This is a genomic window from Deltaproteobacteria bacterium (assembly GCA_021737785.1).
Lineage (GTDB): Bacteria > Desulfobacterota > DSM-4660 > Desulfatiglandales > Desulfatiglandaceae > AUK324.
The window spans coordinates 1-57671 of sequence record JAIPDI010000026.1; the positions used below are offsets into that span (position 1 = coordinate 1).

Sequence of the window (57671 nt, forward strand, 5' to 3'; positions counted from 1 at the left end):
GACCCAACGACAAAAAGCCGCCAGGGTCTTAATGGGGAGGTATACCCGAAAAATTGGCGATTTTTATCTGATTGAATTTACAACACTTTTTTGGGGACAACTTTTTTCTTGACAGGAATAATATAGGATGTCCCCATCTCCATACGTCCCGCAACCATATTGTTAGGCATCTTGATCGCGATGGAACCCGAGTTTTCTGAGCCTTCGCAACGCAGCGTCATACAAGCCGTAAATTTCCTTCAGGTTTCCTTCTTCCTCTGCCTGATCATCATCTCGCATTTTGTCGAACCATTCTTGCACCTCGGCTGGGCTTTCTGCGGAAATGTTTTGGTAGTAGTCCGGCACCTTGGCAAAGTACTTTTTGGCTTTCAGAGAATCAATTGCTGTTTGAAGAGCAATACAAACATCGCCAGTAGTTTTTGCACCGAAGATTGGGTCTAGATAGTCTTTCACAGAGCACCCCCTTTGCAGTATTACTGCCCAACCGTAATTATATGGTTTCTGCAACTCTTCCGCTGAAAAGCCGTTGACTAAAGAAGCTGGCTGTTTGCTATTTCTCTAAGGACTCTCCCCTCTCCACTGAAAATCCTATGTTAGCCAAACTATCTCCAGTTCTTTGCAGATGTCGCATGAGATATACCCAATTCCAATTAAAGTTTTAGAGAGGATGTCCCCGCCTTGATATGATGTAATGCTCTGGGAGCGTCTAATCGGGCTAATCTTGGCATAATTTCCCATCTATCATTTTCTGATTACCCTGTTAATCTTAATACGTTAAGGGCATCCCGCTGCCCCATGTCAAGTTAGTTATCTATTTATGCCCGTCCCCCATCTCCCCCCTATCATCTCATCCCGCACCTGGCAATCTCAAAACCTTAAAAACTAACAGCGTCCCCATCTCCACAGAGTAGCGCCCCGATGTATTCGCCGAGGCTCGGCTTTATACCCCTATCAACAAAAGAACTCACTGGATGGCCTCTCATAAAGCCTTTTTGTGAGTTGGCAAAGTAATAGGCCAATCTATAAAATATACCGGCGTAGATTATGAGACCGATAGCGATATATTCTACCATTTCGATGCCTGTGTTATTTCAATTCTGAATCAAGTAAATAATTGGCACTTCTTGGGATCGACGCTCCTCTCTCCATTGAAAATTTAATGTTGGCCAAACGATCTCCAGTTCTTTCCAGGCGACGCAGTGCGCACAACGCTTGGGCTAACAGGAACCCGTCGTCTTTTCCGAGTCGTTAAGGCCGATGTTAGGCCTATTTGGTATATAGATTGCTCTAAAATCTAAATTCACTTAAAGCTTTGTCTAGATATTTTCCCAATGTGCTGAATAAAAGAGGATATACTATTTCATATTGATCCCCATCTGCATTAAAAACATTACTGAAAACGCTATTAGTAATTGCTTCTAAGGTAGTTTTGGCGTCCATTTCACCAGTAATACCTTTGGCGACAATTTGAAATAATTCATTTTGTCTTTCCTCTAATGATCCAGCAATCTCATATAGAGTTGGTTTCCCGGCCTGACTAAAGTGCTGAAATATCCCATCCAACTGCAATTGAGCGAATTTAGTTTGAGCTTCCTGCTCTATTTTGTTTGTTAAAACGGCATAAAGGGCTAAAGTGAGACTTGAGAAAAAAAGGAATGCTTCTCTTTTATTGTAAATAAATACATTTGGTGAAAATATCTCTTTAAATTCCACACCAAGATCGTTATGAAAACTCAACAAGGCCAAATAGGGTTCTTTCCATTTGTTAAAAGGTGCCATGAGGACATTTCTCCAATAAACTATTCAAATCGTTGCTCTAGAGCAGCTAACACAAATAATTATGTGGTTTCTGTATAACTCTTCTGCTGAAAATCCGTTGATTAAAGATGCCGGCTGTTTTCCGAGTTCTCTGACTCCATAATACTACGGGATCGGGTGATAATCGGCGCTTCTTGCGATGGCTCTCTCCTCTCCACTGAAAAACTGACGCCGGCTAACCTCATCTCCAGTTGCTGCCAAGCGCCGTATGAGATATACCCAATTTCAATTTAATTTTTAAAGAGCCTCCCGGTCCCATTCTATCCATATTTTTTTATCAAAGATCTGTGTATTCTCTGATATGTTGTCCTGGGGAATAACCAGTGTCTTTCTGTTCCCATCAAAGTCTATGAAAACATATCTCACAAATTCATATTTTTCATCTTTTAGATGATCAAAGGAAAACGATAAGAATCCAACAATTGACTGGTCTTTTGGCAAGAGCGTCAACTGTAATAAATAATCCTTTGTTTCGATACTGAGCTTTCGTTGTACTTTGTGACCTTTCTCGTCAAAAGTAAAATAGAGATCTCTCCAGGTCCATAATGTGCACTTAAGCTCATCTTTCACATTTGGAAATTTCAGATATACTTCAATGTCTTTCAAATAGAAGTTCTTGTTTTTAGAATACAATGAAAGCTTCTGCAAAATGATCCCTGAATCACGGCCATTTGGAATTCTTGCAACATTGGAATACTGGCTTAAAATTTTGCCTTCAATCTTGTTCGATTTCAGCGAACCAAAAATGGTTGGCAGCCAAGCCAGTGCTCCTATTAGCGCCAAACCAGATGTTATCCAAAACTTTGCACTCTCATTCATTTTATATCCTCGTTATACCAAAGGCCCAACGCCTAGCTCGAGGGCAGCGGACCCTCTTTTATGATTCAGTAACTTCTGGATCAATTGAATAATTGGCGTTCTTGCGATGGGCTCTCCCTCTCCACAGAAAATCCGATGTTGGCCAGACTGCCTGCAGTTCTTTGCAAGCGCCGTATGAGATATACCCAATTTCAATTAAAGTTTCAAAGAGGATGTCCCCGTCTTGATATGGTGTAGTACTCCGGGAGCGTCTAATCGGGCTAATCTTGGCACAATTTACCGTCTATCATTTTCTGATTACCCTGTTAATCTTGATATCTTAAGGAGGTTCCGCTGCCCACAACGTTCTTCACATTTCCACTTTATATAAGATCATAAAACTGTTCCCACTCAGCAAGCTAAATGTGTAAATGTGAAGAACGTCCCGCAACCACTTTTTATGGTATTAATTTAGCCTCTATGGAGTCTGACAACTCCTATTGGAGCCTTGTAGAAGGCCAACTCTAATTCATCAAATTCAGCAACCTGCAAGTTTTTGTTTTTATCAAAAAAACGACAATGAACTGTCTTGTATCCTCCTTCATCAATTATGTCCGTAACTGTCATTTGGGGACCGCCTGATTTCAGCTGCACGACATCTCCCTTTTTGATTTGGTCTGTCATTTATCACCTCTTTTGATATCTAAAATTGATAAAATATTGCTTTATTCAACCACATAACGGGTTGGTCACCTGCCGGTGTTGAGCGACTGCGAAACACCGGTCAGAGTGAAGCAGCGGTGTTGAGGCAGCTAAATTGGTCTTTATATTATCTCACACTAAATATATTATCTCACACTAAATTTGCTAAATTCATTAATTGAGGTTGCCTTAAATAGTTTGCTATCATTATCTTTAGGCCGATATAATAAGTTCAATATAATCTTGCCAAATTTTTGTTCAGAGTCTAATAAATCTAAAAATTCTTGAAGAGGGGCGACATTGCCAGGTCCTCTTGCTATTTCTAAAACATGGATATAGATTTTTTTTTGACCTGGTTCAATTTCTACAACAGGATTAAATCCATCCTCAGTAATAACTGCCGTAACACTTCCAATATTTTTTACCTCATATTTTACTTTTGCATTAATATGTTCTCCCTCAATTTCAGCCTCTATAAAACGACCGCTTTCTTCAAATTGGATTGGATTAACAATCAAATGTGGAAGCCCCGGAATTTTAGAATCATTCTGGATTATAGGAGTTCCTGCGATTGTTACTGATCCATCTTCATTTTTTCTTTTCAGTATTGACGGCCCAGATTCCATAAACCAAGTATGCTCAGTCGCCGCTGTGAACTTGACGTCATTTCCTTTACTGTTCGGGGGTTTAAAAGACATTATTTCATCAATAATTTTTTGGTACCTATCATCATCATTTCTAAATTCAAAATCACTGTAGATTCTCTTGTTATAAGTAAAAAAATACTCATCTAACCTAAAAGATTTCATATCAGCTTTTCGATAATAAATAATATTGACTGAATACACAGCGATAAGGTCTTTGCCATTAATCCCGATTGTTGGGTGCTCAATGTCAGAAAATGGTTCGAGCACCTTAGCTGAAACCGTGTGATCAAAACCCTTAAAACCTGTTTTGATTAATTCAGTGATCTTATTTTCTTTTGTATTGTAAACATAGATTTCAACTGTAGCTGAGAGCGAAGAAGCTGCAATGGGACCAGAATTCTGTATAATAATAGATGGGTTTCTCTTATTTCTATATGTTTTTTCATTTTCTACCTTAATGGGGTATTCCATATGGCATGAAACACTCGGCTCAACGTCAGTTTCTGTTACCGCACTTATACTTTCCTGGTTTTTCCAAACTTCGTTTTGCCAAATAAGGAAACCAGTAAGCAGGCCGAAGACGAGTCCCCCAAATAAAGTCCAGATGAACCAGGTTTTATTAGAGGAATAAGAAATTCCACAGAGGACAAAAAACACAGTGGAAATGAAACCTGATAAATAAATTATTGAATCAGCAATATGTTTCATTTGATTTGTTTTTTAGAACATTGGGCCATTATTATAGGAATTCTCTTTTCGCCCCAACGGGCTGCTCAGTCGCGGTCCATGTCTTTTTGTGCCGTCAACTGCCGCAGCAATGTTGGGCTCAAAATAGATACAATAATAACTGCTTAATCAAAGAATAGAATTATCTAATTTGAGGGCTAACTTCCTTAGATATTATACAGCAATAATTCCGCAGGCCATTCCTCGTTTTCCATATCATCAAAGCCAAATCTATTCATTATTGCGAGGGCTGAGAAAACGTATTGTAAAAGCGCACCTGCTCCACAATCATATCTAACCATACCATCTAACATTATGGCTTGCAGTGGCCTTGCAACCTCCAAATCAACTTCCACCATCCCACTAGAAGCATCAAATGAGAAAACTCCGCCACTTATATTATCTACGTCTTCCGCAAATCGTTCATTAAAGTCTCTTTTTTGATCAGTGTATTCTTCGATGTCATTATCAGATAAATCATCTATTTCAGCTTCGTCATCGTCCAGATCGAAAGACTCTTCTTCAAGATAGAAATAGTAGTCTTTCGGGTAGTCGGGAAGCGCTGCATAAATATCTCTGACAAATCCATTTTCTTTTATTATATTTATATCGAATTTTCTTCGTGATGTTAAAGTTACCTCCAAGACTATAGCTGAATAGATCGCGATTTCAGTTGGTGTGTACATCATTAGATCTGAGGAGGCCTTCGCATAAATAATATCATCATCTCTCAATATGGCCGATACAATAGAACTAATGCGAATGGAATTCAGCCTTAGGAAGGTGGCACTATATAATGGATCTATAACTGTAGTATTTTCCGAAGTGGAAAAAGTCTTCTTTATTTGCCGAATCTTGTTTTTGTGCAGGTGACTGTCAGTGCACAAGAGGATGTAATAGTGGTCAAGCAAGGAATTGAATTCAGCTTTAGCCTCAAACCACTGAGATTTCAAATTCTTAAGGTAATTTGAAGAAATTATATCATCATAAGATTTTATTTGAAATGCAATATATCTATTTATTGATTCACCATCTAGATTAACCTCATAACGTAACAGCACATCAGTGCCTCGATCATTAATCCCTTGTACATCATATGCGATACTGTGAAATTTCAGAAAACAGTCTAAAATTCTATTGGTTTGTCGTTCGAAAGCAGGGCATAAGTGGGCATTGTGCTTCAGTTTTGTGAAGACATTAGTTTGCTTTGCAGCACTTTGTCGATATTTTAGTAATTCATCTATTACTATGGGCAATTTGCCAGTCATTCGGTTTCCAGTTTTGGAGTAAAATTGAATTACAAGCTAGGTTCGGGCAAAATCAGACGCAAGAAATTGCGCAGCTATTTCTTGTCGCCTGGATTTTCTGGTTGGCCTGTCGCTTTCTCTTTTTGTTGTAGAGTTTCGTGAGCCTGTCGAAGAGTGTCAACGACATACTTTGACGGTATGACAGCAGCAAACTTGCCGCCGGTCCTGTCGGAAATAGTACCATGGACAATTCCCAAGTAATTGAATCCCTTGCGATACATGAAGGCACCACCTTTTATTACTGTACCAGGTTTTACGAAAACTGGTGCCCCACTGAATCCACCTACACTTGGATCCTCAAGAAGGAAGAAGGTGGCTTTCGTCTTCGTGTCGGCACGAGGTAAAGTTAGAAGCCCACTGGCAGCTCGAGAAGTCTTTGAGATTGGAGAAAACTTCCCTTCAACTCCGAGATTGAGAGGAAAACCCAAGATCGTGAGATCAAACTCACGGTCGGGTGCCGACTCCTCTTTAACCAGAATTTCTATCCCAAGGAAATGCTTTGCGATTTTCCTCCGAACCTCGAGATTGGTTGTTGTAATCGGCAAAACGGCTACGTCAGCTTGGTTGTGGATTATCCAGTTCAGTTTGGTCTGTGGCGCGATAAGATCTATAAATGTGATCGCAATAGGTGTGTCGTCCGTTCCCTTGATGATTATGAGGGCAGAAGGGGTCATCTTCTTACCAACATGACTTGCCGTGACAAGGTATGGCTGATTGTCAATGGCAATTAAGAGTCCGGTTCCTGAGCAAACATCGAAAAATGGTTTAGCCGTGTTTTGGTCTGGACGTTTGAGCCAGAGTTGATACTCCTGTCCATTCTGCTCGACGGTCTTAATGACATTCTGTTTAAGATAGACCACTGATACCTCAGAGGCGTCTTCTGCATGAGCATTAGGAGCCACTAAGAAGAGAAAGGACAGCATCAGATATGTTTCAAGCTTCTTCATTCTGTTCTCCTATGAGGCCAACAGTTGGGATAGATGAAAAATTTTCCACCTATTGCCTATATATCATGGAAAAAAGTCCACCTATCATGATATTAAGACTGTAAACATGGAAAAAGCCCTGTCGGCTTTTCCATCTATTGCGCAATACACGTAATAGCATGGAAAATTGAAGATCACCTCAATCCCGCTTGAACAGCGGAACCGGGAATCTCCCAAATTTAAGGAGGATGGAGGATTTTTCATTTTGAGTTCGTTGCTAATCCCGCTGCGGGACTGCAAGCAGCGGTGAATGCGCTCGCTATGAATTTTAAAAAAATCCCGCCCGGATCTTAAACTCACGCTCATGGACAAGGTTCGACAGGTTCTGCAATATCGCCACCCACCGAACAAACCTACTGGAATTGGACTATGCGCTTACAAAAGAGGCCTCGATATCCTGTTGACTAAACACGTGAAAAGATGTTTTGGTTGTCCGAAGCCCGCTAGACGCACTCGAGTGAATCGTTTTTCTCGACAATTTCCGATCCGCCTGTCCATCAATCGTACGATTAACCTATGAGAATGGTTTTGGAACCGTGTCAGGTTCCGGTTTTTCATTTCACAATTTGGGATGATTATGATGATGAACTTTGCTCCCGACCGGCCGAAAAGGCTGTGTCAGGAGCCGGGTAGGATGTATCTGAGGGGGTACTCCATAAAACCTCTATTCAGAAGGCGTAAGGCGCCCCGCAAAAGGACGCGGGATCTTCGACAAGGCGCAAGTTATATGGCAGATGGCTCATGGAGCATGGAGCAGGGAGCAGGGAGCAGGGCCAATTTAAGGGCATACTATTGAAACCTATCGTAAAGTCAAGGAAAATTATTCTCATTTTGAGAAAGCCGACAGGAAGCGGACTGAGACAGAAAGTCCATGTATGGCCGGACCCGGGATGTCGGGGGGACGCCCGGTTGGACGGGGGCAGGCCGATGGTGCACGAAAAGCCTTTTTAAAAATGACGAAACACCCTATAATGCCGCTTCATCTGTTAAGACCCCGGATGAAGCGGCATCACACAATTGCCGGCTGACCCTATATCCCAGATTTCATGGAGGAAATCATGCATACGCCCCATCCCATCCGCCCGGAACCGGCGCATCGGACGCCCATCTATGCCCTCTGCATTTTTCTTGCCCTGGGGGCCTGGATCTTCGCGATCCATTCCGTGCCCGAGGCCCGTGCGGATGCAGACATCACCATCGGTCTGTTGGAAGAACCCAAGACCCTCAATGTGTGGCTGGCCTCGGATGCCTGGTCCGGCAAGGTCCTCTCCCAGATTTACCAGCCGTTGTACATCCGGGAGCCCAAGGATCTGAAACTGGTGCCGTGGCTGGCCGCCGAGGATCCGGTGCTGGACGCGGACGCCCTCACCTATACGGTGAAACTCCGGCCTGCCAAGTGGTCGGACGGTACTGAGCTGACCTCCGAGGACGTGGCCTTTACGGGCAATCTCATCAGGGAGTTCAGGATTCCCCGATCTGTGTCCAACTGGGATTTCATCAGCAGGATCGAGACCCCGGACAAACACACCATCCGCTTTCACCTCAGGGAACCCAAGGCCATCTTCCTCTCCAGGACCCTCACCACGCCCATTGTTCAGAAAAAAAAATGGGCGCCCATCGCCGAAAATGCAAGAAGGACGGAGAGACCGCTTCTGGCCCTCCTCAGGGAAAAGGTGACCGATCCGGTGAGCAGCGGGCCGTTTGTCCTGAAGGAATGGCGCCAGGGGGCCTACCTCTATCTGGACAAAAACCCGCATTTCTTCGGACAGGGGAAAGAAATCTCCGGATATCTCCTGGGGCCCTATATCGACGGCATCATATTCAAGTTTTTCGGGACGACGGATGCCGTGATCCTGGCCCTGCTGAAGGGGAGTATCGACATGTTCTGGTGGGGGCTGCAGCCGGGCTATCTGCAGGACCTGCAGGACGACGAGGATATCAGGGTTTTTACCAATGAGAAAAGCGGACTTTATTATCTGGGATTCAATCTCCGGAAAAAGCCCTTTGACGATATCCATTTCAGGAAGGCGGTGGCCCTGTCCACGGACAAGCAGTTCATCACCACCAGGATCCTGCAGGGATACGCCACCAAGGCCGATTCCGTTGTGCCGTCCAGCAATACTTTCTGGCACAATCCGAACGTGGCCCGATACGGGGAAGGGCTTTCCAGGGATGAGCGCATCGTCAAGGCCTATGAGATCCTAAGCGAGGGCGGATACACGTGGAAACGCTCGCCCGTCACCCTGGAGGGGAAGGTGGCCAACGGAGAAGAACTCCGCCTGCCCGACGGCAGCCCTGTGGAGCAATTCACCATCCTCACCCCGCCTGCGGACTATGATCCCCAGCGGGCCATGTTGGGGATCATGATCCAGGAGTGGCTCAAGATGCTGGGGATGTCCGTGACCTCCAAGCCGATGCCGCTGGGGTCCCTTATCCAGCAGGTCAAGGCCCGCCGTCAATTCGATCTCTTTGTGCTGGGCTACGGCAACCTCTCCCTGGATCCGGACTATCTGAGAAATTTTTTCATCTCCAGGAATAACAAGCCCAACGGTTGGAACACCTGCGGCTACAACAACCTCCGCTTTGACAAAATAGCAGACGCCAGCGCCGGAACCATGGATCTGGAGGAGCGGAAACGCCTCATCTGGGAGATGCAGAAGATGATCATGGACGATCTCCCCTGGTACCCCCTGTACAGCCCCAAACTGGCCGAGGCCGTCCGGACGGACAGGTTCAAAGGCTGGGTCCAGATGGAGGGGGGCATCGGAAACCGGTGGTCGTTCTGCACTCTGAAACCTGTGGGATTGAAGAATTGAGAATCTTAGGTTGCAACTTCTGCACAATTTACAGGGAAGTTCTGTTGAACCGCAAAGGCGCGAAGAGCGCGAAGAAGTTTTGATTGGTTCGTTCTGATCCTGTAAGAAAGATTCAGGATCAGAACTGACCAAGCCCTGACGGGCGGTAGTTCGTTATTCGTTAATAGCCTTCAGAAACCTCTCTGTGTCTCCGTGTCTCTGTGTGAGAACATGCCGGATACCGGTCAGAGGTCAAACGGGATCTCGCGGTTGAGGGCGATCCCCTCGAGATCGATAGACACATCGTACGCCATGATCTCCACCCCGTTTTGAAGCGCCCGCCTCAGTTCCTCTCCATATGCCGGATCGATCAGGTCCGCGGGCCGGAACAGACCGGCATCCATCCGCTGGATCAGATAGAACATCACCGAACGATCTCCCGAGCGGACCTGGGCCTGGAGTTCCTTGAGGTGCTTGAGCCCCCTCGAGGTCACCGCATCCGGAAAAGAGGCCACGCCGTCCGTTACCAGGGTGCAGTTTTTCACCTCCACAAAACACCGCATGGAACCCTTTTCCAGCAGGAGGTCGATACGGGAATTGGTGCCGTACGCCACCTCGGATCGGACCCGTTCATACCCGGTCAGCCCCTGTACGCGGCCCGATAGGATGGCGGCCCTGACCAGCCGGTTCGGGATCATGGTATTGGTGCCCACCAGGGAGGTGGGCATCTGGATCAGCTCCCAGGTATACCGGAGCCGTCGCTTGGGCGTGTTGTGCCGGGACAGATAGACGGTCCGGCCCGGTTCGGAACAGGCCAGCATGCTCCCGGAATTGGGGCAGTGGGCCACCACCACATGCCCGTTTCTAAGCCTCACGTCCGCAAGAAAGCGTTTGTATCTCCGGATGAGGGTCCCCTGAACAAGACACGGCCAGGCCAACCGGCCGGACCCCGGGGGGTGCTGGGGGGTTTCAGATGCCATTCTCACACAGAGCCACTGAGACACAGAGAGATTTTTGAAGGCTATTAACGAACAACGAACCAATCAAAACTTCTTCGCGCTCTTTGCGCCTTTGCGGTTCAATAGAACTTCTCTGCAGGGTGCAGAGAAGCTACAAGCAAAGATTCTGAGGCGACCTGACGGCCGCAACCGATCCCGCCAGGCGGGACTCACACAGAGCCACGGAGACACAGAGAGATTTTTGAATCCTATTAACGAATAACGAACCCATCAAAACTTCTTCGCGTTCTTGGCGCCTTTGCGGTTCAATAGAACTTCTCTGCAGGGTGCAGAGAAGCTACAATCAAAGATTCTAATCCTTCTTTCCCAGTTCCCGTGACCGGGCCCATGCAGCGTTTACCGCCGCTGTGATCATCTCTTTCAGGCCCTTCTCCTCCAGCACGGCCAGGCCCGCGGCGGTGGTTCCGCCCGGGGAGGTCACCTTCCGGCGCAATTCAGAGAGGGAGTCGTCCGAGGTCTTTGCCAGATGGGCCGCACCCAGGAAGGTCTGGACCACCAGCTCGAGCGCCGTCTCCTCCTCCAGGCCGAGACCCGCTCCCGCCTCGACCATGCACTCCATGATCCTGAAGACATATCCCGGGCCGCTCCCTGACAGGGCCGTGACCGCATCCATCAGGGTCTCTTTGACCTCAACGGTCTCACCCACGGCCTCGAAGATACGCCTGGCCGCCTCCATGTGGGCCGGCGTGGCCAGGTCCCCCGCGGCCAGGGCGCTGACCCCCTTCCGGACAAGGGCCGGCGTGTTGGGCATGACCCGGACCATGGGGATATCTCTTTCGATGGTGTCGCGGATCATTCGGAGCGGGATCCCCGCGGCAATGGAAATGAGGAGATGCTGATCAATAATGGCCCCTTTCATCTCCTTCAGGGCCGCCTGCATATGCTGGGGCTTTACGGAAAGCACCACAATGGCGCTCTCCGACGTCACCCTGAGATTGGAGGGATGGCATGTTATGCCGAAATCCGCTGATATCCTCTCCAGGGCCTTTTCGTCCTTATCGGCCGCCAGAAGATGGTCCCTGTCGTAAACACCACTTTCAATGAGCCCCTTGATCAGGGCGGTTGCCATATTGCCGGCGCCGATAAAGCCCAGCGTTTGATGGTCTGACATGATATTACCTCGTGAAAATCTGGTTGCCGGTTGCTGGTCGGAGCATAGCGGAGATCCCGCAGCAGGTTGCCGGATGCCTGATACAGGGCAGAAGCATTTTGCACGACGTCCGGACCTGCTTACCTTTCAGCTTTGAGCTTTCAGCCGCTTTTGCCTCGCGCGGGCCTCGCACCTCACGTCTCATGCCTGGCGCCTTCAATCCTATATGTGGGGCTTTCGACATGCGTCTCCCGGCATTTCGGGCAGCGACCCGGACGGGTAAACCGCTTTCGGCCTTCGAAGACGAACCCGCATTTCAGGCACCGGGGGGGTTCCATCACCAGTTTTTTCCCCTGGGATATTGCAGAGCGTGCAATATGGGGGAGATGCTCATAGACCTCCTTCTCGCTGATTCCCACTTCCTGGGAAAGATCGATGGCCGTCATTGTTGTCCCGGACAGGGCCTCCATCAGCTGCTGTCGAATGGTCTTCATCTCCATATTTCACCCCCCGGCAATGACCGGCGTCATTTCTGTTCTTGAGCGGCCCCAATGCGCCTCCCGGCGAACAGGAAGCCCCAAAAGAGGCTGAATACTGCCGGTCCGATGCGGGCGCTTTCAGAGATAATACCCGGCAGACCTGTTCCAGGCAAGAGAAAGTTCAAAATTTCACAAGATTGCTTGACGGCCTATTTTTTTTATGATAGGGAGGGCATTCATCTGAAATAGTGGCGGAAAAAGGTCTTTTTATATCAACATGGGGAGGAACGGGTTTCCGAACCAAAACACATCATTTCATTTAAGGAGGATGAACACCATGGCTTACAATGCAGTAGAGATGGCGGACTGGCAGATCTCCGAGGCCGCAGAAAAAAACATGCCGACGCCCGATGAGTGGAGAGAAAAGCTGGGTCTGGAAAAGGATGAGATACTCCCGATGGGGAGGCTGGCCAAGCTTGATTTTCTTAAGATCAATGAAAGGTTAAAGAACAAACCGGACGGAAAATACATCGAGGTGACGGCCATTACCCCGACCCCCCTTGGGGAAGGCAAGAGCACCACCTCCTGCGGCCTTATGGAAGGGCTGGGAAAACGCGGCGTAAGCGTCGGCGGCGCCCTCAGACAGCCTTCGGGCGGCCCCACCATGAATGTCAAGGGAACAGCGGCCGGCGGCGGCAACTCCCTTCTGATCCCGATGACCGAGTTCTCCCTGGGACTCACCGGCGACATCAACGACATCATGAATGCCCACAACCTGGCCATGGTGGCCATGACCTCCCGCATGCAGCACGAGCGCAACTACAATGACGAACAGCTCAAACGGCTCACCGGCATGCGCCGCCTCGACATCGATCCCACCCGGGTGGAACTGGGCTGGATCATGGACTTCTGCGCCCAGTCCCTCAGAAACATCGTTATCGGGCTGGGGGGCCGCATGGACGGATTCACCATGCAGTCCAAATTCGGCATCGCCGTCGGTTCCGAGTGCATGGCCATTCTGGCCGTTATCCGGGACCTGGCAGACCTGAAGGAGCGGCTCAACAACATCACCGTGGCCTTTGACAAGTCCGGCAAGCCGGTGACCACCGGTGATCTGGAAGTCGGAAACGCCATGACCGCGTTCATGCGGAACACCATCAACCCGACCTTGATGTGCACCGCCGAATACAACCCCTGCATGGTGCATGCCGGCCCCTTTGCCAACATCGCTGTGGGCCAGTCCTCCATTATCGCGGACAGGGTGGGGCTCAAGCTGTTCGACTACCATGTGACCGAGAGCGGATTTGCCGCGGATATCGGTTTTGAGAAATTCTGGAACGTGAAGTGCCGGTTCAGCGGGCTGAAACCCCATGTCTCGGTTCTGACCAGCACCATCCGGGCCCTCAAGATGCACGGCGGCGGCCCCAAGGTCGTGGCAGGCATTGCCCTTCCCGAAGAATATACCAAGGAAAATCTGGAACTGGTGGAAAAGGGCTGTGAAAACATGGTGCACATGATCGGCGTCATCCGCAAGGCCGGGATCAATCCGGTGGTCTGCATCAACCGGTTTTATACGGATACGGATGCCGAATGCGCCGTCGTACGGAAGGCGGCAGAGGCGGCAGGGGCCCGCTGTGCCGAATCCAAGCACTGGGAAAAGGGCGGCGACGGCGCACTGGAATTTGCCGATGCGGTGATCGACGCCTGTAACGAGGAAAACGATTTCAACTTCCTCTATCCCCTGGAGATGAAGCTGCGTGACCGGGTCGACCTGATCGCCAAAGAGGTCTACGGTGCGGACGGCGTTTCCTGGAGCCCGGAGGCCGAGACCAAGGCCAAGATGCTGGAGAACGATCCCAAGTATGCGGATTTCGCCACCATGATGGTCAAGACCCACCTCAGCCTTACCCACGATCCCGTAGTCAAGGGCGTTCCCAAGGGATGGACCCTCCCGATCCGCGACGTGTTGATCTACTCCGGCGCCAAGTTCCTCTGCCCGTGTGCAGGGACCATCAGCCTGATGCCGGGCACCGGATCCAACCCCGCTTTCAGGCGCGTGGATGTGGATGTGAACACCGGCAAGGTGAGCGGACTGTTCTAAACAACATCATTGAACCATAAATAAAAAGGGGAGGCCTCCAATGTGAGGCCTCCCTTTTTTTGTGCCTGGCGGTTATCCCTTTGTGTCTCCGCCGGTCTTCGGTATTGCATCCGATCCTTTTTCCGCCTGAGGGGCAGTCATGATCTATGGATATCCGTTTACGCATCCCATATAGGCGTCCTTGGACATGTTTCCGATGGCGCACCAGTATGCCGGCCAGTTGATATCGGTGATGGGATTTCCCGCATCATGGCCTGAATAGTAGAACCGGCGGTAATTCATCCTCCGGGCCTCACTGACGGCCAGTTCCGGCACCAGTCGAATGAGGGCCGGGTTCAGCGGGCCGCCGAGACCGTATGCAGAGGAGAAGGCATAGTAGGTCTGAAAGGTCCCGTCCGGGATTTCAAGGGGATAGACGACCGATTGATAATCCTGAAGCGCCCAGTCTGCGGTGGAGAGGGTGAAGGCCTTGAACCCGGGGCTGTTTCCGAACTGGGGGCTCACGGCCGGAGAGATCAGGATGGGTTCCGACGCGTCGCCGTCCCCATAAAACATGATTCGGTATTCGTCCATGTGCGTGTGCCCGGCGAAACAGGCCTCGATCATCTCTTCATAAGGCCGGATGATCTCCAGGAAACGCTCCTGATACTCGGTTTTCCACAACATGCGCGCATCAGAGATGCGGCCGGTGTCATCCATATAGCCGGATACGGTGGCGAATACATCCGCCCCGGGCGGCACATGCATGAGGATCCAGACCCTTTTCCCCTGGGCCCCGGCATGGGACAGGGTCTGCTCCAGCCAGTCCAGTTGTCTCATGGGCGCGTCCGCGGCCCCGTCCGAAGACCAGTGCACCGAAAAGAGCACGGTGCTGAGGCATATAAAGAGGACATGCGATCGGGAAGGCTGGGCCGTGTAGTACCCGCCCGCGGCGTAGGTCCTGTGAAAGGTTTCCGGATCCGCCCCGCCCAGAAGCAGTGTGGAATAGAACAGATCCGAGGTGTCGGCGAGAAACTCTCCTCCGGGGGTCAGACGGTAATCCCCGGCATAGGCGTCATTATTGCCCAGCACAAACACTACCGGTGTTCCGGAGAGGTGCTCGCGGACCTGACCGGCAAAAAATGCGCAGGTCTTGTGGGCAAAGGACCTCACCGCGGCTTCGTCCTCCTCACCGTATAGCCGGAAAAAGGTCTCCCGGAACTTGTGTGACAGGATATCGCCCGGAAAGAGAACCAGCGGAGACGATACAGACGCCTTCCGAACCGCCTGCAACATTCGCTCGAAAAGGGGATAATTGGTCTCTTTGCCCCACGACTGGGGCTCGGTGATGCTGGAGCCTTTGAAAATTCCGGCCCAGAGATCCGGAGAGGCATCCACCAGATCCCGGAAGATCTCCGGATCGTAGAAAGGCGTGAAGTGGACGTCCGAGAAAACCACAATGGGTGCAGCGGCCTCGGGGGCGGCGGAATCATCGGCGCATCCGGCACACCAAAAGGCGATGATGCACAGGCACAAGATTAATAGGCGGCCTGATCGGGACCGCTGGAACAGATCGTTCATCTTTATGCTCCTTTCAGGAACCGGATATGCCTTCCGCCGCGGATGGCCGGGATTCCGGACCCACACCTCATCCCGGCAAACAGGTGAAAAAGGTCTCTACGGCAGCACCAGGAGGAGGAATACAAAGCCGAACAGCCCCACCGTCTCCACGATTCCCATGGCGATAATCATAAAGACCAGCCCCTTTCCCTCCCCCTCGGAAAGGGCGCGGCAGGCCCCTGCCCCGATCAGGCCCTGCATCCATGCGCTGAGCAGCTCGGCCAGGCCGCCGGCCAGGCCGATGCCGAAAAGGGTGCCCGCATGCCCGACGGTGGCGGGATCGTCTCCGATCACCAGGGGGGAGATCCCCACCAGCATCAGGATAAACCCGTAGATGGTTTGAGAAAGCGGCATGCCGATGAGAATGATATAGGAGAAGTTGAGCGGTTTTCCGGCCTGTGCCTCTTTGGCCCATGCCCCGGTGGCCGCCCTTGCCGCGGCCCCGATCCCCAGGACGCTCCCGGTGGCGGCGCCGGCCAGGACCAGGCCGATGGACATCTGCGCTGCAAATTCAAAAATGGTCATGATCTTTTGTCTCCAGCGAAATCGGGTTTTCGCAGGGCAAAGGGGCGATAGGCATATCCGCTCCACTCTACCCCGGCATTATTGGAAAACTCCAGCATGTTCAACCGGACCCCATGGGCAAAGATGGCGATCCCCGCGAGCCCCATGTTGAGCCCGTGGCCGAAAACAAGGACCGGCCCGGCCGCAAACCACGTGGCCCCGTCTGCGATGCGGGCCCCCAGGAGGTTAAATGCCATGGCAATATAATAGCTGGCCATGCCCACCGCAAACAGCCGGAGATAGCTCATGGTGTCACTGAAGGTGCTCACCAGGGGGAGGAGGGAGGATGCCAATCCGAAAGAGGCCCTTCTCCCCACCCCCTTTACCGGTCTTCCAAACCACACGGGCAACAGGAGCGCACCCAGGAGCACCCACCATACCCCGGAAGGCAGTTGATCGGCACCGATAAAAAGGAGATACCAGATCAGTACCAGCATATCCCCCAGCACCACGATCCAGCCCAGTTCCGCCAGGGCCCGCTGGTCCGGGAACAGGGCCAGGAGCCTGCGGACATGGGCCGAAATGAGATGGAGGCATCCCACCACCAGGGATGCCTTGAGAATCAGGAACCGGTGTGCTTCCGGATCCGGCCGCCACAGGAGAGCGGCCCACCCCATGATCTGCGCAATGCGGGCATACCCCCCCGTGCCCGAGGAGAGGGCCGGGTAATCCACCGGGGCCCCGGCCCGGGAGGATTCTGTAAACCCGCCGGCCCTGGCCAGGGTTTCCGGGGTGATTCCGAAATAGTTGGCCGTCAGCACCCCCCATGCCAGTGTGGCCAGGCCGAAGGCCGCCAGGAGCCGGACAGTCTCTTTGCTGGACCGCCGGGAGATCTGTCTGGAAAAGAGGAGCGTTGTCAGGGTGATGCAGACCCCGTATCCGGCATCGCCGATGAGCATGGCGGCAAACAGGGGGAGGGCCGCCATGAAAAAGGGCGAAAGGTCCATTTCGCGGTACCCCGGAAGCGTCCCCAACAGATCGAACAGGGCCTTGACAGGCCTTGCCCAGAGGGGGTAGCGGATCAGGCTGGGCGGATGCTCCCCTTGCCGGGCGTCGCGTATTTCTACCGCCGCAGGGATCTGAACCTCCCGGAGCCCCGAGGCAAGGCCCTCGGCCCGATGGCTGGGAATCCATCCCTGAACCGCAAAGAGGTCTCCCAAAACCAGACCGCTTTGCCGCGCGATCTGGTATTCCAGATCCGCTGCCAATGCCGCTTGCGCCCTTTCAAGGGCGGTCATCTGACCCGCGAGGCGGGCCAGCCTTCGGGAATCCGCCTTGATCTCCGCATCCACCTGCGCGGCCATGGCCAGGACAGACGGCCGGTCCTGCTGCGGAATCCGCATCAATTCGGCCTCTTCGGGCAGGGCGGCCGTCCCCTTCCGCCGGACCACGGCCACCAGCCGCCGACCGCCTTGCAGATCCCCGACGACCTCCACGCATTCGGCCTCTATGTCGGGTATCCGGGACTCGGGTACGGCAAAGAAGTGAACGATGATCCCCATATCCTTGAGCTGCAAAAGCTCCTGGCGCCGGACATTCCCCCACAGCGCCAATTCCCTGGCCTGTTGGTACAGGGCCTTGAGCCGGGACTCTTTTTCACGCAATCCGGCCTCCAACCGGATGACCCCCCGGGCCGTGTCCACAGGCCGCTGATCCGTTCCGGGGCCTTTTTGCGGGGGGATGGCGGACAGGATCTGTACGGCGCGGTTCAGGTCGGCCATTTCCTGAAGCGTCGCCGGTTCGGGAACGGCATTGTGAGGATCCACCGGTTCCACATGGAGAAGTCCCAGGCGGCCCAGGTGATCCAGCAACTGCTCCTGATCCCCCTTCCGGGCCACGATATGGGCGCGGGACATGGAGACGATCATGGGCGTCCCTCCTCCGACCGTCTTTGCACCTCCCGCGCGTTCAGCTTGGCCTTTGCGATCTTGGCCCGGGCCACCGCCGCGGTCATGGCATCCCCCAGGGCGATACGGATCCGCCGAATGTTCTCCTCTGTCTGCGGAATAATCATCTTTTCAAACAGGTTCACCCGCTGCATCACCTTCCTGAGTTCGGCCTCGATCAATTCCTTCTGCTGTTCCACCACCTTCAGCCGGGACACCCGCCGGCCCTTCTCCCGCAGATCCTCCAAAGCCCTGTCCACCCAGGGGGGGGTTCCGAAGAGGCTGTATACGGCCTCGGGGAACGAGACAGACTCAAAGGCCGGCACACGCACCCCGGCCATGTTTTTCATCCCGGTGATGACGTGTTCGGGTTTAGCCATCTTCTCTATATTGACCCCTCCCCTGTCCCGAAACACCCCCTGATGCCCGCTGATCCTTGCTTCCACGGACGAAAGGGCGTCAAGGGCCTCCTCCTGTGCACGCAAAACCAGGCCCAGGGCCAGTTGAAGCTGCTGCTGTTTCAGCTGCAGCGTGGGCAGATAGAGTTCAAAGCGCCTCAGGGCATTTCGCTCTTCCTTGAGCGCGGCCCAGGTGAACTTGATCTTTTTTCTGGGCTTGGGCATTCGGTCTTCCCCTCAGCCAGGATACCGGTTTCTTAAAGGAAGTGAAACGATCCCCGGGGGATTGCTGAAGGTCCGGAACTCAAGGCGTAAAGCTGAGACCCATTGAATCATTTCCCCTCCTCATCCCCCCGGCCAGTGCTGTTTAACAATGGTATTCCGAATCCCGGTCTCTTCCGCGGTAAAACATTGCGCAAGGATCTCCCAGCACTGGTCCAGGGCATCGAACAGAGAAAGATTCACATGGAGATTCATCATTTTACGTTCAAACAGATTCCCGTAGTCGAGGAGTTTCCTGTCCCATGCAGACATCTCAAATCCCATCTCCTGCTTTTCGCGGCTGTCGTCGCACTGGGCATACAGCTGGATACAGGCGTCCATGATGGCCCGATGATCGTCCCGGGTGGCGCCGTTCACCAGCTGCTTGAGCCGGGAGAGGGACCCGAACGGCTCGATCCGCCCGTTGCGCAGATAGAGCTGGCCTTCCGTGATATATCCGGTATTGTCCGGGACCGGGTGGGTCACATCGTCGCCGGGCATGGTCACGCAGGCCAGAACGGTCATGGACCCTGCCCCGTCAAAATCAACGGCCTTTTCGTATCTCCGGGCCATCTGCGTATACAGATCGCCCGGATATCCCCGATTGGACGGGACCTGTTCCATGGTAATGGCGATTTCCTTGAGGGCGTCTGCAAAGGCGGTCATATCCGTGAGAAGCACTAGGGCCCGCTTCCCCTCCAGCGCATACTGCTCTGCCACAGCCAGGCAGAGGTCCGGGACCAGGAGACACTCCACCACTGGATCCGCGGCCGTATGAATAAACATGATGGTCCGCTCCAGCACCCCCCCCTGCTCAAAGGTGCTGCGAAAGGTCAGATAATCATCATAGCGGAGCCCCATGCCGCCCAACAGGATCACATCCGCGTCCGCCTGGAGGCCCACCCGGGAGAGGAGGTCGTTGTAGGGTTCGCCGGCAACGGAAAATATGGGGAGTTTCTGCGATTCCACCAGGGTGTTGAAGACGTCGATCATCGGAATGCCCGTATGGATCATCCGGTCCGGCTGTCTCCGTTTCACCGGATTCACCGCCGGGGACCCGATATCGATCACTCCTTCCCGGATTTCCGGCCGGTTGTCCCGAGGTCTGCCGGACCCGTCGAACGCACGGCCCAGGAGGGATGAAGAAAATGAGACCTGCATGGGCCGCCCCAGAAACCGGACCCGGTCCCCGGTGGAAACCCCTTCCGTGCCCCCGAAGATCTGAAAGCTCACCTCATCCGCTTCCAGACGGATCACCTGGGCCAGGGACGGCCCAAAGGAGGTGTAAATAACCGCCAGTTCGTCATACCCCACGTCCCGGGCCCGGACCGTGGCCACGCTTCCGGCGATACGGGTAATTTCATCATAGTATTTTCGCATGGCGTACTTCCAACCTGAATGCCGTATTTCTTTTCATGTCTATGATCCGGACTCCTCCTCTTCCCAATCCGGGTATTCTCCTGTCAGCGTCTTCCTGCTCCGCGGCCTTCCATCTCCCCTCACCGACTTGACGCACTTGTGCAGCCCGCTGCGGTGATCCTCCTCTTCCTCCCCAGGCCCCCCTCCTCCCTCTATTTCACGCCCGGTATGTTCGAAGCGCCCTCCTTCCCGCTTCTCATCGGCCGCCCCCCCCATGGTGCGGATAAACCCGTCGATCTCTTCCAGCAGCCGCTTGAACTCCGAGTCCTGCCCCCGGCTTTCCGGGGCCTGGTCAGGAAGGAGGACGCCGGGGTCCCATGCCAGGTAATTCCAGTTCCGAAACAGGCTGGTGATCCGAACCATCACTTCCCGGGCCTGGTCCTTATGCTTGAATTCAAAATGGAGATGCAGGATTTCCAGGGCCTTGTCAAACACGAACTGCTGCCGCTCCCTGGGGGTGGCCCCGTCCACCGGGTCAAAGGCGTTCTGCTGGAGGTAGGCGGCGTCAAAAAAATCGGCCTTGAGCATGAGGGTGAAATCGTCCATCGGGGTCCCTTCTTCCCCCACCACGGCGATCATCTGGCGCACCTCTTCGCTGCGCCGCAAAAGGGACCGGACCCAGGCCGTCTTTTCCGGATCGATGATCCCCCGGTATTTGCTCCAACTGTCCGTCGGATCGATGGCCGGATACCGGCGGGCGTCGCTCCGTTCACGGCTGAGCCCGTGAAAGGCCCCCACCACCTTGAGGGTGGCCTGGGTGACCGGTTCGTCAAAATTTCCCCCGGCCGGACTCACCGTGCCGCCGATGGTCACCGAGGCCTCCTTTCCGTTGCGCAGCCGGATCATCCCGGCCCGCTCATAGAATCCGGCGATGCGGCTCTCCAGATAGGCGGGAAAGGCCTCCTCTCCGGGGATCTCCTCCAGCCGCCCGGAGATCTCCCGCATGGCCTGGGCCCATCGGCTGGTGGAATCGGCCAGAAACAGGACGTGCAACCCGGCCTGGCGATAATATTCCGCCAGGGTGATGCCGGTATAGACGGAGGCGTCCCGGGCAGCCACCGGCATGGCCGATGTATTGCACACGATGATGGTCCTTTCCATGAGGCTCCTGCCGGTGCGGGGATCTTCCAGTTTGGGGAATTCCCGGATGGTCTCCACTATCTCGCCGGCACGTTCCCCGCAGGCCGTAATGATGACGATATCCACCTCTGCATTGCGGGAGGTGACCTGCTGAAGCACGGTCTTCCCTGCGCCGAAGGGTCCGGGAATGCAGTAGGTCCCCCCGCGGGCAATGGGAAACATGGAATCGATAATGCGGATGCGGGTGACCAGCGGGTCGCTGGGCATCATCCGTTTTCCGGCCACGCAGAGGGGCCGCTTGACAGGCCAGGACTGCTGCATGGAAACGGTCCGCTCATGTCCTTCAGGGTCCCCGAGCACGGCGACGGTATCGTCGATGGTATGGGTCCCCGCCTTTGTGACCTCCTCCACCGTAAACTCGCCGGTCCAGCCAAAGGGGACCATGATCGGATGATCGAAAATCCCTTCAGGCACGCTCCCCAGGGCATCCCCTGCCAGGACAATCTCTCCGGGGCGAACCCGGGGCGTCCATTCCCACTCACGTTCCGTGTCCAGGGCCGGCATATCGCTCCCCGGGGTCAGATAATACCCGTTCTTTTCCGCCAGCCGGGGCAGGGGCTTCTGAAGACCGTCGTAGATCTGGCCCAAGAGACCCGGTCCCAGGGTTGCCGAGAGCATCTCCGGTCTGAACTCCACCCGGTCTCCGATGCGCAGGCCCCGGGTCTCTTCAAAGACCTGCAGGTCCGCCCGGTTTCCACGGATGCGGATGATCTCACACAAAAGAGACACACCATCCCGGCGGTGGCATACGCCTACGGAATTCTTTGTGACCTCGCCTTCGGTCTCTGCAATGACCATATTACCGAATACAGCTATGATTCTGCCCCTCACGACACTCCCTTTTCCCCATGTTCGTCCCGGAGTATCCGGCGCCAACGAAGCAGCGACAGGAGCTTGGCCCCGTATGCGAGCACCTCGTCATCCCCGAAATCGTACCAGGGCGTCTGTTCCTCAAGCCATTGCCAGCGAACCCGCTCCAGGGCCTCGAGACCTGCCAGGGGGTCGGGCGCCCGTTTCCATGCCTCCAGTTCCCGGTGAAAAACCGCGCCGGGATTTCCCAGCTCCTCCGCCACCAGATAGGGCCGTGCATCCAGGCCCAGCGTGGCTGCACGCTCCCGGGCAAGGGCGTTTCTCAGGCCCACCTCATAGGCCACCCAGTCGCCCAGAAAGCGGCTCCCCAGGCGGTCGGCCATATTGGCGGCATAATGAAAATAGCGGCCCCACAGGATGTCCACGGAAAGGACCTCCCGGGAGACCTTTTCATCCTGCGGCCCCCTGGCGATCAGGAATTCCGGCAGGGGGCGGGCCCCGGAGGCCTGGGCCGCGGAAAGGACACTCAGGTCCACCTCATCTAGGTTTATCTCACCGCTCAGGACCGCTTCCCGCTCAAGGAGATCATCCCCCAGCAGCAGCACTTCCACGGCAGATCCGGGCCCCCCGGAATCCCGCACCATGGTGAGAAATTCCGATTTCCCAAGGGGGGGAGCGCTTCCAAACTGCATAAGCGACGGAAGGGCGGTGAGGAGATAGTAGTGTTTTCGCCCCATGGTCCGGATCTCACGCGGTCTCGCCTGTTAACGCCTCGCTGATGATCCCCTGCAGATTTGGATTCACCATCTCCAGCAGGGCCTCTGTCACCGACTCGGGGCTTACCTCAATGGTGGCGCCATCGACCCGGTAATCAAAGCCGGCCCTGGAGAGGACCGCCTTCACCCGGGTGTTATCCGGTTGATGAAGCTGGTGAGAGAGATCCTTCAGGACGTCCCGGACCCAGTCATCCGTCATATCCCTGGAGACCTGCACCTCCACCTGTCTCTCCCGGCCCGCATCCCCATGGGCATAGGCCGTGACCACGTCCCTGATGATCTTCCTCAGATAGGAACCGTCTTCAAACCCTTCTTTGACCCTCTGCGCGATTACCGCGGACATGGCGCGGCCGAGGGATTCCCGAAGACGGAGCACGGTATCCCTCACGGCCATCTTCAGCTCAGACCGGGCACGGGAGTGTTGTTGCGCTGCCTCCTCCCGGGCCTGTTGAACTATTTTTTCCGCCTCCTCACGGGCGCAGGCGAGGATCTCTTCGGCCCTTTCCTCGGCCTCTTTCCTCACCCTTTCAGCGGCCGCTTTGGCCGCATCGATCCCCTCTGATTGAAGCTTTTTCACAAAGGATTCAAGGTCTTCAGCCATAATCTGATTCCTCGTTGCCTGAAAAAGGGATTCACGATGTATGGGAAATTATACCGACAAATCTGCACAATTTGCAAATTCCGATCATCAATTTAAATAATGTCTTCTATTCTTAACCCTACAACGAATGTTACCGAGATCACCCTATTTTGCATCCTGTCATGCCGGACTTGATCCCCGCAAGTACGGGATCTTCGACCGGCATCCAGGACTCCTTATATAAGCACCGAACCAAAAATAAGCCATCTTGCATCTCCCTCTGGCTGGATTCCGGCCTTCGCCGGAATGACGGAGTGGCAAGTTGCGTTGTAGGGTTAAAAAATACCATGAACCGGATTATATTGCAAAAAGGGGACTCCGGTAAGAGATACGCGATATTTTATTTGGTTACATACCCGCGGAGATGATTTGAAATGATATCAGCAGCGAACTGATTTCCGGCAATATTCCAATGGGTATCCCGCGGCTTATACAACCGGTTCTCTTCGGCCTCTTTGACAAAATGCGGATATAAATCCACATAATCGACCCCCATCTCTTTCAATCCGGCAGTCAGTATGTTGTTTGGAAGTTGTATATTCCACCTGCTTTGATTTACTGAAAGCCGGTTGCGGACCTCCCTCTGGAGGACGTCGTTGATCTGGACTTCGTCCGGAATCAGCACCACAACCAGGTCAATCCCGTTTTTTCGGCACACATCCCGGAGTTGCCTCAAGCAGTCCAGCGCCTCGTCAAAAGGGGGGGTATCCGCGTCCGCGGTCATATAGATGCGGCTTCGATCTGATTCAATCTGCAGATAAAGTTCTGGAGCAAAGGTGGGACAGGTATCACAATACACATTTTTGCCGTGAATTATCCGGCCTTCGTATTTCGGCCGGATTTTCACCATATAATGAATCAAGGACGCCACGTAAGAGTAGGAATACCATTTCCGGTCTCTGTGACTTTCGAGGATATCGTTGCCGATAAAAAACGACAACAGCACCATATCCGGCCGGAGCTGAAGGCCTTCCCGTATCAGCAAGGAAAAGTAGTCTTTCGGCCCGATACTCGGAATCCCCATATTGAATACCTCGGCCCTCAGGCCTTCTTCCCTGAGTTGGGACTCGAGAAGGGTCAGATAATTGTATGCATATGGGACGACGCCATACGCAAACGAGTCTCCGATGCCCAAAATACGATAGGCATCATCATCTTTTTGACCAAATTCCGTGTCCTTGAATCCTTGAGAGTTGAGCTTGAAATCCCAGTCATAGGAGAAGGGTCTCCCCCGAAACCGGTTATAGGAATCATCAAAAAAAATGAACAGGGGGTTAAAATAATGATAGGTACGTACGGTAATCTCACCCAACAGGAAGGAGATGCCCAGGATGAGGAGTCCCTGGAGCACCAGACGTGCAATCTTGGTTACATGTGACCTCATATTCATCATCATTTTGCTTGCCGAAGACCGTATCACCGGGCATATTAGTGGCTTATTCCCTGGTCTTCTGTCATGAAAAACAAGAAAATATGGCCACCCTTCCACTGCACGCTTAGTGCTCTGGATCATAAATACGGTGACGTATTTCTCAATTGGATCGTATGTTGATACTCGCTTCTCTGGATTCCTGCCTCCGCAGGAATGACGGGCAATAATCACTTCTTGTCATCCCGGCGAAAGCCGGGATCCAAGGTGGCGAAGTGCGTCATCGTATTTATGACAACATGTACTTAGCATTCTGTCATTCCGGCACGATTCCAGCCGGAATCCAGAAGTACGGGGGACCGGATTCCGGCCAGGGACATGCCGGAATCACGGGACAGCACACAGCCGTTTTGGTTGCGGCTATCCGCTTTCGAGTTCATCAGGCGACGGCGCACTGCCGGGAGTCGATGACGCAGTGAGGGAACACACATCATGGCCCTTTATCCGGGAAAAGACGCCGCACCCGGGGCCGGACTGTTTTGATGGCCAAATTAGCGTATTTCAACCCCTTTCACAACTATTGATTTTTTGGGATTTTTGGGAAATAAAGATTGATGCATTCGTAAAAAGTCGTCACCCCGTTGAAAAACGGGGTCCAGAGGTTTTGTAACTGATTGACGAAAATGACATTTCCTGACTTTTTACGAGACCATCAAGATTGAACCGGGCAGAGAAGCGGGTACCCCGCGTCCCATAACAGGGTGTCAGAGAGGAGGCGGATATGGTGGAATGGAAAAAGACATTTTGTGCGCTTTGCTATCACAATTGCGGCCTTGAAGTCCTCACAGAAGGCAACCGGATTGTGAAGGTGAGGCCCGATAAGGCCCATCCGAGGACAAAGGGGTATATCTGCCGAAAAGGGATGCGGATCGCGCATTATCAGGCCCATAAGGAGCGCCTGACCCATCCCCTGAAGCGGGACGGGGATGGATTTCGGAAGATCGGCTGGGACCAGGCCATCGCCGAAATCGCCGAAAGACTGGACACCATTGTCAGGACCCATGGTCCGCGGTCATTGGCGTATATGGGCGGCGGGGGTCAGGGGAGCCATATGGAGACCGCTTTCGGACGGACCCTCCTCACGTCATTGGGTTCCCAATATCACTACTCACCCCTGGCCCAGGAATTAACCGGGCTTTTCTGGATCAACGGGAGGGCCTACGGAAGGCAGCACCTCCATCTGGTCCCTGATCTGGACCGGGCCAGGAATTTTCTGGTGATCGGCTGGAACGGATATGTCAGCAATGCCGGCGTCAACCGGGCCAGAAACCGGATCACCGCGTTTGCAAAAGATCCGCAAAAACAGCTTATTGTGGTGGACCCCTTGAGGAGCGAGACGGCCCAACGGGCGGACCAACACATCCAGATCCGGATCGGCACGGCCGCCCTCTTCCTGAAGTCCATGATCGCCATCATCCTTCAGGAGGGATGGGAAGACAGGACCTACATCGAAGACAATACCGTTGGATTCGACAGGATCTCATCGTGGTTCAAGGGGTGGGATGTGGCTGCCGCGCTCGAGGTCTGCGGCGTCACCGGCCACGCGGTCAGGGAGGTTGCCCGGATCTACGCCGCGGAGCCCACCGCCATGAGGACCGATCTGGGGCTCCTCATGGACAGGCAGAGCACCTTGAACTCGTATCTCGAGATGCTCCTCATGGCGGTCTGCGGCCGTATCGGCACGCCCGGAGGCAACGTGTTTGCGGGACACCTGATGCCGATGGGGCCTCATTCCGATGAACGGGACCCGGGGACGTGGCGCACCATGGAAACCGGGATCCCCGCCATCATGGGATATTTTCCCCCCAATGTGGTGCCGGAGGAAATCATGTCCCGGAATAAGGACCGTCTCAGGGCCATGATCATCAGCGGGTCCAATCCCTTAAGGTCCTACGCCGACACCTCGGCCTACAACGAGGCGTTCAAGGCCCTCGATTTGCTGGTCACCATCGAGATCGCCCTGACAGAGACCGCGGCCATGAGTCACTATGTGCTTCCGGCCGCATCGGCCTTTGAAAAATGGGATGCCGCCTTTTTCAGCCTCACCTTTCCCGAGGTCTACTTCCAGCTCCGGCATCCCTCCTGCGAGGCACTGGGGGACCCTCTGGAGGAGGGGGAGATCTACCTGCGGCTGGCCAAAAAGCTGGGACTCATGCCGGACATCCCCCCGTCTCTGTATGAGGCTGCGCAGGGAGACAGAAAGGCCTTTGCCCTGGAACTCCTCAAGTTCACAGGGGGGGACAGGAAGGCCGCACGGATGCTCCCGCTTGTGGTGGCCGACACCCTGGGGCCGTCTCTTCATTCCGCCCACCTGGCAGCGGTCTGGGGTCTGATGCTCATGTACCCCCCGCACGCGGTGGAGCCGTTGACCCGGGCCGGATATGAGGTAGCGCCGTTTCTGGGGGACGATCTGTTTCAGGGTCTCCTGGATCACCCCGAAGGGATCCTGATCGGAAAATTGGACCCGGATCAAAACCTCGAGGAACTGAAGACCCCGGACAAGCGTATCCACCTCTACATCGAGGAACTGGCCGGCTGGATGGAGGAGATCGCTCCGGAACCGGAGAGGGCCGCCCTCAAAAACGACGCTTTCCCGATGGTGCTGGTGGCAGGGCGGCATTTCCCCTATACCGCCAACAGCATCATGCGGGACCCTGCATGGAATGACCATGAGCCGGTCTGCACCCTTCTCATGAACCCGAAAGACGCAGGGGCCCTCAATATTCGGGACGGGGAAGCGGCATGGATCGTGACCGAGGCCTCCAGGGCCAGCCTGCCTGTGGAGATCTCGGACATTCCGGCCCCGGGTACGGTCATGATCCCCCATGGATTCGGTCTTGAATACGACGGCAGGGTCTATGGGGTCAATGTCAATCAATTGACCCGCAATCACCACAGGGACCGGATCGCGGCCACGCCGCTGCACAGATATGTTCCCTGCAGGGTAGAACCGGCCTGAACGGATGAATGGACAGGGAAACCTCCGATATGGCCGGGATTGACGCGTTTCAGTTTCGGGACCTCCATCCCCTTTTGTTTTTGGGGACCGCCAGCGACCGGTATGCCGGCTGGCTGGGTCAGATCTATACCCGGGAACGGTATGCCGGGGGGATCACCCGGCGGACCAAGAAAGTGGGGGGGAAGACCTTTGTGGAAGAGGTCCTTCCCGTGGCCTCTGTCCGGGAATATTTTGAACACTTCAGGGCACTCGAACTGGATTTCACCTTTTATATGCCCCTGCGGGAAACGAACGGGGACCCCACCCGGGTCTTTCACCTCCTTGAAACCTATTGCCGGCACCTTCAGGACGGGGATCGGCTGGTCCTGAAGGCGCCCCAGGTCATTTTTGCGAAACACCTGTACCGGGGATCCGGCCGTGTTGAGAACGAATCCTATCTGAATCCCCATGTGTTTATCCGGCAGTTCTATGAACCGGCCGTAGCCCTTTTGAATCCCTGGCTCCATGCCATTGTCTTTGAGCAGGAATACCAGCGGAAGGACAGCCGGACCCCTCCCGGAGAAACGGCCGCCGCCCTGGAAACCTTTTTCAAGGCCATTCCAGAGGACGACCGGTACCACGTGGAGCTTCGCACCGAGGCCCTGCTGACCGGTCCTGTCTTTGAGGTCCTGAAAACATACGGGGTAGGGCAGGTCCTGTCCCACTGGACCTGGCTCCCGCCGCTCTCCAGACAGTTTTCCATGGGAGGGAAGCGGTTTTTTAATCAAAAAAGTGCAATGATCCGCCTGATGACCCCGAGGGAGTTGCGATACGAGGACGCCTATGCCCGGGCCCATCCCTTTAATGCGCTGATCAAGGGGATGCAGACCCCCGGAATGGTGGAGGACACCCAACGGATGATCACCACGGCCATGGATGCAGGAACCCCCATCACGGTTATCGTCAACAACCGGGCCGCCGGAAACGCCCCCCTCCTGGCCCGCCAGATTGCCCACTGTCTGCAGGGGGCATCCCCCGAAGCCGGCTAATCCAAAAACTTGGGCGGAAAACCGGACTGTCCCTGCAATTGCAGGGACTCCAGGACCATCATGGTGGCCGTTCCATGGGCCAGGAGCCGTTTCTTCTCATCCAAGATGGCCGCTTCGGCCAGGCAGATGGTCTTTCCGGTTTTAATCACTTTTCCCCTTGCCGTGAATATGCCGCCTGCTGCAGGGGCAAGGTAATTCAACTTCATCTCCACGGTGGTCAGTGCAAGAGGGTCTTCGATCTCCGTATAGCTGGCCCAGAAACCCGCGGCATCGATCATGGAGGAGTAGACCCCTCCGTGGACGATCCCGTAGGGCTGGAGATGCTTCTCTTGTACGTCTATCTTCAGCAGAGACGTGCCGGGGCCGAGGGTGATTATCTCCATGGAGAGGAGGCTGAAATAGGGACAGGCGTTGACGCGGCCGGCAACGGCCGCGATATGGTCGGGATTCAGTTTTCTCATCAGGTCCTCGTGTTCTCGTTACTCGTTACTGGATGCTGGATACTGGATGATAGCTGATAGCGGATAGCTGATGGCTCATGTTTGCTGGTCACAGGTTGCACGTTTCCGGTTGCTTTCAAGTTTGCCCTTTCACCTTTTGGCGCATTGCTTATTGCCGTTCCTCAACTTTAGGCACTTTAGGCACTTTAGCTCACTTCAGTCACTTGGGATCACTTGACGCCGCATATGTCCCGGTCAGCTGGCCGCATGCGGCCAGGATGTCCCTCCCCTTGCTTTTTCGGATCATGGCCGTGAAATGGCGGCCGGCCAGGATCTCCTGGAACCGAAGGATCCGCTCCATCGGCGGCGGGGACATGTCGGCGCCCGATGAGGCGTTCAGCGGGATGAGATTGATCTTGGCCCGGAGCCCCGAAAGAAGTCCTGTCAGCCTCAGGGCATCCTCGTCCCGATCGTTGACGCCGTGGATCAGGATGTACTCAAAGGTGATCATCCGCCGATTGGGAAGGGGAAACTCCCTGCACGCCTGAATAAGACGGCCGATAGGGTATTTCCGGTTGACGGGCATCAGCCGGCTCCGGGTCGCATCGTCGGCCGCATTCAGGGAGACCGCCAGGTTGACCGTCGTATCCTGTCCCAGCCGCATGATCCCCGGGACCAGACCGCAGGTGGAGAGGGTTATCTTCTTGTGAGACAGATTCATCCCATCCGCGGCCACCATGTTTCCGATTGCCCTGATCACGGCATCATAATTGGCAAGGGGCTCTCCCATCCCCATGAGCACGATATTGGTCAACCGCTCCCGCAAGACCAGCGACCGTTTGATCAGGATAATCTGTTCAATGATCTCCGATGGCGCCAGGTCTCTCTTGAACCCCTGCTTCCCTGTGAGACAGAAACGGCACCCCATGGCACAGCCTGCCTGGGAAGAGATGCAGAGGGTAAGGTGGTCCCGCTCGGGGATAAGGACCGATTCGATCAGGTGGCCGTCCCGGAGCCTGAAGAGATATTTCCGGGTCCCGTCCTCAGAGATTAAGGTCTTCACCTCTTCGAGCGGCGCAATGAGGGCCTTTTCCATGACAAGGGCCCGGACGGGTTTCGGGAGGTTCTGCATCTCATCGCAGGATACGGCAAGCCGGTTCAGGAGCCAGTGCCGGATCTGCCTCCCCCGGTAGGGCGCAAGACCGTGTTCAACGGCCCATTGTTCTGTTTCAAGGGCGTTCAGCCCCTTCAGATCTGTTTTCAAGGTGTCCCCTGGAGGCTCTGCTGTCCTTAACCACAGAGCGGCCTTATTCGGCATGGATATTTCCAACGTCATTTTGGCGAAATCCGGAATCCGGTCTTGTTGCGGGATTCGCGTCACTCCGGACCCCCGGCCTCCGCCGGGGTGACGTCAAGGACACATCGAAGTGTTCTTGAACTAATGACATTGTTTCTCAACTCCCAACTCGTCACTCCGCATTCAGTGATCCGAGTGTATCCCGGAACCTGTTTTTTGTACAGAGGGATGAAAAATTAGATGAGGTTTATGGAAAAATGAGTTATAAAGTCTGGCAGGTTAACCCTTTGCAGGAGGAGAGACGATGACCAAGAAGGACTTGATCAAGGGAAAACGGATCCTGATCGTGGATGATGAACCGGATGTCCTGGAAACCCTGGAGGATCTGCTGTCCACGGCCAAGATCACCACGGCCGGCACCTTTGAAGATGCAAAAAAGCTCATGGAGACGCAGCATTTCGACATCGCCGTCCTGGATATCATGGGGGTGAATGGATATGAGCTTCTGAAAATCGCCAACGAGAAACAAATTACGGCCATCATGCTGACGGCCCACGCCTTTACCCCTGAAGACACCATGAAGTCGCACCAGAAGGGAGCGGCCCTATATGTGCCCAAGGACAGGATGATCGACATCGTCACCTATCTGGATGATGTCCTGGAAGCGGAAGAGAAGGGAAAGACCACCTGGTGGCGCTGGATCGACCGGTTCGCGGACCTTTATGACCAGAAGTTTGAAAAAGACTGGAGATATAAAGACAAGGACTTCTGGAAGGGATTTCCCTACGCATGATGCGTTCCCCCGCAGGACGTGGGAACGCGGTGTATGAGCGTGGGGGAGAGAAGTTGGATGCGGGGATGAGGACTCCCCTCTATTCCAATTTCTACCTTTCCATCTGCTGACGCCGCATCGTCCTCAGCTGGGCCAGTTCCCAGACATAATCGTACAGGTGAAGCCCCTTGCTGGCCGCGATGATCTCCCCGTCTTCCACGCCGATGCTGGCCGCCATATACTCCTTCAAGAGCTGGATGGCCCCCAGATTTGCCGGGAGACCGTTCCAGAGGTCCCACGATCTGAAATATACAATGAAATGGAGTTTTCCCTCCTTGACCCGGGTATCGATCCCCCGGAGGCAGGGCGGATCGGCCAAATAAACGGCCCCTGGATCGCCCACTGTCATGTAGGCCTGGTTGGTTTCAAAACCGTCTTCCTGATACATGCGTATGACCTCGGCAATCTGCGGCTCAAGGTATTGGCCATAGGTATACTCCTCTCCCGGCTGCCTGGCCGATGTCATGAGGTAGGGGAGGTATTCCTCCAGGTATCCCTCGGCCACAGGATTGGGGATGCCGAGGGCCGGAGGGATATCGGGGATGAGCGGCCGCACTCCGGGATACCGGATCTGAATGGTGACATAATCAAATTCAAGCCGCTTCTGGCCCACATAACTGCCCCGGTCGATCACATACTCCCTTCCGGTCTCGAGCAACCGGTAAACGCACTGAAACCAGGCATCCGGCAGGTCCCGCGCATCAATAAATTCCAGTTTCATGCAACTGTCGTCCTTTCAGTCAAATTCCGCCACGAGAAAGGTGTGGTCAGAGGGTTTTTGCATGGCCCTTGCCTCCCTGTCGATCCAGACGGACCGGGATCGTTCGGCCAGAGGGGCCGTAGCCAGGATATAGTCGATCCGCCATCCCATGTTTCGTTTGAAGCCGTTCGGGATCCGATAATCCCAGAAGGTATAGTGATTCCCGCTGGTAATATGTCTGCGAAAGATATCCACCAGGCCCCAGTCAAGAAGACCCTGGAGCATGGCCTGTTCATCCGGATGAAATCCCACCTGCCCCCATAACCCCTCAGGGTCGAAGACATCCATGGCCGAGTAGGCCACATTGAAATCCCCTGCCACCAGGAGCCGGGAAGACGGGGTATAATGAGCGGTAATATGATCCAGGAGATGCTCGAGCCACGCCAGCTTGAACCGGAATTTGTCTGAGCCGGCCACAAATCCCTGGGGCACATATACGTTGATCACCTCAATATCCCCCAGGCCTCCGCTGATGAACCGCGCGTCGTCCATGCCTTGCACAGGGAGTCCGGTCTGCACGTCAGTCAACGGGGATCTGCTCAGAATAGCCACCCCGTTGTAGGATTTCTGCCCACGAAAGACCGCATGGTACCCGGCCCCTTTCACGGCTTCCACCGGAAAATCCCCATCCTGGACCTTGGTCTCCTGGAGAAAGAGGACATCCGGGGCCTCCCGCTCCAGCCAGCCCAGGACGATGGGAAGTCTCGCGCGGATGGAATTGACATTGAATGTGGCGACCTTCATTTATTGCAGGACCTTTGGACGGTGAAGCGCAGGGGAGTTGTTTTCTCGCGGGGGCAATGGTCCGCGACCTCCTGAAACCATGCGCCGTCAGTCATGGGCTGTCCCATCTGCCCTCAATTTACAATTTGTATATCACGCTCAAATTTTCATATCAACGACAAAGGCGCTTTCGGCTTGCACGAACCCGCTTGATTTATGAGGGCCTGCTCCGTATACTCCCCAGATGCGTTCTTGACGCGGGCAGACTTTTTGGCAGGTTGCAGAGAATCAACAGACGAAGAGTCTAAGGCGGCCGGACGCCCGTGGGGGTATCTTTCCAAGAAGCTGCATTAAAATGGTTACATAACGCTCGGCGACACCCCCCGACTTTGAATATCATTTTGAATAGGCAGCAAGAACGACCGTTATTTGAAAGCCTGTTCTCGGGGCTGTAACGCGCCGCAGTTTAAAGCCCTGCTGCCGTCCCCGGGAGCTGTATCCGGTTTTTGCAGCTTCTTGGAAAGAGACCTCCACGGACAAACTTCTTCGCACGTTGCAGAGAAATTCAGGGCCCGTGGACGTGCGCCTGCGGAGAAGGCCCGCATGCCGCGGCCGGAGAAAACATCGCGAAATATCTCCACACTGGGAATCATATTTGGCATCGCCTGTTTCAGAATGCCGTTTTGAACTGACGGCCGGGGAACCGCATCATGTGCAATATCCTGATTATCTATCACTCCCAATCCGGACATACCCGGCAGATGGCCGAGGCCGTGGCCGCCGGGGCCAGCGCCATTGAAGGGGTTACGGTCACCCTCAGGCAGGCGGTCGAGGCCGGCATCGACGATCTCCTCAACTGTGACGGTCTGGCCATCGGTTCGCCCGAGTACTTCGGGTATATGGCCGGGATGATCAAGGATTTTTTTGACCGGACCTATGAAAAGACCCGGGACAGAAAAGAGATCTTCAAGAAGCCCTATGTCGTCTTTGTGAGTGCAGGCAATGACGGGACCGGGGCCGTGAACCATATCGAGCGGATCTGCATCGGGTACCGGTTCAAGAAGGTATACGATCCGGTGGTGGCCAGGGGGGAGATAGACGGAGAGATCCTCATTCAGTGTGACGAGCTGGGAAAGACGATTGCGGCCGGATGTAAGGAGGGGATCTATTAACCAGTGCCTGAACGAAAATCACGCCTTGGCGTGATTCAGGCACAATTGCGAATTGAGGAATTGCGAATTCCGAATTGATGGAATAGAGTTGAAATTAATAAAACCAAGTTTTCGATTCCAACCTTTTTGGATTTCCGGGTTTTCGTTCAGACATTAACTAATGGCGAAAATGGCTGACCCGCGGGACTGCCACAGCCGGCTTACCCTCATTAACCCGCGCCGAGAATGCCGGATTACCGCAGATAAGATGGTGTCATGTTTTTGGCTTGACATTATATGTAATACCATATTACATGATATCAGTTTTATCTAAAAAGAGTTTCGGGAATACCTGCAACCCTTCTTTATCGGGGAAATGCGTTTATGCTTACTGCCTCGTTCACTACAGCCCTGCACCTCGAATATTTCAGAGGCTGGCGCGAGGCACCCCTCTCGAGGGACGTGATTGATCAGCAATCCCTTTTTGCCGACGCATATCCTGGCACGCCATCTTCTTCATTGGAAGGCTGAACCCGCCGGAACTCCCGAGAGATTTCTAAACCCGAGAGTAAGGCTTTTAACCAATTAGTTTCTTTGATATTTTTTTGAAGATCACTCCAGAGGCTGAGATTATGGAACAGGGCATTTACACCCAAGAGCATCAGATATTTCGGGACACATTCAAAAAATTCGTCGCCAGGGAAATCACCCCCAATGTCCCCCAGTGGGAGGCGGATCGGGCCGTCCCCAGATCGCTATGGTCCAAGATGGGGGAACAGGGATTCCTCTGCCCCTGGCTTCCGGAAGAGTATGGCGGCCTGGGTCTCGGGTTTGAATATTCGGTTATCATCAACGAAGAATTGATCCGGGGAGACGGGTTTGGTGTGGGCGTCCCCCTCCACAGCGACGTGGTCACCCCCTATATTTATTCCTATGCCCGGCCTGAGATAAAGGAAAGGTGGCTTCCGGGTTGCGCAACGGGCGAGGTCATCACCGCCGTCGGGTTCACCGAGCCCAACGCCGGGTCTGATCTGGCCGCCATACGAACCAAGGGGGTACGGAAGGGCGATTCATACGCTATCAGCGGCCAGAAGACATTTATTACCAACGGGGCTTTCGCAGATCTGATTGTGGTGGCCGTAAAGACCGATTCCGATGCCGGCTACAGGGGGATCAGCCTGATCCTGGTGGACAAGGATGCCCCCGGCTTTTCGCGTGGACGCAAGCTGGAAAAGATGGGGTATCATATGCAGGATACGTCCGAACTCTTCTTTGATGATTGCCGCGTCCCTGCATCCCATCTCCTGGGCGAGGTAGGCTCAGGGTTTAAATACATGATGGAAAAGCTCCAGCAGGAGAGGCTTGAGGTATGCATCAAATGTCAGGTCAATGCGGAGGAGGCATTAAAGGAGGCCATTGATTATGCCAAGGTCCGTGAGGCCTTTGGCCGGCGCATCGGAGATCATCAGCAGATTGCCTTCAAGCTGGCTGAGATGGCCACTGAAGTGGAACTGGGCCGGACCTTTCTGGATCGTCTCATCGAAGACCATATCCGCGGAAAAAATATTGTTCAGAGGGTTTCCATGGCCAAATACTGGCTTGGGGAGATGGTTAACCGTATTGCCTATCAGGCGGTTCAGATACATGGGGGGTACGGCTACATGGAAGAATACCGTATCTGTCGCATATACCGGGACGTCAGGGCCTTATCCATTTTTGCCGGGACCAGCGAAATCATGAAGCTGATCATCAGCCGCAATCTGGGCCTGAAAGCCTGATCCGCGGGTGCAAAAAGTATCCGGGCAGAATATTCAATTGAAAGGGGGTGAATCCATAAGGCGGTTGGTTTAAGGGTTGAAGATATAACAACGAGTTGTTCCTTTACAGGCTTTTGAAAGGAGAATACTATGCAAGCGAGAAGATGGGTCGTCCTTTTTTGTTTAGCGTCGGCGTTGTGCCTCTTTTTTGCCCCTCTTGGGAATGCAGCCTCAGACAAACCGATCGAGATCAGCTACGCAAATTTTTTCCCACCCACCCACACCCAGTCCCAGTTGCCTGAAAGCTGGTGCAAAGAGGTGGAAAAACGCACCAACGGCAAGGTAAAGATCACCTATTATCCCGGTGGAACCCTCTTGACCGCCCCCAAAATCTTCAATGGCATCGTTGACGGGATCGCTGATATGGGGACTTCCGTATTGGGATACAGTCGCGGCATGTTCCCCGCCATGGAGGCAATCGATCTTCCCAACGGATATCCCAACGGCGTGGTCGCCACCCGGGTGATCAACGATTTCTACAATGAGTTCAAGCCGAAACCTTTTAAAAGAGTAAAGGTGATGTATTTTCACGCCCACGGGCCGGGCATCCTGCACAGCAAAAAGCCGGTGCGGACGCTCGAAGAGATCAAGGGGATGAAAGTGCGGTCTTACGGATTTAACGCCAAGATGACATCCGCCCTGGGCGCTGTGCCCGTGGCCCTGCCCCAATCCGGTGTTTACGAGGCCCTCCAGAAGGGCGTCGCCGACGCAACATTCGGACCCTCAGAGGTGCTGAAGGGATGGAAGCAGGGAGAGGTGGTCAAGGCCACCACGCTCTGTTACAGCGTTGGATACACTGCAGGGTTTTTTGTGGTCATGAACCTTGAAAAGTGGAACTCGCTTCCAAAAGACGTCCAGAAGGTGATTGAAGAAGTAAACAAGGAATGGGTGGTCAAATACGGACCTGCCTGGGATAAGAGCGATGAAGCGGGTCTGGAATTTGCCAAGAGCCTGGGCAATGAAATTATCCCCCTCTCCGATGAAGAGAGCGCCAAATGGGCCGAGGCGGTGAGGCCTGTTCTGGATGATTATGTCAAGGATGCCGATAAAAAGGGGTTGCCGGGAAAGAAATACGTGGATTTCATACACGACCGGATTCAAGCATATAGTAAATAATAAGGGGTGTAACAGATGAATCGCCCGTCGATCCGGCGGGCGATTCATCCTCACCATATGAAGCCAGGGAGAGAAAGCGATCATGTTCTATGAACCCCGGATGAATAATCATGGACTGCCCCACGATCCCTTTAAATCATGCGTGACCCCCCGGCCCATCGGCTGGATTTCCACCATCAGCGTGGATGGCATATCCAACCTCGCCCCCTACAGCCAGTTCCAGAACCTCACCTTTGATCCTCCCTATGTCATGTTTGCAGCCAACCAGAACACTGCCGGCCGCCGGAAGGATTCGGTGGTCAACGCCGAACAGACCAGGGAATTCGTATACAATATGGCCACCTTCGATCTCCGGGAGGCCGTGAATATCTCCGCCCAGGAGGTTCCCCCGGACGTGGATGAATTTGAGATGGCAGGTGTGAGCAAGACACCCTCCAGGCTCGTGAAACCGTATCGGGTGGCTGAATCGCCCGTTCAGTTCGAATGCCGATATCACCAGACGCTGCGGCTTCCGGGCAACGGTAAGATGGGGACGACGGATGTGGTCATCGGGGAGGTATTGGGCATCCACATCAGGGACGAATTCATCCTCCCCGATGGAAAGCTGGACATTCTCAAAATAAAACCCCTTGCCCGTCTCGGATATTATGACTACACAATTGTTGAATCCATTTTTGAAATGGTCATCCCGGGGATCAACGAAGATCTGCGCGCCGGCATGGAGGGCGCATCAAAAAAAGTCCGATAGCAAAGAGATAATCCAAGAGGAAAGATCCAGATGAGTTCTATTGAAAGACCGGTCAAAACACTGGTCAGATACATGTATTATGTTGCGGGCGCAGCACTTGTCCTGATGATGGTGATCACCTGCGTGGATATTGTCTTGAGGCTGTCCGTAACCCTCTATGCAAGGTACGGATGGGAGGTCCTTTCTCCATTTCAGCCGTTACCCGGAACCTATGAATTGGTATGCTTTCTCGGCTCAACAGCCGCTGCCTTTGCCATGGCCCACACCCTGGTGGAATCCGGCCATGTGGCTGTCAGCGTGTTGGTCCGGCTCTTTTCTGAAAAGACACAGGCCGTTTTCCAGATCGTCACCAGTTCAATGGCATTCATATTCTTCGGCCTGCTTTCCTGGCAGTCTGTTGTGTATGCACAGAAACTGAAGAAGTGGGGCGAGGTCTCCATGACCCTGGAACTTCCCTACTATCCCTTTGTATACGGAATGGCCCTGTCGGCAGCTGCGGTGTGTCTGGTTCTCCTCGTGACGGTGATCAGTGAAGGCGGGAAGGTAGGTGGCAAATGAGCGTAACGGCGATCGGCATCATCGGAATCCTTGTCCTTATTGTCTTTCTCTTTACCAACATGCCCGTCGGGTTCGTGATGGGGATCATCGGTTTTCTTGGATTCAGCTATATTAAGGGGGTGGGGCCGGGGTTGAGCATTATGGCCAAGGATTTCTTTGAAATCTTTTCCTCTTACGGATTAACCGTTGTCCCCTTATTTGTGTTCATGGGTCAGCTTTCCTTTTACTCCGGCATCAGCCGGCGTCTTTATGACTCGGCCTATGTGCTGTTTGGGAGTCGAAAAGGCGGCCTTGCCATGGCCACGGTAGGCGCCTGTGCAGGATTTTCAGCGATTTCCGGATCCACCAATGCCACGGCCGCCACCATGGCCACGGTCACTCTCCCGGAGATGAAACGATACGGGTATGACATGGGGCTGGCCACCGGCACGGTCGCCGCTGCAGGGAGCCTGGGAATACTGATTCCCCCCAGCGTCATCTTCATTGTCTACGGGATATTGACAGAGCAATCCATCGGGAAGCTCTTTGCCGCCGGAATTCTTCCCGGGATACTCCTTTCCTTCTTATTCCTCCTGGTTATCTATCTGCGAGTGCTTCATAACCCGGCCCTGGCCCCCCCCGGCCCCAAGACCAGTTTCAGAGAAAAGATAAGATCCTTTGCAGGTGTTGTGGAAACCTTCATCATCTTCGGCATGGTCATGGGCGGCATCTTCTTCGGCATCTTCACCCCTACAGAGGCGGCAGCCGCGGGCGCGTTCCTGACCCTCGTATTGGCCCTTGTCAGAAAGCAGCTTTCATGGCAGGGGTTTCTCAAGTCGATCGCAGATACCACCCGGATAAGCTGTATGGTGATGGTGATTGTGGCCGGCGCCACGATTTTCGGTCATTTTATGGCCGTCACCCGCGTGCCCTTTGACATTTCCAATTGGGTAAGCAGTCTTCCCCTGCCCGGCTTTGCCATCATGATGGTGGTCATCGTCATCTATCTCATCGGCGGGTTTTTCATGGACGCCTTTGCCCTGATCATGTTGACCATCCCCATCTTCTTCCCGGTGTCTCAGGCCCTTGGGTACGATCCCATCTGGTTCGGCGTGGTCATCGTTCTGATCACCGAGATGGGCGTTATAACGCCGCCCGTGGGAATCAATGTCTATGTGGTTCACGGGGTGGCGAAAGATGTGCCCCTGGACGTGATATTCAAGGGGGTGCTTCCCATGCTTCTGGCATTACTCGTCTGCAATGCGTTGCTCATCATCTTCCCCCAGATCGCCCTCTATTTGCCGGGCCTGATGCGGTAGAAAATGGCTAAAGCGGATAACCGCAACCAAAACGGCTGGTGCTGTCCCGTCATTCCGGCATGCCCTTAGCCGGAATCCAGTCCGCCGTATTTCTGGATTCCGGCTAGAATCGTGCCGGAATGACGGAGGCTAAGCGTGCAGTGGAAGGATGGCCATATTTTCTTGTTTTTTGTGACAGAAAATTGGGCGATAAGGTGCTAAACGGCTAAGGACAGGCCTTCTAAAAAACAGAGAAAGGGGGTTCAGGTCCGGAGAATGAAACAAAGGCGGGGGCCGGATGAGGATATGCATATCAAGGCCGACGCATGGCGGCAATGCTTTCCTTTATATGCCGTCACATGGGAGCAGACACAGAATCCTTTATTCACTTCGTTGCGGCAGCACGATCTTCCGGTTTTCCGGGTCCTCCTGCGGACGGTAGAAGACCACCGTGTGTCCGATCATGCCGACGTTCTCCGCGCCTGTCTCTTTTTCGATTCCAAGGGAGATTTCTGTCTTTTGATCCTTTTCCTTGAAATCGTTGAACTTTACCTTAATGAGTTCGTGTCTTTCCAAGGCGTTTTGGGCCGACGACAGGACTTCAGGCGTCAGGCCTTTCTGGCCGATAAAAACCACCGGTTTCAGGCCGTGCGCCATCCCCCGCAGGTATTTCCGCTGAAACCCCTCTAATTTTTTCATATCCCGTCCTCTGCTCAACCTTGAACCTTCCTGTCCATCGACCTGCTGCTGAACCCGGAAGGACGTCCCCGACCGAAAACCCCGGTCCGGAAGATCCGGAGCTCCCGGTCAGTCGCTGAAATCAGTGATAGTCGTGGGTCCCTAAAACCACATCGATGCCCGTAGCGTTCTTCAGCATCCGGGCGAATTCCTCTGCTGTGCCGTAGGGACACCCGGGCTTGGCATTGGCGAGGCATGAACTGAGGTAAATCGCATCGGGCTTGATCTCGGAGAGCTTCATGGCCATGCCCAGATTGGAAACGAGGGTCCTTCCCGGGCATTCGCATTTGACAAATGCCGTCACCATGGACGGTTCGTCGAACTTCCCCTCCCCGAGGCCGGCCGCCTTCAGACATCGCCACTCCCCGGGGCACCCATATCCGCTGTCCATGTAAGCGCCGCAACCGACAACCGCTACCTTTTTCACTGGCTTTTCCTCCTCTTTTCTGGTGGTATGGTTTTAATCCTTCCCGGCCCACATATCACACTCTCACGTAAGATGTCACCCAATTTCAAAAACAGCGGACCGAAAAGGGACCATCGGGCGTTCCTGGTTTTCCGGGTCTGAAAGATGCGCGTCGCCTCTGGCCGGCGACCACTCTTATCAGGAAGAAACTGCCCAAACGGACTTACACGTTTCAGGGGGAACCGGTAACGAGTACCCATGGCCAAATTTTATAGGAGGACCCTGTGTCCACAGTCTGATCTGCAGGGATAGGGAGAAAGCGTCCATCCTGCCGGGGGAACGCATATCATTCGCCCCGGCTAATTCTCGCTCATCAGGTGGGCCACGGCCTTTTCCAGGCCGTCGATGGTCAGCTCGAACATGGGAAATATTTCGCGGATGGCATTGATTGTGCGGGTATAGGGCCATTCAGCGGCCATCTTGGGGTTCAACCAGGCGGAGTGCCTGAAGGTATCGGCAATGAACCGGAGTCTCTCGTAGCTCGGCCGGGTCGATCTTTCTTCGATATGGATGGAGCCGTCGGTGGCCATCAGTTCATAGGGGGCCATGCTGGCATCGCCCACGATGATGAACCGGGTTTCCGGATCGCGACGGGCCAGATCCTCAACCCGCACCGGCTTTTTGAACCGGGGGGGGTCCTCCCAGATGTGGTCATAGATGGTATTGTGAAAGAAATAGGTCTTCACTTCCTTGAACTGGGAGCGCGCATAATTGAACAGGGTCTGCACCATCTCGATGTAAGGGTCCATGGACCAGCCGCCGTTGTCGATGGCCAGGATGACCTTCAAGCGATCCTTGAGACTTCTCTCGAAGATGATCTCTATCTCCCCGGCGTTCTTCATGGTCTGGTAGATGGTCTCATCGATGTTGACCACGTCCTTGGGGCCGGTGGGCACCATATTCCGCAGCCGCTTCAGGGCCTCGCCGATCTGGGCCTGGGTGAGGGGACCTTCCTGGGAATAGTCCCGGTACCGCCGGTCCATGGCCACCTTGACCGCCGATTTGTTTCGCGACATGCCGCCGACCCGCATCCCCCCCGGATGGTAGCCTGAATGCCCGACAGGAGAGGTGCCGCCGGTACCGATCCATTTGCTCCCCCCGTGATGCTCCTCTGTCTGCTCTTTCAACCGGTCCAGGAAGTACTGCAGCAGTTCTTCGGGGCTCAGCTTATTGAGGGCTTCCTTATCCATCCCCAATGCATCCGCCACCGCCTCGGGATCTTTGAGCCATTCTTCCAACATGGCCCGGGCCACCTCGGAGAGTTCAAATTCCTCGGGCTCCTTCAGCTCGGCCCCTTCGAAACGATGGGCAAAGACCTGGTCGTACAGGTCAAAATATCTCTCGCTCTTCACCAGGATGGATCGGGCCGCGGTATAGAAATCTTCGATGGAGGTGATCAACCCCATTTGAAGGGCCTTTTGAAGCCGCAGGAAGGACGTGGGGGATACCGGTATGCCCACCTGCCTCAAGAGATAAAAAAAACTCGTAAACATAGTGTTCTCCAGATCGCATAGCGCAGAGCGCGCAGCGCAAAGCGACACCATATTTTATCCGCCGTGCCCTCTGCGCTATGCGCTATGCGCTACCCATCGGGTCATATCCTCATTCGCGTCGCCGCGTTTCGTGCCACCGCATAGTCAGGGCTCTTTTTGAACAGCACGCCCAGATAAGGGAGGTCTCCCTTGATAAGTTCCTTCACGTTGAAATCCGGATCGGCCTGAAGCGCGCGGATCCAGTTGATCAACTCCCGGGTGGCCGGCTTTTTCTCAATGCCCCTGAAATCCCTCACCTTGTAAAAGGCCCGAATCGAACTCTCCAGGAGGTCTTTGCTGATATCGGGGAAATGGACATTGAGGATCTCCCGCATCATATCAGGCTCCGGGAAGGCGATATGGTGGAAATTGCAGCGTCCCAGAAAGGGGTCAGACAGGTCCTTCTTGGCATTGGATGTGATGATGATCACCGGCCGTCTCTTGGCGGTGACGGTCTTGTCGATTTCTATGATGTCAAATTCCATCTGATCCAGGACGTCCAGCATGTCGTCCTGAAAGTCCGTATCGGCTTTATCGATCTCGTCGATCAGGAGCACCACCCGGTCCTCTGCTACGAAGGACTGGCCGATCTTCCCCATCTTGATATAGTCTTCAATATTGCTGACATTTCTGTTTGAATCGCCGAAGCGACTGTCATTGAGCCGGGTGAGGGTATCATACTGGTACAGGGCCTCTACCAGCTTCATGCTCGATTTGACATTCAGGACAATCAGCTTCATATTCAATGCCTCTGAAATCGCATGGGCCAACATGGTCTTGCCCGTTCCCGGCTCCCCCTTCAGGAGGAGGGGCATTTCCAGGGCCATCGAGATATTGACGATCTTGGCCAGTTCTTCGTCGAGGACATACTTGGAAGCGCCGCTGAACTTCCAACTTGCACTGCTTTCTGAATTCATATGTCTGCTCCTTGCAAAAAATGGAATTTTATCATAGATCTTATGAAACATAGGCTCCTTCTGATCTTCCGCCTTGCATACTTGATGGATTCGTAAAAAGTCGTCACCCCGTTGAAAAACGGGGTCCAGAGGTTTCGTAAATGATTGAATATACTGGATTCCGGCTTTCGCCGGAATGACGAAAAATGACACTTCCTGACTTTTTACGAGACCATCATACTTAACTTTTAACATTAAGCATCTTTGGGCGCAGGTCAATACCGATCCAGGTTTTTCGGTTGCATGGCCGCTTATACAGGGCGAAAACAGGAGGTGACACAAGGCGAAATACTGGGCAGTAAGGAATAAGCAGTAGGCAGAAACGAGGAACCAGGAACCAGCACCCGATCTTATATGGAGAGGACCACCATGCCATTAGCCTTTGATTCCATCAGCCACGGCACCATTGCCTTTGGTTTTTTCAACATCGATTCGGACATGCTGCTGCTGGATCGCTATTTCTTTTTCGCCACGGAATTTTGCAGTCGTATCAGAGACATCGCCCAGTCTGACGGACCCGGACCATATGAGACATCATGGGAAGTCTATCATATTCCGGATCCTGCCGATATCGGAGATCTCATGGGGGCCATTCACGGGATCCATTATACCGGCTTCATCGGCGAGGTGTATCGCAGGTTCCCCTTCCCCCAAAGGCCTGAAGCATTCAAACAGAAACCCGAAGGGTATAGGACCCGGGACGATATGGTGGCGATCATCGAGGAATATGCACGGACCGTTGAAATTTCGTTCTCCATTGACCGAAAGGGAGGGGAGGTCTCCATCGGCCCCTACCGATTCACCGGGCCCGGGTTTCAGGAACTGATCCGATATGTCTGGCAGGGCGGATATCCCCGCTGGAGAGACGAGATCCGGCCCGACTATGTGATTGCCATGAAAGAGGCGATCCGCGGCAGCTCCTGTCAGGTATTGAGTGGCCTGGAGCTGGCGGATTGACGGGCCCTGAGCGGGCATGTTTCAGAAGCACAGGAAACCTGTAAAAGCTCAAAGCTGAAAGGTGAAAGGTGAAAGCTGAAAGGTGAAAGGTGAAAGCTGAAAGGTGAAAGGCTGCAAGCATGACAACGGGAAAGATATTCATGGAACAGCGGACAGGGCTTTGGGGCCTGGACCACGGAAAATCAACGGGAACCGCAGATGAATAAAGAGAGCATCCGATGGGTTATTTTATTCATGGCGTTGATGGCCGGATTCTACTGGATCGACCAGAGCCAGTGGTTTCAGGAGATCTTATTGGACAGGCTCGCCCATGGGATCACGACCGTCACTATCCGGGCGCTGTCATTTTTCGGCGCCCATCTGAAGCAGGCGGGTTCGACGGTAATCACCGGAGCAGGCAGAATTGAGGTGGCCAGATCGTGCACAGGGAGTTTTGTCTTCATGATGTTTGCAGCCGCCGTCATCCCCTTTCCATCCCCATGGAAGTGGCGGGTTAAAGGTCTTTTCTTCGGCCTGGCTGCGCTTATGGTCCTGAACCTGTTTCGAACCTTCATGATCGTGCTGGTGGGGTCCCGGTTCCCTAACGCCATACAGACCTTTCACGTCATTATCGGCCAGATCATTGTGATTGCGGGGATGACAACGGTCTTCCTGTGGTGGGCAAAGCACCCCCGGCAAGCTCCGCAGATCTCATTTTTCAGCAATAACAGACAGATCTTCCGTGCGGTAGTCCTCTTTTGCGTCGGCTACCTGTGTGGATTCTGGCTCTACCGGGCATTCCTCGAAAGCCCGGCCGGCCTTTTTGTCAAACATATGGTTGAGGTCCATACCTTCCGGATTCTCTCGCTCCTGAACGAGACCTTTCTGCAGGGCCGCCTGTCACAGATTTCCGCCGCCCCGGTCAAACTCGTAGACGGCTGTCTATCGAGCCCGATGGTGGTGCTTTTTTTGGCCGTTGTCGTGGCCTGGCCGACCCGATGGTGGAAACGCGCCCTCATTATTCTCACTGGATTTATCCCCTTCTTCTATGGGTACCACTTGCTCCGGGCGATCCTGGTCTCTCTCAGCCTCGGCATCCAGTCAAAAGAGGTCAACTTCGCCTATAATTTTTATGGCCAGCTAATCCTTGTCATCGCCCTTTTCGCCTGGGCAGCCTACCTGTGGTGTTTCAGGTATAAATCGATTTCGTGCCGCAAATTCCTCACGCTTCTTGTGCCAAGTAGTCTCCTTGGCCTGTCACTCGCCCTGGGACTGGGGTGGCTGATGCGTTGTTTTTTGATCCCCTTTCTGACCATGCAGATTTCAGGCACACCGCTTCTCTCCCACGATCCGGAACAGATGGTCAGCCTCATGTTGGATCTCCAGGTTTTTATCTGGGTATCCCTGATCGGATCCACGCCAGGCCTTTCCCTGGCCAGAAAATGCTGGTTCGCCCTGTCGGGCATAACGGCCGCCTTCCTGCTTCTGGTGGTCGCCGTCCTGCTTATCGAGATTTTTCATTTATCGCCTCACAAGGGCATGTTCAAACTGGCGGTCGTTCTACTGCCGTTTGCGGCCTATTATATCTCCTTTCTATATCGCAGAGACACGGGTAACGATACGGCAGGCGACACGTGACGTTTTATTGATATCCACATTTCTTCACCATGGCGGGTTTAGTGAAATCGGGCTTCAGTGCCAGGATAAAAACATGGGACAAAAGGCTCCTCCGCAACCCATCCCAGATGGCCTGAGGGCAAGCCGTTCCGCAATGCAAGAAGCAAAGGAACCCTGTGCCGGCAAGACGTTGCTGGTCATTTTTTTGCTGGCCCTGGCCCTTCTTGCACTTGCCGGTCAATCAAGCCTTTGGGATCGGGACGAACCGCTTTTTGCACGAACGGCCTGTGAAATGCTTCAATCGGGGGATTGGCGCTTACCTGCCGTAAACGGCGGGGTTCGTCCTCAAAAACCCCCCCTTGCCTTCTGGGCCATGGCCGGCAGCATGGCCCTGTTCGGCATAAACGCCTTGGCCGCGCGGTTGCCCGCGGTTATTTCACTGGCGGCAACAGGATGGCTGGTATTCCTGATGGGAAGACTCCTCTTTTCTCCCATGGTCGGTTTCTGGGCCTGCGTGATGCTCATGAGTTCCGCCATGTCCATGTTTCTGGGGAGCGCAGCCATGGTCGACGGTCCCCTTCTGGCCTTTATTAGTCTGGCCATGTACGCCCATCTCAAGGGACTTCACCAGCCAAAACGATGGTATGTGTACTGGCCGGTTTTGGCGACGGCCCTGGGGTGCGCCGAACTGACCAAACATCCGGTAGGCATGGCAACCGCAGCGCCGGCCATGCTCTGCAGCACCTGGCTGCTGCGTAAGGATATGAAAATCCCAAGGACTTACTGGCTGGGCCTTTTTCTCGCTTTTCTGGTGGGGTATGGTTTTCACCAGGCATGGTATATTCCGGTCCGTAACATGGCGCCCGGATTTGGGGAGGAAATGTATGGCCGCCAGATTTTTGATCGCATCTTTACAGCGATGGAAGGTCATGGGGTCGAAAGTCTGTTAGGCTACCTGCTCCTACTCCCTTTTTATGCCCCCATTCTATTGGTTGGGTTCGCCCCCTGGTCTACATTTCTTCCTGCCGGAATATCGGCATTTGTCCATCGCCATATAGGAAGTCGACCCGCCAGGATTTTCGTTATTTCATGGATTTTGCCCATTTTGGCGCTTTTCACCCTGGCTGTCACAAAACTGCCTCATTACATATTCCCGATATTTCCTCCAGTAGCGCTAATAGTGGCGGGGCTACTGGAGGCCTGGCGGAAAGGTCAGCTAAACCAAAAGGACCGTTATTGGCTGAGGTTCGGGGCCTGGCTTTACGCCCCGCTTGTGTCTGGTTTTGGAGCAGCCCTTTGTGTGGCGTCCGTTCTGATGGGAGAGGGGATATGGCGGTTTGTGGGGGTTCTCCCGGGTTTGCTGATTGTGCCATCCTGCATATATGGATTTCGCCTGATTCGGGCGGAAAAACTGCAAAAAGCCGCGTGGTCTTTCCTCATGGGAACTCCTCTGCTTTTGTTGACAGCGGCCATGCTGACCCTGCCGGCTATCGAACCGATAATCAAGATCTCGCCGGTATTGGCCGAAACCATTCGGGCCAAGCGCTCGACGGATGAACCGGTTGCCATGTGCGGATACATGGAACCCAGCTTCATTTTCTATATGGATCTTCCTGCGACCCAGTCAATTGCCGCGCTCAAGCCGGATCCCGAGGCCCTGCATGCCTGGGCTATAGGGCCTGGCGCGGGGTGGTTGGTGGTATACGATTCGCTCTGGAAAAAGATGATTGACCGCTTCGGCCCCGCTGAAAGGGTCCGAAGCCTGATGATTGTGCCGGTACTCAATCCCAATGACAGGGCCAGGGAGGACCACGTGCGGGTGGTTCACCGGCTGCCCCGACTGAACTCACCTATCAACCGGCCTCTTTAGGACAGCAAAGGGAAGAAGACGTAAATGTATTCAATTCACGCGCAGAGGAGGGCATTACCTCCCTGGAAAAGAGACGAGGTTTGGCTGCGGCGAACCCTCTGGCTGGTGGGCGGGTTGCTTCTCTGGCGCGCCTTTTACGTCTGCGTTGTTCCGCTGGACCTCATTTCCGATGAGGCCTACTACTGGGATTGGTCGAGACGACTGGACTGGTGTTATTACAGCAAGCCGCCCATGGTCGCCTGGATCATCAACATGGCCACCCAGGTGGGCGGCCATACGCCGTGGGCTGTCCGGATGCCTGCGGTAATTTTGGGAACAACCGGGCCATTGTTCATATATGCGTTGGGCAGCCGGATTTATGGAGCGAGGACCGGTTTCTGGGCGACAGCCGCCGCGGCAGCCACACCGGGTAACAGTGCATTGAGCTTGATTATGACCATCGATGCCCCTTTCATGTTCTGCTGGGGTGCGGCGATTTATGCATTCTGGCGATTGCTGGAGCGGCGTCGCGGCACAATTTTATGGGCGGTTGTCACAGCATTTGCCGTGGGACTGGGGCTGCTGACCAAGCAGACCATGATTGCTTTCTTTCCGCTTGCAGGGCTCTTCTTGCTCCTCAGTCCCAACCATAGGGCGGAGCTGGCCAGGCCTCTGGTCTGGTTAACAGCCCTGGGCGCGCTGGCTTTTCTCATGCCGATAGTATGGTGGAACATGCATCACGGGTGGATTACCTTGCAGCATACGAGCGGGCATTTCATGGGAGTCGGGTTTTCGGCGACGTCACGGCTACTGAACTCGGCCGAATATCTGGTGGGCCAGGGGGGCATCATCTCTCCAATCACCGGCTTGCTGGTTCTTGTTGTGGTCTCTTCCGGGTTGGTCACATTGAAACGGCTCAATACGCCGGAACAATATCTGGTTTGGTTCAGCGCCGTTCCCCTCGGCGGCGTGGTCATCCTGAGTCTGTTTCAACGAATAGAGCCGAATTGGCCAGGCCCTTTTTATGCATCAGGGATCGTTCTTCTGGCGGGATGGGCGACCGGAAAAGTCGATCTCGGCCGTCGTCAGGCTCCTCTGCGTCGGTACTTCCTGCCTGCGGTGATTGTTGGCGTGGTCTTCTGTATGATCACCTATGCCTTGCCCTTTGTGCTCCCCCTTCTTGGCCTTCAGGGGTCACGCCTTGACCCCACGGGCCGTTTCAGGGGCTGGCGTCAGTTGGCGCAGGAGGTGGACGGGCAGATGGCGACATTTCCCAGACCGAAACAAACGGCCATAATTACAACAACAGGCAGAGGCACGGCCAGCGAGCTGGCATTCTATATGGAAGGCAACCCTTATGTGTTCCCTTATAATAATACCGGCCTCGTCAACTCCCAATATGATGTGTGGGGTTGGCCCAAAGACGTCTCAGGCAAAGACATCATGCTCATCACGTATGCACATGGAAAGATCCCGGAGCCTTTGAGGAAACGCTTCCAACATCTTGAGCAATCGGCTGTTTTGACCAGAACCCTGGGGCCTGACCGGGAATTTACCTACCAGATTTGGCGTGGGGTCGGTTTTCAGGGGCTACCCAATACCCAGGATTAACAGATTGACCCTCATCGGATCTGCGCGTGAGCCACCGGGCGTGTTCTGTTGGCGGAGCTGCCCTCTCTTTACTTCTGAGCGGATGGGAGGGGGATTAAGAGAGCCAGAGAGGTGGTTGAAAAAGCCACCAGGCTGTAGGCAACCCAGGGCAACGGATCCATCGGATAGGCCCGCGTCAGCAGGGTGCAGAGGGCCATGACCAGGATAGGCATGAGACATGCCTCGGCAGCAGCCCCGGCCAATCCGACGGTGTCTGCCGGATGGACAGGCCGCCGGACCTCCAGCAGAATAAAAGCTGAACCGAGGGCGGCCATCATCCACTGTGCGTTCGGGAATCTGCCGATGCAGACGGCGCCGATGCCGCAGATCAGGGTCCCTCCCCCATAGACGCCTCTGAGGGTTTTACCAGGCCCATCTGACACTGTCGCCTTCAGGAGCACTCCTCCGAGTATGATGAGTTTAAGCCCGACCCAGACGGTGACCGCCGCACTGAAGGATTGGTTCTCCCACAGGTCTTGTGGAAAGGCAACTGCACAAAACAAGATGATCTCCGCCAGGAGGAGTGCGGAAAGAAAGGGCCGCCCCCTTGCCAGTCTGAAGATCATCCTCCAGTGGGCGCGAAGCGCATGGGCCCATCGAAGCCAAGAGGCCTGGACCAAGGGGATGAGTGCCAGGGGCAAAAGGGCCTTAAGGTTCCAATCCCAATGCGGAAAGAAGAAAATCCGGAGAAGCACCGTTGCCGCAACGGCGCATATGGCCAAGACAGCCCACAGACCCATGAAGCCCGGATAATGTTTCAGGATCTGGCTGCCGGCAGAGGATATGTTCTCTTGATTCGGTTTTTGCTTCGTAAACAAAAAGAGGGCGGCCGTGAGCAGACTGGTTGCGGCCAGGGAAAGGAACGTGGCAATAATTTCGCGCCAAGGAGAGACCAGCACATCGAAAAGATAACCGTTTACCGCCAGGGCCATGGCGGCCACGAGAAAGAAGAGCTGGACCCAGCCCAGCATCATCCCGGCGAGTGGCCTTCTTCCGGCGAGGAGGCTTTGGGCCTTTCCGGCAAACCCGATAAAGAAAACCACCGTGAGGCCCAGGATCACCATCTGTTTCAAGAGAAGAGACCATCCATCTGGCAACCATTGAAATAATACATTGAACCATGGATGTATTCCGTTGGTCCCCATCGCCGAAGCGACGCCGGCAAAAGGAAGAATAGCCATCCATGTTCGAAAGCCGGCACCGGGGAGAATCCGAATCAGAATGATCACTACTGCGAGGAGGGCTCCGAAAGCGGCTGTTCGAGCAACCATTTCGGTGAGGTCCGTCCCGGATCCCGGCCCCCAATACAAAAAGAGAAGGACCCCTTCGGCGCACCAGAGAAGGGCCGCCACCGGCCGGGAACATATCTGCCGCACTGCCCGTGCGCAATCTTTGAGATGGAAGGCGCCTGCCACCCATGCCAGGCCTGCGGCCTGCAGAAAGGGAACGGCAATATATTGAACGATTATCTCTAAGCGAAGGTCAACGGTACGCCAGACAAGGATGAAAAGGATGCCATGGGCCAAGGCAAAGAAAGCGGTGAGCAAAAGCCACAAGCGTGCCACTGTGTTCATGGGCAGGTGCTGAGGCAGGGAAAGATTCCCTGCCTCAGCGGAAGGGGCTTACAGAAAATAGATATCACCCACATGAAACTGGTATCAGGCGGATGCAGGAGAGGCATTGTTGCGCAAGAAACGGAGTCCCACGATCAACAGGATCAAGGTCATGACGATCAATCCCCACTCGGTCAGTGTGGGAATCGCCGGTGCAAGGGGGAGACCTGAGATCGGGGGCCCCTGCAGGAATTCCGGGTCCGGAATACCATCTCCGTTAATATCAAGAACAATCGCAGGTTGACCATGGTCCCCCGTTCCCAGAGGGAGGAGGATCTGGGAATTGGCATCCGCGCCGCCACAGGTATTGATCACCCCAAGGGAAGCGAGGTTGGTTACGCCGATATAGCCATCCCTTTCCGCCAGTGAGAGGATCACATCCACCGGACCTGAGCGTTTGGTACCGACCAAATGCACCTGGTCAAAGGTCGCCTGACCCGCAACCGATTTTTCCAGCATCAGGGTACCCACCTCTCCAGGCTTAAACGGGTTTGCGTAGGTCCCTCCGATGGGGTATCCGCCTGAAAATTGATCAACTAAGAATGTCCGGCCCAGGCTCGAAAAACGATCGTATTTTCCCGCGACAGCGCCCGTCGATTGGGCCTGGATTGTTAATGACGCGGCTGGCTGGCAGTTAGACCATGGGCTTTGCAGATAGAAATTTGATCCACCCGCCGACTGCGGGTAGGCCTGCTGAGTCGCATCGCCCACATCCACCGAGCCCGGTATTGTGTTGGCATGCATGTTGGGAGGGCCCAAAAATGGGGGCGTCGCAGCCGATGCGGGCGACGCCATGAAGGCAAGGATAGCGAGAACTGCTGTTACCACACTCAAAGATCTGCCGATTTGTCTCATGACCAAAACCTCCTGATTTAAGTGATTCAGCCTGAAAGTTGCGCAACACCCAAGACTAACCTTATATTTTAGGTCGAGAGCATGCCAAAAAGTCAGCCCGCTGTCAAGAAAATATGTCACGAGGCGATATTCCTATAAAATTGACCATTAGAAAGGCCGAAAGACGTTCCCCCGACGAGAGTCAACGTGTCCGAGACTTCACTTTTTCTCATTGACTTGCCAGAAAAACACAGTTATAAGAAACGATTATGTCAGATCTTCCGATTCGGTATTTTTGATATTTGGCACTGTATCGGGCAACCGGAGATCGAAATGCGGGATCTCCACACATCTTAACCCAATTGTCTTAGCCAGCACACAGTGGTTTTGCCTGTCACCACCCTGAAAGACCAGTGTTTCATTAAGCATTCCTTTTTGCTTGGCTGATTTATGCTGCCATTTTGGCCTCATCCTTGTGTGCGTGAACCGGTTTCAGCAAAGGGGCGTCACACAAAGCGGTTGCTGGGCCAGCCCTTGCCGTACATTCAAATGGGGCATCCTGCGGCTGAATACGCTCCATCGTATTGACCCCATGCCCGATGATCCTAAATTGGCTGACGGCGCTCCAGCCTGGTTAGCCGTCGACACACGGATGACGTCCTGAAATGGACCGGACTTCCAGCGAAATGACATGACGGGATTGTTTCTTTTTTTCTATGATCTCCTGGGGATTATGCTCCTGCCACTGGCCTTGGCCGTTGTCCAGGTGCATCTGCTGTTCAGACCGAAACAGCGGCGGCCTCACCTGCAAAGGCTTTCCCTCATCCTTCCCCAAGAACACCCAAAAACCGGAAGAAGGGTGTGGCTTCATGCCGTGAGTGTTGGAGAGGTCCTCTCCTGTGAACCGTTGATCCGGCTCCTGAGGCATAGAAATCTCTCCGTCTACCTTTCCACCGGCACGGAAACCGGGTTTGAAACTGCAAAGAAGAAATTTGCCGGTATACCGTGCTTCTATTTTCCATTCGATTCCCGGTTCGTCTGCAATCGTTTCCTCAAAAGGATAGACCCGGATGTGGTCCTCATCTGTGAAGTGGAGATATGGCCGTCCTTTATATGGTGTGTTCAAAGGCGCCGGATTCCTCTGTACCTTGTGAGCGGTCGAATGGCGGAAAAGGACTTCCGTCGCTACCGACGCTTCAAATGGTTTTTCAGCGGTGTCTTTTCCATGTTTTCCGGTCTGTTCATGCAGAACCACACCTATACGGAGCGGATGCAGTCCCTTTGCCGTCATCCCCGTCTCAAGACCCTCGGAAACCTGAAGTTCGATGCGGTATGCGATCATCTGAACCCAACCGGGATCGCGGAGTTGATGCCGAAAGGGCTCACCATATGCGCCGCCTCCACCCATCGCGGCGATGAGCGGAAGATTATCCCTGTTTTTGAATCACTTCGGGCAAAATTTCCTCAGCTTAGACTGGTAATCGTGCCGAGGCACCCCGACCGAACAAGAGAAATCACTCGACTTCTCGACACGCACCACATGCCCTACACCTTGCGGTCGGAACAAAACTATTGTAGAACGCCTGTGTTTGTTGTGGATACCATAGGCGAGTTGATGGAGGTTTACCAACACTGCGGAATCGTTATTATCGGGGGAAGCTTTTCCGGCGAGGTGGGCGGTCACAATATTATTGAGCCCGCCCTTTTCAAGAAGTGCATTCTGTGTGGAAAGCACATGGAAAATTTTGAAGACATCTATGCCCGTTTCAAACGGGAAGACGCTCTGATTACCACAACCTGGCGAGACCTGGCCCAGGATTTGAGTGGACTCATTCAGGACAGAGAAAGGGCTGCCCGCATGGGAGCAAGAGCCCTTGCCGTCGTCAGAAGGAACAGGGGAGTTTCTGGTCGGATTGTGGCCGAGATCTTCGAATTCCCTTGCGGGTAGACACCGAATTGTTCACTGATAATAAATCATGGTTGTCAAAAGCGGCTGGGAGTGTCTCCTTGAATCGACATAGGGCTTCTCTTCTAAGGCGGATGGGTTTTGTTTTGGAAGCAACGGTTGTCATTCCCCTTGGAAACCTGGCCGCTCTCCTGCCCTGGAAAACGGGAAGAACGTTGGCCTCCATGATAGGCTTATTCATATTCCGGCTGAACACAAGCGGCAGGAAGCATGCCCATGTAAACCTGGATATCATCTATGGAGAAAACGCATTATCCGAAAAGGAGAAGGACCACATCATAAAACGTCTTTTTATGAATATCGCTTCAAGCCTGTTTGAATACATGAAGCTTAAAAGCATAACCGATTCAAATTATTTAAACTTTGTCTATATCCAAAATGGAGAGGCTTGCGACCGGGCGCTTGAGGAGGGGAAAGGGGTTCTGGCCATCAGCGCCCATATGGGGAACTGGGAAATTCTCGGCAGCGTCGGCGCCATATTGTGGAAAAACATCGCTGCGGTCATAAACCGTCAGTTGAATCCATACACGGATAAGTGGTTGAGAAAAGTGAGAGAAAATAGGGGGAGAATCAAATGCCTTTATCATGATGCCAGGGGGCTGAACTACCGGATCGGATTTCATCTGAAACAGAATGGGACCATAGGGCTCCTGGCGGATCAAAGGGATCTTTCCTGCACTCTCATCGTCCCTTTTTTTGGCATGCCCTCTCTAACGGCCGATGGTGCTGCCAAGCTTCACCTCCTGTATGGTTCACCCATAGTGATCTGTTTCGCAGTGAAACAAACCGATGGAAAATACCTCCTCACTTATGACGGGCCGCATCATTTTGATAGGAGCGGCAACCTGAAAAAAGATTGCGAAGTCATTATGACCTGGGTCAACTCCAAATATGAAGAAATGATCAGGAAGCACCCGGACCAGTGGTTTTCCCTGTTGACCCCGAGATGGGAACGAAATCGGCCAGAGGACTTCAAGAACCGATTGTGGAGATAATGGCCTTGATCATTTCAAAAGTTTTCTATAGAACGGATCTACTCCATCGGTACTATTTCCATGCTGGGGCTGCCTGTTCGGCGCGGGTGTGAGGAAAGGCGAGATGACAACAAGGCGGGTCGTTATTACAGGGCTGGGCGTGGTTGCGGCCAATGGAATCGGCGTCTCCCACTTCTGGGAATCCAATATCTCCGGTCGGCCCGGAATCAACAGAATCACCTCTTTTGACGCCTCCCACTACCCGTCACAGGTGGCTGCTGAAGTGAGCGGCTTTGATCCGTTGCTGTACATGCCCGACAAAGTGGCGAAGAGAGTGGACCGATTCGTTCATTTCGGACTGGCCGCAGCAAAAATGGCCCTGGATGACAGCGGATTGAATCTCGGATCAGAGGATCCGGAACGGATCGGTGTGATTATCGGTTCCGGTCTCGGCGGTGTTCTTTTCCATGAGGCCCAGATTATGGAGGCCTATGAAAAGGTATCCCATCGCTTCAACCCTCTCTGTGTCCCACGGATTACACCCAATGCCGTTGCAGCCCACATTGCCATTCAATATGGATTGCTGGGGCCTAACTTCGTCATTTCAACGGCCTGTGCATCGGGAAATCATGGAATTGGCGAGGCCCATCGAAAGATCCAGCACGGGGAAGCGGATGTGGTTGTCGCCGGGGGTGCGGAGGCGCCCCTCACAGAGTTCACTTTCGGGGCTTATTGTGCCTTGCGCGGCGTCTTATCCAAAAAGAACGACCCGCCTCATGAGGCCAGCAGGCCTTTTGACAGGGATCGGGACGGTTTTGTCATGGGGGAGGGGGGGGCCGTTCTGATCCTGGAAGAACTGGGTCATGCGCTCAAAAGGGGCGCTCACATCTATGCTGAAATCGTGGGGTATGGTCTCACCAGCGGCGCCTATCACATTGCCATGCCCGAACCCGCGGGAGAAGACGCGGCCAGGACCATCATGCTGGCGCTGTCGGAAGCCCATGCTCCGCCCGAGGAAGTTGACTATATCAATGCCCACGGCACCGGGACCACGGCCAATGATTGGGCCGAGACAAAGGGCATCAAGCGGGCATTCGGAGATTTTGCCTACAGGATCCCCGTTTCTTCCACCAAGTCCATGATCGGCCACAGCATCGGGGCTGCCGGGGCCATTGAAGGGGTGGTCTCCTGCCTGGCCATCGCGCATCAGATGATTCCGCCCACCATTAACCTCACCCATCCTGATCCGGAATGCGACCTGGATTATGTGCCCAACAAGGCAAGGGACGCGAAGATCGACCTTGTCCTGAGCAATTCCTTTGGATTCGGCAGCGTCAATGCCTGTCTGCTTTTCAAAAAATTTGACTGAGAAATGAAACCCATGGATATAAAAGAGATTGAAGAAAAGGTCATGGAGGTCCTGGCGGACAGGGCCTCCATGGACGTGAAACAGGTTACGCTCCAATCAAGGCTGGTGGATGATCTGGGGCTGGACTCTCTGGACGCGGTGGAAATTGTGTTTCAATTCGAGGAGAACTACGGCATTGACATCCCGGACGATCAGATCCGTGAATTCAAGACTGCCCAGGATATCGTGACCTACCTCTCCCTCACGCTTGCGGCGGGCTAACATGACGGGGTGGATATTCCTTTCCCGGTTCCTACTCACTGAACCGCGATGACATCAACTGCCAGACTTTCTCATACGTTCCCGGACTTTGAACCGGCCTATTTCCAGGCACCGATGCGCTGGATCACCCGTTGGATTCCGGGCGTCATTGGCCGAGATCCTTCCCGGGCGGAGGGCGGATGGGGAGTGAATGGCTGGATATGGGCCGTGGCCGTCGCCGGCCTCATAACAGCCAAGTTCTGGTATTTGACTCGAACCTACATGTTTATGGATCCGGCCCAGTATCTCTACGCAGCCGAATTATGGTGGGACGGCGGATCGCTCTACCGGGATTTTGTAGATACCAATCCACCCTTCGTCATCTTCTTCAGTTTGCCGCCTGTGCTCCTTTCAAGACTGACCTCCATGGCCGTTGATACGGCCCTTTGGATTTACTCTCTATCCTGGATCGTTCTCTCCCTGGCGATCCTTCGTGTTTTGCTGAATAGGGTGTGGTCAGTGGATTCTGCCCGGATTGTGCATATGTTCTGGTTCATTATGGCCCTGGTCATGCTGTCTCCCTCGGACGATGTCTTCGGACAGAGGGAGCATATGTCCCTGATCCTCCTCCTCCCCTATCTGACGGCAGCGGCGCTTCACGAACAGGGCCAACCTCTCGGCCGTGGGTCTGCCGTATGGATCGGAATACTGGCCTCATGGGGAGTCCTGCTCAAGCCGTACCTGGCCGTCGTCCCCTGCGGTGTGGAAATCTATCTGGCTGTTGCACGTCGGGACTGGAAGAGCCTGTTTCGGCCGGAAAGCCTGACGATCGCCG

Annotated in this window: 49 protein-coding genes (1 of these 49 running past the window's edge); 20 read left to right on the forward strand and 29 right to left on the reverse strand. The window is 54.0% G+C overall.

Annotated features, from left to right (window positions below; translation table 11 throughout):
• Positions 1-162: 162 nt before the first annotated feature.
• The 7 genes from K9N21_13665 to K9N21_13695 form a co-directional block, all read right to left on the reverse strand.
• Positions 163-453 (reverse strand): hypothetical protein, encoded by a 291-nt coding sequence (locus K9N21_13665; protein ID MCF8144958.1) that lies wholly within the window; start codon positions 451-453, stop codon positions 163-165.
• 834 nt (positions 454-1287) lie between these two features.
• Complete coding sequence (locus K9N21_13670) at positions 1288-1779, reverse strand: hypothetical protein (GenBank protein ID MCF8144959.1); 492 nt, start codon at positions 1777-1779, stop codon at positions 1288-1290.
• A gap of 276 nt (positions 1780-2055) precedes the next feature.
• Positions 2056-2637, reverse strand: a complete 582-nt coding sequence (locus K9N21_13675; protein MCF8144960.1) for a hypothetical protein — start codon at positions 2635-2637, stop codon at positions 2056-2058.
• A gap of 450 nt (positions 2638-3087) precedes the next feature.
• Positions 3088-3300, reverse strand: a complete 213-nt coding sequence (locus K9N21_13680; protein ID MCF8144961.1) for a DUF2158 domain-containing protein — start codon at positions 3298-3300, stop codon at positions 3088-3090.
• 164 nt (positions 3301-3464) lie between these two features.
• Positions 3465-4673 (reverse strand): hypothetical protein, encoded by a 1209-nt coding sequence (locus K9N21_13685; GenBank protein ID MCF8144962.1) that lies wholly within the window; start codon positions 4671-4673, stop codon positions 3465-3467.
• 185 nt (positions 4674-4858) lie between these two features.
• Complete coding sequence (locus K9N21_13690; protein MCF8144963.1) at positions 4859-5959, reverse strand: hypothetical protein; 1101 nt, start codon at positions 5957-5959, stop codon at positions 4859-4861.
• Between the two features lie 74 nt (positions 5960-6033).
• A complete protein-coding gene (locus tag K9N21_13695) occupies positions 6034-6945 on the reverse strand; it encodes a serine protease (protein ID MCF8144964.1) in 912 nt (303 codons plus the stop codon).
• Between the two features lie 1097 nt (positions 6946-8042).
• On the opposite strand from K9N21_13695, the gene K9N21_13700 reads away from it, so the two are divergent.
• Complete coding sequence (locus K9N21_13700; protein ID MCF8144965.1) at positions 8043-9800, forward strand: ABC transporter substrate-binding protein; 1758 nt, start codon at positions 8043-8045, stop codon at positions 9798-9800.
• A 224-nt stretch (positions 9801-10024) separates the two neighbouring features.
• Here the strand turns inward: K9N21_13700 and sfsA are convergent, their stop codons facing one another.
• The 3 genes from sfsA to K9N21_13715 form a co-directional block, all read right to left on the reverse strand.
• Positions 10025-10759: a DNA/RNA nuclease SfsA gene (sfsA, locus tag K9N21_13705; GenBank protein MCF8144966.1), complete on the reverse strand. Its 735-nt coding sequence runs from the start codon at positions 10757-10759 to the stop codon at positions 10025-10027.
• A gap of 331 nt (positions 10760-11090) precedes the next feature.
• Positions 11091-11909, reverse strand: a complete 819-nt coding sequence (proC, locus tag K9N21_13710) for a pyrroline-5-carboxylate reductase (protein MCF8144967.1) — start codon at positions 11907-11909, stop codon at positions 11091-11093.
• Positions 11910-12082: 173 nt separating this feature from the next.
• Complete coding sequence (locus K9N21_13715) at positions 12083-12382, reverse strand: transcriptional regulator (GenBank protein ID MCF8144968.1); 300 nt, start codon at positions 12380-12382, stop codon at positions 12083-12085.
• A 322-nt stretch (positions 12383-12704) separates the two neighbouring features.
• Here K9N21_13715 and K9N21_13720 point away from each other — a divergent pair, with 322 nt between their 5' ends.
• Entirely contained in the window at positions 12705-14468 is a 1764-nt protein-coding gene (locus K9N21_13720; protein MCF8144969.1) for a formate--tetrahydrofolate ligase, read from the forward strand.
• 144 nt (positions 14469-14612) lie between these two features.
• Here the strand turns inward: K9N21_13720 and K9N21_13725 are convergent, their stop codons facing one another.
• The 9 genes from K9N21_13725 to K9N21_13765 all read right to left on the reverse strand — a co-directional run bounded on the left by K9N21_13725 (position 14613) and on the right by K9N21_13765 (position 25345).
• Positions 14613-16028 carry a metallophosphoesterase gene (locus K9N21_13725; protein MCF8144970.1) on the reverse strand — a complete coding sequence of 472 codons (1416 nt, stop codon included), beginning with the start codon at positions 16026-16028 and terminating at the stop codon, positions 14613-14615.
• 96 nt (positions 16029-16124) lie between these two features.
• Entirely contained in the window at positions 16125-16565 is a 441-nt protein-coding gene (locus tag K9N21_13730) for a V-type ATP synthase subunit K (GenBank protein MCF8144971.1), read from the reverse strand.
• Positions 16566-16588: 23 nt separating this feature from the next.
• The gene (locus tag K9N21_13735) at positions 16589-18499 is read right to left on the reverse strand and encodes a hypothetical protein (GenBank protein MCF8144972.1); all 1911 of its coding nucleotides are present in this window, start codon (positions 18497-18499) and stop codon (positions 16589-16591) included.
• Positions 18496-19140, reverse strand: coding sequence for a V-type ATP synthase subunit D (locus K9N21_13740; protein MCF8144973.1), 645 nt, complete (start codon positions 19138-19140; stop codon positions 18496-18498). The genes K9N21_13735 and K9N21_13740 overlap by 4 nt, the downstream gene beginning before the upstream one ends.
• A 120-nt stretch (positions 19141-19260) precedes the next feature.
• On the reverse strand, positions 19261-20556 hold the full coding sequence (locus K9N21_13745; GenBank protein ID MCF8144974.1) for a V-type ATP synthase subunit B: 1296 nt from the start codon (positions 20554-20556) through the stop codon (positions 19261-19263).
• A gap of 39 nt (positions 20557-20595) precedes the next feature.
• Entirely contained in the window at positions 20596-22533 is a 1938-nt protein-coding gene (locus tag K9N21_13750) for a V-type ATP synthase subunit A (GenBank protein ID MCF8144975.1), read from the reverse strand.
• Positions 22534-22562: 29 nt separating this feature from the next.
• Positions 22563-23282: a DUF2764 domain-containing protein gene (locus K9N21_13755; GenBank protein MCF8144976.1), complete on the reverse strand. Its 720-nt coding sequence runs from the start codon at positions 23280-23282 to the stop codon at positions 22563-22565.
• Positions 23283-23292: 10 nt separating this feature from the next.
• Positions 23293-23922: a hypothetical protein gene (locus tag K9N21_13760; GenBank protein ID MCF8144977.1), complete on the reverse strand. Its 630-nt coding sequence runs from the start codon at positions 23920-23922 to the stop codon at positions 23293-23295.
• Between the two features lie 379 nt (positions 23923-24301).
• Positions 24302-25345, reverse strand: coding sequence for an SGNH/GDSL hydrolase family protein (locus K9N21_13765; GenBank protein ID MCF8144978.1), 1044 nt, complete (start codon positions 25343-25345; stop codon positions 24302-24304).
• A gap of 766 nt (positions 25346-26111) precedes the next feature.
• On the opposite strand from K9N21_13765, the gene K9N21_13770 reads away from it, so the two are divergent.
• Positions 26112-28349, forward strand: coding sequence for a molybdopterin-dependent oxidoreductase (locus K9N21_13770; protein ID MCF8144979.1), 2238 nt, complete (start codon positions 26112-26114; stop codon positions 28347-28349).
• A gap of 8 nt (positions 28350-28357) precedes the next feature.
• Positions 28358-29377: a DUF72 domain-containing protein gene (locus K9N21_13775; protein MCF8144980.1), complete on the forward strand. Its 1020-nt coding sequence runs from the start codon at positions 28358-28360 to the stop codon at positions 29375-29377.
• Here the strand turns inward: K9N21_13775 and K9N21_13780 are convergent.
• Positions 29374-29838, reverse strand: a complete 465-nt coding sequence (locus tag K9N21_13780; protein MCF8144981.1) for a PaaI family thioesterase — start codon at positions 29836-29838, stop codon at positions 29374-29376. The genes K9N21_13775 and K9N21_13780 overlap by 4 nt on opposite strands.
• 199 nt (positions 29839-30037) lie before the next feature.
• Positions 30038-31135, reverse strand: coding sequence for a 23S rRNA (adenine(2503)-C(2))-methyltransferase RlmN (rlmN, locus tag K9N21_13785; protein MCF8144982.1), 1098 nt, complete (start codon positions 31133-31135; stop codon positions 30038-30040).
• 283 nt (positions 31136-31418) lie between these two features.
• On the opposite strand from rlmN, the gene K9N21_13790 reads away from it, so the two are divergent.
• Entirely contained in the window at positions 31419-31907 is a 489-nt protein-coding gene (locus K9N21_13790) for a response regulator (GenBank protein MCF8144983.1), read from the forward strand.
• Positions 31908-31998: 91 nt separating this feature from the next.
• On the opposite strand, the gene K9N21_13795 is transcribed toward K9N21_13790, so the two are convergent.
• Together K9N21_13795 and xth are read right to left on the reverse strand one after the other, a co-directional pair.
• The gene (locus K9N21_13795; protein ID MCF8144984.1) at positions 31999-32667 is read right to left on the reverse strand and encodes a thymidylate synthase; all 669 of its coding nucleotides are present in this window, start codon (positions 32665-32667) and stop codon (positions 31999-32001) included.
• A gap of 15 nt (positions 32668-32682) precedes the next feature.
• Positions 32683-33450 carry an exodeoxyribonuclease III gene (xth, locus tag K9N21_13800; GenBank protein MCF8144985.1) on the reverse strand — a complete coding sequence of 256 codons (768 nt, stop codon included), beginning with the start codon at positions 33448-33450 and terminating at the stop codon, positions 32683-32685.
• 689 nt (positions 33451-34139) lie between these two features.
• On the opposite strand from xth, the gene K9N21_13805 reads away from it, so the two are divergent.
• From K9N21_13805 to K9N21_13830, 6 genes are all read left to right on the forward strand, one after another.
• On the forward strand, positions 34140-34601 hold the full coding sequence (locus tag K9N21_13805; GenBank protein MCF8144986.1) for an NAD(P)H-dependent oxidoreductase: 462 nt from the start codon (positions 34140-34142) through the stop codon (positions 34599-34601).
• 611 nt (positions 34602-35212) lie between these two features.
• Positions 35213-36358, forward strand: a complete 1146-nt coding sequence (locus K9N21_13810) for an acyl-CoA dehydrogenase family protein (protein MCF8144987.1) — start codon at positions 35213-35215, stop codon at positions 36356-36358.
• Positions 36359-36487: 129 nt separating this feature from the next.
• Positions 36488-37513: a TRAP transporter substrate-binding protein gene (locus K9N21_13815; protein MCF8144988.1), complete on the forward strand. Its 1026-nt coding sequence runs from the start codon at positions 36488-36490 to the stop codon at positions 37511-37513.
• A gap of 82 nt (positions 37514-37595) precedes the next feature.
• A complete protein-coding gene (locus K9N21_13820; protein MCF8144989.1) occupies positions 37596-38261 on the forward strand; it encodes a flavin reductase family protein in 666 nt (221 codons plus the stop codon).
• 30 nt (positions 38262-38291) lie between these two features.
• Positions 38292-38819: a TRAP transporter small permease gene (locus K9N21_13825; protein MCF8144990.1), complete on the forward strand. Its 528-nt coding sequence runs from the start codon at positions 38292-38294 to the stop codon at positions 38817-38819.
• Positions 38816-40117, forward strand: coding sequence for a TRAP transporter large permease (locus K9N21_13830; GenBank protein ID MCF8144991.1), 1302 nt, complete (start codon positions 38816-38818; stop codon positions 40115-40117). The genes K9N21_13825 and K9N21_13830 overlap by 4 nt, the downstream gene beginning before the upstream one ends.
• Before the next feature lie 360 nt (positions 40118-40477).
• On the opposite strand, the gene yhbY is transcribed toward K9N21_13830, so the two are convergent.
• The 4 genes from yhbY to K9N21_13850 form a co-directional block, all read right to left on the reverse strand.
• The gene (gene yhbY / locus K9N21_13835) at positions 40478-40795 is read right to left on the reverse strand and encodes a ribosome assembly RNA-binding protein YhbY (GenBank protein ID MCF8144992.1); all 318 of its coding nucleotides are present in this window, start codon (positions 40793-40795) and stop codon (positions 40478-40480) included.
• 121 nt (positions 40796-40916) lie between these two features.
• On the reverse strand, positions 40917-41261 hold the full coding sequence (locus tag K9N21_13840; GenBank protein MCF8144993.1) for a CGGC domain-containing protein: 345 nt from the start codon (positions 41259-41261) through the stop codon (positions 40917-40919).
• Positions 41262-41599: 338 nt separating this feature from the next.
• Positions 41600-42793 (reverse strand): hypothetical protein, encoded by a 1194-nt coding sequence (locus tag K9N21_13845; protein ID MCF8144994.1) that lies wholly within the window; start codon positions 42791-42793, stop codon positions 41600-41602.
• 101 nt (positions 42794-42894) lie between these two features.
• Positions 42895-43800 carry a MoxR family ATPase gene (locus K9N21_13850; protein ID MCF8144995.1) on the reverse strand — a complete coding sequence of 302 codons (906 nt, stop codon included), beginning with the start codon at positions 43798-43800 and terminating at the stop codon, positions 42895-42897.
• 357 nt (positions 43801-44157) lie between these two features.
• Between K9N21_13850 and K9N21_13855 the strand changes: the two genes are divergently transcribed.
• The 4 genes from K9N21_13855 (at position 44158) to K9N21_13870 (ending at position 49801) form a co-directional block, all read left to right on the forward strand.
• A complete protein-coding gene (locus tag K9N21_13855) occupies positions 44158-44745 on the forward strand; it encodes a hypothetical protein (GenBank protein ID MCF8144996.1) in 588 nt (195 codons plus the stop codon).
• 198 nt (positions 44746-44943) lie between these two features.
• Positions 44944-46362, forward strand: coding sequence for an exosortase/archaeosortase family protein (locus K9N21_13860; protein MCF8144997.1), 1419 nt, complete (start codon positions 44944-44946; stop codon positions 46360-46362).
• A gap of 133 nt (positions 46363-46495) precedes the next feature.
• Positions 46496-48211 (forward strand): glycosyltransferase family 39 protein, encoded by a 1716-nt coding sequence (locus tag K9N21_13865; GenBank protein ID MCF8144998.1) that lies wholly within the window; start codon positions 46496-46498, stop codon positions 48209-48211.
• A 24-nt stretch (positions 48212-48235) separates the two neighbouring features.
• Positions 48236-49801 (forward strand): glycosyltransferase family 39 protein, encoded by a 1566-nt coding sequence (locus tag K9N21_13870; GenBank protein MCF8144999.1) that lies wholly within the window; start codon positions 48236-48238, stop codon positions 49799-49801.
• A 68-nt stretch (positions 49802-49869) separates the two neighbouring features.
• On the opposite strand, the gene K9N21_13875 is transcribed toward K9N21_13870, so the two are convergent.
• Both K9N21_13875 and K9N21_13880 read right to left on the reverse strand, forming a co-directional pair.
• Positions 49870-51414, reverse strand: a complete 1545-nt coding sequence (locus K9N21_13875) for a hypothetical protein (protein MCF8145000.1) — start codon at positions 51412-51414, stop codon at positions 49870-49872.
• Between the two features lie 84 nt (positions 51415-51498).
• On the reverse strand, positions 51499-52308 hold the full coding sequence (locus K9N21_13880; GenBank protein ID MCF8145001.1) for an IPTL-CTERM sorting domain-containing protein: 810 nt from the start codon (positions 52306-52308) through the stop codon (positions 51499-51501).
• Between the two features lie 670 nt (positions 52309-52978).
• Here K9N21_13880 and K9N21_13885 point away from each other — a divergent pair.
• The 5 genes from K9N21_13885 to K9N21_13905 all read left to right on the forward strand — a co-directional run.
• Positions 52979-54235, forward strand: coding sequence for a 3-deoxy-D-manno-octulosonic acid transferase (locus K9N21_13885; GenBank protein ID MCF8145002.1), 1257 nt, complete (start codon positions 52979-52981; stop codon positions 54233-54235).
• A gap of 59 nt (positions 54236-54294) precedes the next feature.
• Entirely contained in the window at positions 54295-55248 is a 954-nt protein-coding gene (locus K9N21_13890) for a hypothetical protein (protein MCF8145003.1), read from the forward strand.
• A 103-nt stretch (positions 55249-55351) separates the two neighbouring features.
• Positions 55352-56596, forward strand: coding sequence for a beta-ketoacyl-ACP synthase II (gene fabF / locus K9N21_13895; GenBank protein MCF8145004.1), 1245 nt, complete (start codon positions 55352-55354; stop codon positions 56594-56596).
• Positions 56597-56608: 12 nt separating this feature from the next.
• The gene (gene acpP / locus K9N21_13900) at positions 56609-56857 is read left to right on the forward strand and encodes an acyl carrier protein (GenBank protein ID MCF8145005.1); all 249 of its coding nucleotides are present in this window, start codon (positions 56609-56611) and stop codon (positions 56855-56857) included.
• Positions 56858-57043: 186 nt separating this feature from the next.
• Positions 57044-57671 carry the beginning of a hypothetical protein gene (locus tag K9N21_13905; protein ID MCF8145006.1) on the forward strand. It continues 917 nt past the right edge of the window, so the window shows 628 of its 1545 coding nt (coding positions 1-628); the start codon lies at positions 57044-57046; its stop codon lies off the right edge, out of view.

Excerpts from the sequence above, each read along its gene's own strand:
- K9N21_13790 (MCF8144983.1), top strand. The coding sequence starts at position 31,419 with ATGACCAAGAAGGACTTGATCAAGGGAAAACGGATCCTGATCGTGGAT.
- K9N21_13865 (MCF8144998.1), top strand. The coding sequence starts at position 46,496 with ATGCAAGAAGCAAAGGAACCCTGTGCCGGCAAGACGTTGCTGGTCATT.
- K9N21_13780 (MCF8144981.1), bottom strand. The coding sequence starts at position 29,838 with ATGAGAAAACTGAATCCCGACCATATCGCGGCCGTTGCCGGCCGCGTC.
- proC (MCF8144967.1), bottom strand. The coding sequence starts at position 11,909 with ATGTCAGACCATCAAACGCTGGGCTTTATCGGCGCCGGCAATATGGCA.
- K9N21_13770 (MCF8144979.1), top strand. The coding sequence starts at position 26,112 with ATGGTGGAATGGAAAAAGACATTTTGTGCGCTTTGCTATCACAATTGC.
- K9N21_13750 (MCF8144975.1), bottom strand. The coding sequence starts at position 22,533 with ATGGTCATTGCAGAGACCGAAGGCGAGGTCACAAAGAATTCCGTAGGC.
- K9N21_13815 (MCF8144988.1), top strand. The coding sequence starts at position 36,488 with ATGCAAGCGAGAAGATGGGTCGTCCTTTTTTGTTTAGCGTCGGCGTTG.
- K9N21_13765 (MCF8144978.1), bottom strand. The coding sequence starts at position 25,345 with ATGAGGTCACATGTAACCAAGATTGCACGTCTGGTGCTCCAGGGACTC.
- K9N21_13695 (MCF8144964.1), bottom strand. The coding sequence starts at position 6,945 with ATGAAGAAGCTTGAAACATATCTGATGCTGTCCTTTCTCTTCTTAGTG.
- K9N21_13885 (MCF8145002.1), top strand. The coding sequence starts at position 52,979 with ATGACGGGATTGTTTCTTTTTTTCTATGATCTCCTGGGGATTATGCTC.
- K9N21_13675 (MCF8144960.1), bottom strand. The coding sequence starts at position 2,637 with ATGAATGAGAGTGCAAAGTTTTGGATAACATCTGGTTTGGCGCTAATA.
- K9N21_13715 (MCF8144968.1), bottom strand. The coding sequence starts at position 12,382 with ATGAAGACCATTCGACAGCAGCTGATGGAGGCCCTGTCCGGGACAACA.
- K9N21_13845 (MCF8144994.1), bottom strand. The coding sequence starts at position 42,793 with ATGTTTACGAGTTTTTTTTATCTCTTGAGGCAGGTGGGCATACCGGTA.
- K9N21_13745 (MCF8144974.1), bottom strand. The coding sequence starts at position 20,556 with ATGCGAAAATACTATGATGAAATTACCCGTATCGCCGGAAGCGTGGCC.
- K9N21_13880 (MCF8145001.1), bottom strand. The coding sequence starts at position 52,308 with ATGAGACAAATCGGCAGATCTTTGAGTGTGGTAACAGCAGTTCTCGCT.
- xth (MCF8144985.1), bottom strand. The coding sequence starts at position 33,450 with ATGAAGGTCGCCACATTCAATGTCAATTCCATCCGCGCGAGACTTCCC.
- K9N21_13670 (MCF8144959.1), bottom strand. The coding sequence starts at position 1,779 with ATGGCACCTTTTAACAAATGGAAAGAACCCTATTTGGCCTTGTTGAGT.
- K9N21_13850 (MCF8144995.1), bottom strand. The coding sequence starts at position 43,800 with ATGTTTCATAAGATCTATGATAAAATTCCATTTTTTGCAAGGAGCAGA.
- K9N21_13700 (MCF8144965.1), top strand. The coding sequence starts at position 8,043 with ATGCATACGCCCCATCCCATCCGCCCGGAACCGGCGCATCGGACGCCC.
- K9N21_13685 (MCF8144962.1), bottom strand. The coding sequence starts at position 4,673 with ATGAAACATATTGCTGATTCAATAATTTATTTATCAGGTTTCATTTCC.
- K9N21_13805 (MCF8144986.1), top strand. The coding sequence starts at position 34,140 with ATGTGCAATATCCTGATTATCTATCACTCCCAATCCGGACATACCCGG.
- K9N21_13855 (MCF8144996.1), top strand. The coding sequence starts at position 44,158 with ATGCCATTAGCCTTTGATTCCATCAGCCACGGCACCATTGCCTTTGGT.
- K9N21_13725 (MCF8144970.1), bottom strand. The coding sequence starts at position 16,028 with ATGAACGATCTGTTCCAGCGGTCCCGATCAGGCCGCCTATTAATCTTG.
- K9N21_13810 (MCF8144987.1), top strand. The coding sequence starts at position 35,213 with ATGGAACAGGGCATTTACACCCAAGAGCATCAGATATTTCGGGACACA.
- yhbY (MCF8144992.1), bottom strand. The coding sequence starts at position 40,795 with ATGAAAAAATTAGAGGGGTTTCAGCGGAAATACCTGCGGGGGATGGCG.
- K9N21_13690 (MCF8144963.1), bottom strand. The coding sequence starts at position 5,959 with ATGACTGGCAAATTGCCCATAGTAATAGATGAATTACTAAAATATCGA.
- K9N21_13720 (MCF8144969.1), top strand. The coding sequence starts at position 12,705 with ATGGCTTACAATGCAGTAGAGATGGCGGACTGGCAGATCTCCGAGGCC.
- sfsA (MCF8144966.1), bottom strand. The coding sequence starts at position 10,759 with ATGGCATCTGAAACCCCCCAGCACCCCCCGGGGTCCGGCCGGTTGGCC.
- K9N21_13820 (MCF8144989.1), top strand. The coding sequence starts at position 37,596 with ATGTTCTATGAACCCCGGATGAATAATCATGGACTGCCCCACGATCCC.
- acpP (MCF8145005.1), top strand. The coding sequence starts at position 56,609 with ATGGATATAAAAGAGATTGAAGAAAAGGTCATGGAGGTCCTGGCGGAC.
- K9N21_13740 (MCF8144973.1), bottom strand. The coding sequence starts at position 19,140 with ATGCCCAAGCCCAGAAAAAAGATCAAGTTCACCTGGGCCGCGCTCAAG.
- K9N21_13830 (MCF8144991.1), top strand. The coding sequence starts at position 38,816 with ATGAGCGTAACGGCGATCGGCATCATCGGAATCCTTGTCCTTATTGTC.
- rlmN (MCF8144982.1), bottom strand. The coding sequence starts at position 31,135 with ATGCCGAATAAGGCCGCTCTGTGGTTAAGGACAGCAGAGCCTCCAGGG.
- K9N21_13870 (MCF8144999.1), top strand. The coding sequence starts at position 48,236 with ATGTATTCAATTCACGCGCAGAGGAGGGCATTACCTCCCTGGAAAAGA.
- K9N21_13775 (MCF8144980.1), top strand. The coding sequence starts at position 28,358 with ATGGACAGGGAAACCTCCGATATGGCCGGGATTGACGCGTTTCAGTTT.
- K9N21_13825 (MCF8144990.1), top strand. The coding sequence starts at position 38,292 with ATGAGTTCTATTGAAAGACCGGTCAAAACACTGGTCAGATACATGTAT.
- K9N21_13875 (MCF8145000.1), bottom strand. The coding sequence starts at position 51,414 with ATGAACACAGTGGCACGCTTGTGGCTTTTGCTCACCGCTTTCTTTGCC.
- K9N21_13760 (MCF8144977.1), bottom strand. The coding sequence starts at position 23,922 with ATGGCTGAAGACCTTGAATCCTTTGTGAAAAAGCTTCAATCAGAGGGG.
- K9N21_13860 (MCF8144997.1), top strand. The coding sequence starts at position 44,944 with ATGAATAAAGAGAGCATCCGATGGGTTATTTTATTCATGGCGTTGATG.
- K9N21_13755 (MCF8144976.1), bottom strand. The coding sequence starts at position 23,282 with ATGGGGCGAAAACACTACTATCTCCTCACCGCCCTTCCGTCGCTTATG.
- K9N21_13730 (MCF8144971.1), bottom strand. The coding sequence starts at position 16,565 with ATGTCCATCGGCCTGGTCCTGGCCGGCGCCGCCACCGGGAGCGTCCTG.
- K9N21_13735 (MCF8144972.1), bottom strand. The coding sequence starts at position 18,499 with ATGATCGTCTCCATGTCCCGCGCCCATATCGTGGCCCGGAAGGGGGAT.
- K9N21_13795 (MCF8144984.1), bottom strand. The coding sequence starts at position 32,667 with ATGAAACTGGAATTTATTGATGCGCGGGACCTGCCGGATGCCTGGTTT.
- K9N21_13680 (MCF8144961.1), bottom strand. The coding sequence starts at position 3,300 with ATGACAGACCAAATCAAAAAGGGAGATGTCGTGCAGCTGAAATCAGGC.
- fabF (MCF8145004.1), top strand. The coding sequence starts at position 55,352 with ATGACAACAAGGCGGGTCGTTATTACAGGGCTGGGCGTGGTTGCGGCC.